48 protein-coding genes (2 of these 48 running past the window's edge) are annotated in these 57,671 nt (G+C 45.4%); 15 read left to right on the forward strand and 33 right to left on the reverse strand.

All coding sequences use genetic code 11. The annotated features are described in order from the left end of the window. A protein-coding gene (locus MHM87_RS02665; RefSeq protein ID WP_239257699.1) for an RNA polymerase sigma factor crosses the window boundary here: on the reverse strand, positions 1-328 show its 5' portion. Its footprint begins 170 nt before the window's first position; only the first 328 of its 498 coding nucleotides appear in the window; the start codon lies at positions 326-328; the stop codon falls past the left edge of the window. Positions 329-572: 244 nt separating this feature from the next. On the opposite strand from MHM87_RS02665, the gene MHM87_RS02670 reads away from it, so the two are divergent. Next, a complete protein-coding gene (locus MHM87_RS02670) occupies positions 573-1,988 on the forward strand; it encodes a S8 family serine peptidase (RefSeq protein ID WP_239257700.1) in 1,416 nt (471 codons plus the stop codon). Between the two features lie 41 nt (positions 1,989-2,029). Here MHM87_RS02670 and MHM87_RS02675 read toward each other — a convergent pair whose 3' ends face one another. The 4 genes from MHM87_RS02675 to arfB all read right to left on the reverse strand — a co-directional run bounded on the left by MHM87_RS02675 (position 2,030) and on the right by arfB (position 5,730). After that, positions 2,030-3,049, reverse strand: a complete 1,020-nt coding sequence (locus MHM87_RS02675) for an outer membrane beta-barrel protein (RefSeq protein WP_239257701.1) — start codon at positions 3,047-3,049, stop codon at positions 2,030-2,032. A gap of 257 nt (positions 3,050-3,306) precedes the next feature. Next, a complete protein-coding gene (locus MHM87_RS02680; protein ID WP_239257702.1) occupies positions 3,307-4,386 on the reverse strand; it encodes a hypothetical protein in 1,080 nt (359 codons plus the stop codon). Positions 4,387-4,509: 123 nt separating this feature from the next. Continuing rightward, entirely contained in the window at positions 4,510-5,187 is a 678-nt protein-coding gene (locus MHM87_RS02685) for a hypothetical protein (RefSeq protein WP_239257703.1), read from the reverse strand. A gap of 126 nt (positions 5,188-5,313) precedes the next feature. Beyond that, positions 5,314-5,730, reverse strand: coding sequence for an alternative ribosome rescue aminoacyl-tRNA hydrolase ArfB (gene arfB / locus MHM87_RS02690; RefSeq protein ID WP_239257704.1), 417 nt, complete (start codon positions 5,728-5,730; stop codon positions 5,314-5,316). Between the two features lie 146 nt (positions 5,731-5,876). Here arfB and MHM87_RS02695 point away from each other — a divergent pair, with 146 nt between their 5' ends. Continuing rightward, on the forward strand, positions 5,877-6,806 hold the full coding sequence (locus MHM87_RS02695; RefSeq protein WP_239257705.1) for an alpha/beta hydrolase: 930 nt from the start codon (positions 5,877-5,879) through the stop codon (positions 6,804-6,806). A 9-nt stretch (positions 6,807-6,815) separates the two neighbouring features. Here MHM87_RS02695 and MHM87_RS02700 read toward each other — a convergent pair whose 3' ends face one another. The 4 genes from MHM87_RS02700 to MHM87_RS02715 form a co-directional block, all read right to left on the reverse strand. Beyond that, positions 6,816-7,250, reverse strand: a complete 435-nt coding sequence (locus MHM87_RS02700) for a hypothetical protein (protein ID WP_014951187.1) — start codon at positions 7,248-7,250, stop codon at positions 6,816-6,818. Positions 7,251-7,323: 73 nt separating this feature from the next. Further along, positions 7,324-7,770, reverse strand: a complete 447-nt coding sequence (locus MHM87_RS02705) for a hypothetical protein (RefSeq protein ID WP_239257706.1) — start codon at positions 7,768-7,770, stop codon at positions 7,324-7,326. A 130-nt stretch (positions 7,771-7,900) separates the two neighbouring features. Further along, positions 7,901-8,464, reverse strand: coding sequence for a CBS domain-containing protein (locus tag MHM87_RS02710; RefSeq protein ID WP_239257707.1), 564 nt, complete (start codon positions 8,462-8,464; stop codon positions 7,901-7,903). Positions 8,465-8,507: 43 nt separating this feature from the next. Continuing rightward, positions 8,508-8,741, reverse strand: a complete 234-nt coding sequence (locus MHM87_RS02715; RefSeq protein WP_014977718.1) for a hypothetical protein — start codon at positions 8,739-8,741, stop codon at positions 8,508-8,510. Positions 8,742-9,198: 457 nt separating this feature from the next. On the opposite strand from MHM87_RS02715, the gene MHM87_RS02720 reads away from it, so the two are divergent. Continuing rightward, entirely contained in the window at positions 9,199-9,726 is a 528-nt protein-coding gene (locus MHM87_RS02720; protein WP_014951191.1) for a cytochrome b, read from the forward strand. Positions 9,727-9,748: 22 nt separating this feature from the next. Continuing rightward, the gene (locus MHM87_RS02725) at positions 9,749-10,315 is read left to right on the forward strand and encodes a YceI family protein (protein WP_014951192.1); all 567 of its coding nucleotides are present in this window, start codon (positions 9,749-9,751) and stop codon (positions 10,313-10,315) included. Between the two features lie 76 nt (positions 10,316-10,391). Here MHM87_RS02725 and MHM87_RS02730 read toward each other — a convergent pair whose 3' ends face one another. Together MHM87_RS02730 and MHM87_RS02735 are read right to left on the reverse strand one after the other, a co-directional pair. Next, entirely contained in the window at positions 10,392-11,684 is a 1,293-nt protein-coding gene (locus MHM87_RS02730) for an NAD(P)/FAD-dependent oxidoreductase (protein WP_239257708.1), read from the reverse strand. Positions 11,685-11,869: 185 nt separating this feature from the next. Beyond that, entirely contained in the window at positions 11,870-13,939 is a 2,070-nt protein-coding gene (locus MHM87_RS02735; protein ID WP_239257709.1) for a TonB-dependent receptor, read from the reverse strand. A 317-nt stretch (positions 13,940-14,256) separates the two neighbouring features. On the opposite strand from MHM87_RS02735, the gene MHM87_RS02740 reads away from it, so the two are divergent. Further along, complete coding sequence (locus MHM87_RS02740) at positions 14,257-14,700, forward strand: DUF2721 domain-containing protein (protein ID WP_014951195.1); 444 nt, start codon at positions 14,257-14,259, stop codon at positions 14,698-14,700. 194 nt (positions 14,701-14,894) lie between these two features. Here the strand turns inward: MHM87_RS02740 and MHM87_RS02745 are convergent, their stop codons facing one another. Beyond that, positions 14,895-15,905 (reverse strand): 5'-methylthioadenosine/S-adenosylhomocysteine nucleosidase, encoded by a 1,011-nt coding sequence (locus MHM87_RS02745; protein WP_049585588.1) that lies wholly within the window; start codon positions 15,903-15,905, stop codon positions 14,895-14,897. A 314-nt stretch (positions 15,906-16,219) separates the two neighbouring features. On the opposite strand from MHM87_RS02745, the gene MHM87_RS02750 reads away from it, so the two are divergent. Beyond that, a complete protein-coding gene (locus MHM87_RS02750) occupies positions 16,220-17,104 on the forward strand; it encodes a LysR family transcriptional regulator (RefSeq protein ID WP_239257710.1) in 885 nt (294 codons plus the stop codon). Positions 17,105-17,231: 127 nt separating this feature from the next. Here MHM87_RS02750 and MHM87_RS02755 read toward each other — a convergent pair whose 3' ends face one another. Beyond that, positions 17,232-18,590: an outer membrane protein transport protein gene (locus MHM87_RS02755; protein ID WP_239257711.1), complete on the reverse strand. Its 1,359-nt coding sequence runs from the start codon at positions 18,588-18,590 to the stop codon at positions 17,232-17,234. A gap of 387 nt (positions 18,591-18,977) precedes the next feature. On the opposite strand from MHM87_RS02755, the gene MHM87_RS02760 reads away from it, so the two are divergent. Beyond that, a complete protein-coding gene (locus tag MHM87_RS02760; protein WP_239257712.1) occupies positions 18,978-19,976 on the forward strand; it encodes an NADP-dependent oxidoreductase in 999 nt (332 codons plus the stop codon). A 23-nt stretch (positions 19,977-19,999) separates the two neighbouring features. Here MHM87_RS02760 and MHM87_RS02765 read toward each other — a convergent pair whose 3' ends face one another. From MHM87_RS02765 to glmU, 8 genes are all read right to left on the reverse strand, one after another. Further along, a complete protein-coding gene (locus MHM87_RS02765) occupies positions 20,000-21,076 on the reverse strand; it encodes a GGDEF domain-containing protein (RefSeq protein WP_049585581.1) in 1,077 nt (358 codons plus the stop codon). Between the two features lie 104 nt (positions 21,077-21,180). Next, on the reverse strand, positions 21,181-23,106 hold the full coding sequence (locus MHM87_RS02770; RefSeq protein ID WP_239257713.1) for an ATP-binding protein: 1,926 nt from the start codon (positions 23,104-23,106) through the stop codon (positions 21,181-21,183). A gap of 19 nt (positions 23,107-23,125) precedes the next feature. Next, entirely contained in the window at positions 23,126-24,148 is a 1,023-nt protein-coding gene (locus MHM87_RS02775; RefSeq protein ID WP_239257714.1) for an ABC transporter substrate binding protein, read from the reverse strand. 124 nt (positions 24,149-24,272) lie between these two features. After that, positions 24,273-25,259 (reverse strand): LLM class flavin-dependent oxidoreductase, encoded by a 987-nt coding sequence (locus MHM87_RS02780; protein WP_239257715.1) that lies wholly within the window; start codon positions 25,257-25,259, stop codon positions 24,273-24,275. A 274-nt stretch (positions 25,260-25,533) separates the two neighbouring features. Next, positions 25,534-27,366 (reverse strand): glutamine--fructose-6-phosphate transaminase (isomerizing), encoded by a 1,833-nt coding sequence (glmS, locus tag MHM87_RS02785; RefSeq protein ID WP_014951234.1) that lies wholly within the window; start codon positions 27,364-27,366, stop codon positions 25,534-25,536. Positions 27,367-27,368: 2 nt separating this feature from the next. Next, entirely contained in the window at positions 27,369-28,181 is an 813-nt protein-coding gene (locus tag MHM87_RS02790; protein ID WP_239257716.1) for a DeoR family transcriptional regulator, read from the reverse strand. A gap of 197 nt (positions 28,182-28,378) precedes the next feature. Then, positions 28,379-29,419, reverse strand: a complete 1,041-nt coding sequence (locus tag MHM87_RS02795; protein ID WP_239257717.1) for a Gfo/Idh/MocA family oxidoreductase — start codon at positions 29,417-29,419, stop codon at positions 28,379-28,381. 289 nt (positions 29,420-29,708) lie between these two features. Beyond that, entirely contained in the window at positions 29,709-31,067 is a 1,359-nt protein-coding gene (glmU, locus tag MHM87_RS02800) for a bifunctional UDP-N-acetylglucosamine diphosphorylase/glucosamine-1-phosphate N-acetyltransferase GlmU (RefSeq protein ID WP_239257718.1), read from the reverse strand. 237 nt (positions 31,068-31,304) lie between these two features. Here glmU and MHM87_RS02805 point away from each other — a divergent pair, with 237 nt between their 5' ends. Then, entirely contained in the window at positions 31,305-32,726 is a 1,422-nt protein-coding gene (locus MHM87_RS02805) for a diguanylate cyclase (protein WP_239257719.1), read from the forward strand. A 17-nt stretch (positions 32,727-32,743) separates the two neighbouring features. On the opposite strand, the gene MHM87_RS02810 is transcribed toward MHM87_RS02805, so the two are convergent. Genes MHM87_RS02810 through MHM87_RS02820 form a run of 3 tightly spaced genes read right to left on the reverse strand, consistent with a single transcriptional unit; the run spans position 32,744 to position 35,667 of the window. Next, positions 32,744-33,628 (reverse strand): DMT family transporter, encoded by an 885-nt coding sequence (locus MHM87_RS02810; protein ID WP_039229072.1) that lies wholly within the window; start codon positions 33,626-33,628, stop codon positions 32,744-32,746. Between the two features lie 33 nt (positions 33,629-33,661). Further along, complete coding sequence (locus MHM87_RS02815) at positions 33,662-34,210, reverse strand: methylated-DNA--[protein]-cysteine S-methyltransferase (protein WP_239257720.1); 549 nt, start codon at positions 34,208-34,210, stop codon at positions 33,662-33,664. 14 nt (positions 34,211-34,224) lie between these two features. Beyond that, on the reverse strand, positions 34,225-35,667 hold the full coding sequence (locus MHM87_RS02820; RefSeq protein WP_239257721.1) for an Ada metal-binding domain-containing protein: 1,443 nt from the start codon (positions 35,665-35,667) through the stop codon (positions 34,225-34,227). Positions 35,668-35,966: 299 nt separating this feature from the next. Between MHM87_RS02820 and MHM87_RS02825 the strand changes: the two genes are divergently transcribed. Further along, on the forward strand, positions 35,967-37,115 hold the full coding sequence (locus MHM87_RS02825; protein ID WP_239257722.1) for a serine hydrolase domain-containing protein: 1,149 nt from the start codon (positions 35,967-35,969) through the stop codon (positions 37,113-37,115). Positions 37,116-37,158: 43 nt separating this feature from the next. Here MHM87_RS02825 and speA read toward each other — a convergent pair whose 3' ends face one another. The 5 genes from speA to MHM87_RS02850 form a co-directional block, all read right to left on the reverse strand. Beyond that, positions 37,159-39,069: a biosynthetic arginine decarboxylase gene (gene speA, locus MHM87_RS02830; protein WP_014951242.1), complete on the reverse strand. Its 1,911-nt coding sequence runs from the start codon at positions 39,067-39,069 to the stop codon at positions 37,159-37,161. A 158-nt stretch (positions 39,070-39,227) separates the two neighbouring features. Then, complete coding sequence (locus tag MHM87_RS02835; protein ID WP_039233749.1) at positions 39,228-39,650, reverse strand: hypothetical protein; 423 nt, start codon at positions 39,648-39,650, stop codon at positions 39,228-39,230. Positions 39,651-39,836: 186 nt separating this feature from the next. After that, positions 39,837-41,225, reverse strand: coding sequence for an NAD(P)(+) transhydrogenase (Re/Si-specific) subunit beta (locus MHM87_RS02840; RefSeq protein WP_014951244.1), 1,389 nt, complete (start codon positions 41,223-41,225; stop codon positions 39,837-39,839). 11 nt (positions 41,226-41,236) lie between these two features. Next, a complete protein-coding gene (locus MHM87_RS02845) occupies positions 41,237-41,518 on the reverse strand; it encodes an NAD(P) transhydrogenase subunit alpha (protein ID WP_014951245.1) in 282 nt (93 codons plus the stop codon). Positions 41,519-41,520: 2 nt separating this feature from the next. Further along, on the reverse strand, positions 41,521-42,678 hold the full coding sequence (locus tag MHM87_RS02850) for an NAD(P) transhydrogenase subunit alpha (RefSeq protein WP_239257723.1): 1,158 nt from the start codon (positions 42,676-42,678) through the stop codon (positions 41,521-41,523). Positions 42,679-43,219: 541 nt separating this feature from the next. Here MHM87_RS02850 and MHM87_RS02855 point away from each other — a divergent pair. From MHM87_RS02855 to MHM87_RS02870, 4 genes are all read left to right on the forward strand, one after another. After that, complete coding sequence (locus MHM87_RS02855) at positions 43,220-46,126, forward strand: TonB-dependent receptor (RefSeq protein ID WP_168463126.1); 2,907 nt, start codon at positions 43,220-43,222, stop codon at positions 46,124-46,126. Between the two features lie 84 nt (positions 46,127-46,210). Further along, entirely contained in the window at positions 46,211-47,779 is a 1,569-nt protein-coding gene (locus MHM87_RS02860) for a tryptophan halogenase family protein (RefSeq protein ID WP_239257724.1), read from the forward strand. A gap of 26 nt (positions 47,780-47,805) precedes the next feature. Continuing rightward, on the forward strand, positions 47,806-48,549 hold the full coding sequence (locus tag MHM87_RS02865; protein ID WP_014951249.1) for a SapC family protein: 744 nt from the start codon (positions 47,806-47,808) through the stop codon (positions 48,547-48,549). Then, positions 48,528-49,235, forward strand: a complete 708-nt coding sequence (locus tag MHM87_RS02870; protein WP_239257725.1) for a DUF6445 family protein — start codon at positions 48,528-48,530, stop codon at positions 49,233-49,235. The genes MHM87_RS02865 and MHM87_RS02870 overlap by 22 nt, the downstream gene beginning before the upstream one ends. A 99-nt stretch (positions 49,236-49,334) precedes the next feature. Here MHM87_RS02870 and MHM87_RS02875 read toward each other — a convergent pair whose 3' ends face one another. The 3 genes from MHM87_RS02875 to MHM87_RS02885 are packed head-to-tail and all read right to left on the reverse strand — an operon-like array spanning position 49,335 to position 52,493. Further along, entirely contained in the window at positions 49,335-50,774 is a 1,440-nt protein-coding gene (locus MHM87_RS02875; RefSeq protein ID WP_239257726.1) for a DUF2271 domain-containing protein, read from the reverse strand. Further along, on the reverse strand, positions 50,774-51,673 hold the full coding sequence (locus tag MHM87_RS02880; protein ID WP_239257727.1) for a calcium-binding protein: 900 nt from the start codon (positions 51,671-51,673) through the stop codon (positions 50,774-50,776). Before MHM87_RS02880 ends, MHM87_RS02875 begins: the two co-directional genes overlap by 1 nt. A 25-nt stretch (positions 51,674-51,698) precedes the next feature. Next, complete coding sequence (locus MHM87_RS02885) at positions 51,699-52,493, reverse strand: DUF4198 domain-containing protein (protein ID WP_075177214.1); 795 nt, start codon at positions 52,491-52,493, stop codon at positions 51,699-51,701. A gap of 225 nt (positions 52,494-52,718) precedes the next feature. Between MHM87_RS02885 and MHM87_RS02890 the strand changes: the two genes are divergently transcribed. Further along, positions 52,719-55,046: a TonB-dependent hemoglobin/transferrin/lactoferrin family receptor gene (locus MHM87_RS02890; RefSeq protein WP_239257728.1), complete on the forward strand. Its 2,328-nt coding sequence runs from the start codon at positions 52,719-52,721 to the stop codon at positions 55,044-55,046. 164 nt (positions 55,047-55,210) lie between these two features. Beyond that, the gene (locus tag MHM87_RS02895) at positions 55,211-55,393 is read left to right on the forward strand and encodes a DUF6435 family protein (RefSeq protein ID WP_039229326.1); all 183 of its coding nucleotides are present in this window, start codon (positions 55,211-55,213) and stop codon (positions 55,391-55,393) included. A gap of 35 nt (positions 55,394-55,428) precedes the next feature. On the opposite strand, the gene MHM87_RS02900 is transcribed toward MHM87_RS02895, so the two are convergent. Further along, positions 55,429-57,671, reverse strand: the 3' portion of a protein-coding gene (locus MHM87_RS02900) for a TonB-dependent receptor (RefSeq protein WP_239257729.1). It continues 922 nt past the right edge of the window; 2,243 of the gene's 3,165 nt are visible here — the last part of the coding sequence; its start codon lies beyond the right edge, outside the window — the gene reads right to left on this strand; it ends in the stop codon at positions 55,429-55,431.

Genomic DNA, 57,671 nt, shown 5'->3' on the forward strand with positions numbered 1-57,671 from the left:
ATTCGTCCATGGCACTTGATACCTGTTTTAGCGTAATAGTCTGAGTGACCGCGTCATCCAGATCAGTATTGCTATTTGCTGATTGCGTTTCGTAAGAAAGTGCATCGGTTGCGTTGGTTCTCACTTTCTTCGCTCTATATTCGTCTATCCAACAATTTCGGCACACTCTAAATGCCCACGCCATTAGCGTAACTTGTTCAGGAAGCGGCTTACTCAATAGCCGTTCAAGGGTGTTCTGAAGTAAATCATCAGCATCATGCATGTTACCCGTCAACGAGTATGCGAATTTTCGCAACGACGGGACGAGTTCAGTCAACTCATCTTTCATTTTCATGTACCTTTGTGAGGATTTCCGTTGTCTATATCCTGTTAACGAGCCACAACTATTTTTATTCCACGTATTAAGAATTTTTTTATTAAGTTAAAACGCGTAGATCTTCGGGCTCGTATTGGAATTTTTTTTCTATCTATTCGTCACTACACTATTAGGCAGTGATAAGAGCCATGGCACAATTTATGCCATTCCTTCTTACAGCATCAAACTGCGCCAACGTTAAAGTAAAGGTAGCAAAATGAAGTACACAATTATTATGGGATTTGTTGGTTTGTTTGCGGCTTCAATATCGCAAGCCCAACTAGCGGGAACATTGAATCAAGTGGTGTCTCCCGTGCGTCCTGTAATAGATAGAACGCCCTCTGATTTAAAAGCTATTCGTGAGGAAGCAAGACGGAAAGTGCAATCATCTGTAGAAGGTGTAAGCAACGTGTCTACGCTGGCTTCAGACGTTATTAGCGGCATACCAACACCTCAATTTACTCCCCCCGCTGCGACAAACATTTTATCAGCGTCTGGCCAAGTGGTTGTTAAGGAAGTAACCGTTGAAGGTGGCTTTCTTGCTGTTGAAAAAGAATGGCTTTTTTTAGGTGAAGAAACCGACAGAGTGCACTTCCAAGGCGCAAATATAACGATTCAAAAGGCTCAGTATTTACCCGCGCTCTCCCAGTGGCTTTATAAAGTTAAAGTCACGGGAAATGAAGATGACGTGTCGTATATTCGCAACAGTTTGCCACACAATCTACGGTCTCAAATAGGTCGGAACCATATCTATCTATCGCAGAGCAGGTCCCCAACCAATGAATTGACTCAAGAATTTGAAACTAAAAATGAGGCCAACGAACTGGAAACCTGTCCCATACCGCTGCGCATTGGAATGGTTGATACCCATGTAGCGCCAACCCATCCATTGCTCTCACACATTGATTTAACACAAGCGTCTTTCATCGTTGGTCAGAATCGAGATAGCAACGCAGATGACGAGGGTACAGCTGAAAAAACAGGTATAAAGCCTGCGGATCCCCAAGAAAATACCGTGGCGTTTTCGTCTGACCACGGTACAGCGGTAGCTAGCTTATTGGCGGCATCATTGCCCGATTCAAGTCAGGTGTTTAATGCCAGTGTTTTTTATTCACGTAATAGTGTTAGCCAAGGCGCCACGCTGATGTCGTTGATTGAAGGTCTAAACTTTCTTGCATCACAGCACGTAGACGCCATAAATATGAGTTTAGCAGGGCCTGACAACCCGGTTTTAGCGCGGGTGATAAAACAGCTTGATGAAAGTGGTATTCAAGTCATTGCAGCCGTGGGCAATGAAGGCCCAGCCTCTTTGCCCTTGTACCCCGCCGCTTATTCAGAAACGTTGGGCATTACGGCCGTTGATAAGTCTAATGTAATTTATCGATGGGCGAATCAAGGTGATTATGTGGATTTTGCTGCATTTGGCGTATCGGTAGATGCCGCACACCCCAATGGGAAAACAGTTAGGCAGACGGGAACCTCTATGGCATCACCCCGTGTCACCGCTTTGTATGCGTGCTATTTACGCAAAGAGAAAGAAAGGAACGCTGCCCTGATAAAGCTGCAACAATTAGCCATAGACGCAGGAACGCCTGGGCGGGACAGCGTATTTGGTTTTGGCATATTGCCTTAAGTTAAAAACACCGTTCATCATATGATTTACATTAACGTTCACTAAAAATGAACGTTAATGCCTAGCTCAGCAATGGTTTCTTGGTAGTTTGCATCATCTACACTAGACGCGTAGTCGCCGTATTGGGTAGACAGTTTTATATCAACATTGCTGTGAACAGCGTAGTCTGCACTTAACTCAACAATATGCCTGTCGTCTTCCCTACCAATGCCTCCATCTTGTTCTGAAGCGTAATCCCTTACATCAAGTTGATAGGCAACCTTAAGCTTCAGAGGTTTACTGAACATCGCTATGGGATAGGTGTACGCAAAATCTACCCCCTTACCTGTGTAGTCGAACACATTGTTTTGAGCATCTTCGTTTTGATACTTAAGTGCGATTTGAAAAAAGTCGTCTCCTTCAAAAAAGTAGAATAGATCACTGCGTACGGCGATAGCGTCGCTATCTCTAATCGGCGCATCCTCAGGTGTGTTTTCGAACTGTTTGTCGATAAGATCACTACTAACGCGCAAATACGTGCGCTGGCCCAGTAGTTTTCCCGCAGATAGCCCATATTGTTGATAAGTGAGAAAATCGCGTCCATCAAGTTCTGCGCTAGCGTGATAGTAGTGCGTACCTAGCTTCGCGAAATCAAACGCATAGCTAGTGCTTGCAGACAAAGTGGTAAGGCCAAGGTCAAACTCGCTTAGTGTTTGATAGTTGGTATTAGCCTGACTTACCGACAGTACATTTTCCCACTTCTCAGTGGGCTTCACTGACACCTTTAGCTGCGCTTCTGACTGTACCGCACCGTCTGCCACATCTGAGTTCGTATCTAACTCGCTTACACTCACATTACTATCATTGCGATAGCCTATGTAACCAAAACCTGAGAATGAAACTATTTGATGCTTATCACTTGTATTGCTTGCACCTTCAGCAGCCTTTGACTGACTTTCAGCGCTCGCATAGGCAGCACTACAGCCGAGTAAAGCAGCGGTAACGGCAATAGAAAGGCGTTGGTAGCTACCAAAGGTAGAAATAAATGTCGTGAATGAATGTTGAGATATTTTCGTGTTCATTGTTTTTACCTACCACAGAGAAAATAAGTCTTAGCGATTACTGTTTTGCTCTATTCAAGTAAGGGGAGACATGAGAATTGACTTGAGACGTACGGTTTGACTGAGAATAAACAGATAATGCATCCGTACGTATAGCCAGAACCTTAGATTGCGGCTTGCCTTTCTACTTAGGCAAGCCGCTCTCAGATTTTAAGGTGGCTATCTAAAGCGCTAGCTCAAGATTGCTCGGCTCCCACCTATTGGTTTTGGCCAAGATGTTAAAGGCCTAGAGCGCCTGAGATACTTGATGTAACGTTGTCGTTTACCGTGCTTGTTACGGCGCTTTCTACCGAGCTCGTCACTGTATTATTTACTGAGCTTTCCACCGTATTTGCTACAGTATTTCCAACTGTTGCTGACACAGTTTGCTCGACAGTCCCTGAAACTGCACCTTCTACAGAGCTTGCTACCGTATCAGTAACCGTACCTTCGACAGCGGTGCCAATCGTTCCAGTTACAGCACTGGTCACTGTATTAGTTACGCCGCCGTCTACTGCACTTTCAATAGTGCCAGCAGCCGTGCTCTCTGCCGCACTTGATACACTATTGCCTGCGGCGGCCTGTAAAGTATTAGTGAGCGCGCCACTTACACCTCCCGTTAGCGAGCCACCTGCGGTATTTACCGCGTTACTGTTAGCTAGGGTGCTTATTTGGTTTACTTCCGCACCCTGTGTCGCAGTTTGTGTAGCGCTTTCTGCTTCACCGCTTGGGTCTGTGTTTGCCGAAGTTGATGAAAGCGCAGATAAAGAACCAGACAAACTGTTTGTCACCGTTCCTGACACCGACGCTGTCATGGTATTTGCTGTTTCTGATGCTGCAGACACCGCACCATCAACCGAAGCTTGCGAAGTTGATAACAAAGATGCCGCTGCTGCTGTCGAAAGCTGCTGAGTGCTATTTGCTAACAAACTGGCGTTTGACGTAGACGTTTGCGCCACTTCGTTTGGTGTTGCTTGGTCAGCGTTCTCTTCACCCTCTTCTTCAGGGGCTAGCTCAGACACTTGGTTCAATCCCTGAACGGTAGATAGGTCATCACCTGACTGGCTTGCCGAAAATTGTCCGCTAGCGTTAGCTGAATTTTCGGTAGACGCTTGGCTTTGCGTAAAGGCTTCACCTTCAGCAGAAGTCTGCGTATTAGCTTGAGTAGCAGATTGTGAGTTTGCACCGTTTGTAATTGAAAGCGATGCAGAAGTCGATGCATTAGCTGAAGTATTCGCAGAAAATGCAGTTTCTTGAGCCAACACTGATGTTGAAGCGATACCTAAAGCCAGTGCAATTGCAGTATTTAACTTTTTCATCCGTTTATCTCCGTTTTTCATAAAGGACACTGAGATAACGATTGAAGAAAAGTTTTTATTCCGCACTGGGTTTGATTTTTTTAAAAGAATTAAAAAAGCCCTGTAAAAACAGGGCTTTTCGAACTATTTTTCTGAAGCAGTCATGCTCTTTTCCCACCAGGGAAGTGAAAAATCTATATTATCTGGGTCGTAAGTTTTGGCATATTTCATTTTAACTGAACTCCAAAACGCAGCTTTGAAAGCAGGGTCGTAAATAACAAACTCACCCTTTTCGCGATACTGTTCAAACAGTTTTTGATAAGCTCCTACCGGTGTTAACGGGTTATCCTGTTGAAAAACCACATCTCCGCCGTACGCTTCGTAAAGGGCTTTCGATACTTTCCAGCTTTTTGCCATGCCTTCCGCCATTGCCAAACGGTAACGCTCTAGCTCTTCATCTTGATAGGCGCCATCGCTGTCCAAATCAACGGTCCATAATTTTATTACAGAATACGCAGATTGAATTTCGCTTTCATTTGGCACTATCGCATTTTTATCGGCAAAATCTGAAAGTACAGACTCGGTAATTTTATTACCAAGTGCACGCTGAGCTAAAATAGCTCGTACTTCTTTCTCAGACTTGTCAGTTAAAATAGACTGAAAACGGTCAACATCAGCCTGTGAAGGCTGTAGTTCAGTATTAGAAATAGATTTGTTGAACAAACGAGCAATAATCTCGTTTGCGGCTTGCGGTGTATTAATCCCAAGCGAAACCACTATGGCTGCAAATAGCACCATAGGAATAACGTTCGAACGCGTCACTTTGTATGCTTCCCTAAGTTCCAATAATTAGCATAAGCACAAGACACATTCATTTATTATTGTAAGAATTTTCCGTTGTCTTGCGAAATGACATCTATAAGGCTTTATACTTTAGATTAGTTTTGTTTAAAATTCCACTTTCTTACGCATAGATTTTTTAGCACCTTGTTGTTTTTTTACATCTACACGACGTGCTTTTGCCGCACGGCTCACCTTTGTTTTTATGCGCGGTTTTTGTTCAATTGTCGCAGCCTTTATCCACGCAACAAGTCGCGCTAGCGCATCTTCTCTGTTTTGTTCTTGCGTTCGATAATTTTGCGCTTTAAGCACAAAAACACCGTCGTTGGTTACGCGACTATCTTTAAGCTGAAGTAGCTTTTCTTTCAGCTTATCAGGCAGCGATGATCCATTTATGTCGAAGCGTAAATGTATGGCGCTACTTACTTTGTTCACATTCTGCCCACCGCTACCTTGTGCTCGAATAGCTTGCAATTCAGCTTCGCTTTCATCTATCGCGATAGAAGGGGTTATTATTAATTCCATCTCAAATCCTAATACGTCATGGCGTAACCACGTTAACGTTGCAGCACTAGCGGCCCTACATCTATAGGTCACTATCATTACTGCTTACTTGACCATTTTTGCGTTAACCGATAGGTTGTTTTTTATCCTTATTTTGGACATAAAACATGATCATCGCATTGCTCATCATTATTTGTATCGTTGTAGCGCTTATTTGGTTTACCGCCAAAATGGACAGCAATATCGAAGCTTCATTCACACCATCAGGAAAACTTACGCCTGTTGATGGTGGAATTATTCACTGGCAAAAGCAAGGAAACGGTCCGGCGCTTGTGCTGATTCATGGTTTACTTGGCAATAGTAACAATTTTAGCGAATTAGCAAAAACCCTCGCTTCCCGCTACACGGTCTATACCGTTGATCGTCCAGGCAGCGGATTTTCGAGCCGCTACAAAAGCACATCCGCCAGCTTCGAGCAGCAAAGTAAAATGATACTCGAGTGGATGCAAAAAGAGGGAATAGGTAGTGCGAGCATCGCTGGGCATTCAATGGGAGGAGGAATTGCACTGAGGATGGCAATCGATGCACCTGACAAAATAAAATCGGTTTCGCTTCTATGCCCGTTAACTACACCACTAAAAGGTGGTGCCGGGCCTCTTTCGGTGCTTTACATACCCAATGAATGGGTACGCAGCAGTGTTGCAAAAACCATTGCCAGTCCACTGCGTGCAAAGTTAGGTAGAAAACAAGTCGCGCAAATTTTTCACCCCGAACCTGTCCCCCCGTCCTTTTCAACTGAAGGCGGTGGTTTGTTAGCGCTTCACTCTCGAAGCTTTTATGAAGGTAGCAGAGATACAGTATCTGCGCAGGGCAGTCTGCACCGTCAGCAAACTCGTTATGAAGAGATTCAATGCCCTGTTGGGGTATTGTATGGTGAAAAAGATACTATCTTGAGGCCCGATGAGCACATCACCGCGGTAACAAAGGCAATAGGAAGTGCGGTACACAAAATTATTTCTGGCGCTGGCCACATGATCCCCGTTACTCAGGTGCAAGCGTGCGCAGACTTTATAATATCGATTGACGAAAGCGCTTAAGTAAGTGGCTTAGTGAAGCCTTGCACCTGCCTTTTCAACGTGCTCTTTATGAGAAAACTCAACAACGGCGAGTGTGCGCTCTCGACCATAAGTCGACTGCTTCAGTTTGCGAAGCTGATCGGCGACTCTCTCAATGCCGTCATACGCTTTGCACATTTCAAAAGGGGTCGCGCCCAGCGTTATATTGTAACTGCTAAACCACGCCTTCATTTGCTCACTGTCCCCATCTGACAATGAAATGAGTAAATGATACATACGAATAAAAGCGAGCTGCTTTCTGTACTCTGATGTGCCACTCTCAAACCCAAGTAGCGTAGTCTGCGCCAAAGAAGATGGAGAAATACCCAATATTTCAGAAGCTTGCTTGATATTTAAACCCAGTTCCTGGTATGCCCAAGTGAAGGCTTTCGTGACAACGCTGGTAGGAAATAGTGATCTATTCATAATATCGCCTCGTTTCATCGAACAATGTTATACAGATGTTATGAAACGTTGCGAAATGCGTACCAAGTTTGCCCTAAAGCTTCATAGAAACCTTCTCGCGGTGTGCATCAATACCTTCTTGGTCAACCGTAAACCCTTTTGAAGATAACCATTCAACGGCGTCCTCTATTGAGTCCACGAACACGTATTCTATATTGGTATCGCGATACACGCGTTTGAGCTGCGCCTGTGTGGTTGCTCGCACGGATGACTCCCCCATCACTAAGGCAACATGTGTAAGCCCTATGGGGTTTACTGAAGCAACACGCTCGTGAAGGAGCGTTTCAGCGTCTGGGATAAGCAGGGATTCTCCGATGACACAAACGATATCGCACCAGGTCTGCCCATGTAGACTCTCAGAGTGAGTGCGATATTCACCAGCAAAACTATTCACACACTCTTTGTTCCAAGGCCCATAGGCTTGCGTTAGCACCGCATCACCACAGCGTGTAATGATGAATTCGCCATGAGCATACTGCATATAACCACCTAACTACTTCAATAAAATGTTGAGTTAGCAAATACCGTTAATGCGATATATGCCTTTGACTACGCGTTGGTTAAAAGCAACGCGTAGTCAAAGTATGGTCCAGTATTGAAAAAATTGAAAATTAAGCTGCGAGGATATTAATTAACTCAGCAAACGTAGGGCGGCCTTGTATATCCAGCGGCAACCGCAGTTCTCTGGCAATGTCGCTAACGCTAATCACTCCGCGAATTTCATGACTGTCTCTGTCCATTACAAGGCAATGGTGCTGTCCGTAATCTTTAAGTGTTTCTATTACGTCACCTACAGACGAACGCATTAGTTCACTGAAGTCGAAAGACATAAGCGAGGTTTTAGGGCGCATGAAGTCATGAACGGTGAGTTCTTCTCGCTTAACCTTAAGCTCGCTCACACGCTGAATGATTTGCTGTTCACCGACATCGTGACTGGTCACAATACCAATGAAACGGTTCTCACTGTTTACCACCAGCATCATACGAACGTGAGACTGACGCATAATCGACTCTATTTTCGTCGCTGGAGTTCGAGCATCAATAACGTGTGGTAAGTGCTGCTTAAAGTCAGTGAAGACCGCCATAGCAGATGATTTTACAGTAATGGTGTTTTCAACAACCGGCCATGCCAATGTATCGATAGCTTCGGTTTTATATAGATTTAAGGCGTGCATACCTTTCTCCTAATCAAAAATAAAAAATTCAGTTTTTTAATGATTAAGTGAAAGAAGGTGGCCCTCGAATGATGTTATCGCGCTGCCTAGTAAAGGCTTTTGCATCAATCGTTTTTCCAGCCGAAAACCGGTATTTTTCCAAGCCGCTGGTGATGTCGACAAACGAAATGCCATCATCAATGTCGTCGTCAGATACTTCAAAAGCGGAGCTTTCCCATTCGCTAATGAGGGTTGAGAGCGTATTTGCACTGTTCGACTGCCCCGCAATATTTTGCACACTTCTTCCCTCTCCCAATACGGAGACGGATACTAGTGATGAAAATAACGCTGGCAGAATAACGGCCAACAAAACGTACGAAACGCGCAAAGCGTACAACCTCTACTGAACTAAACAACATTGAAGCAAAGCAGTCACTTTTGTTACTGCCTATTTAAACTATAAGAGTATTTAGCGCGTTTAATAGAGGTGTTTAGCGCATTTTATCGACCATTAAACGACGCGCCTTCGAAAACTAACCGTGTCGCGACTCAGGTTTGGTGGGTTGTTTTCTGTACATTCGTTCTAAAAACAAGAACGAACACTCCCATTAAATGTGATGTTTAGCCAACGTAATTAGAAATACACTAGATTCAATTGATGCATGAGGTGTTTTTTCAGCAGTCATCTAGCGGTTGAGATAACGCGATTAACTGAAGGTCTAACCAACCTGATTGTAAGTAATAACGGAAGTGATATGAAACCAAGATGGTCCAGACCTATAGTTATTTTGCATTGGATATCTGCCATTGCCATTGTCGGCATGTTTGCTTCAGGGCTGTGGATGGTCGACCTCACATACTACAGCGACTGGTATAAGACGGCACCGCATTGGCACAAGAGTGTTGGATTAATTTTGCTTGCCATCACTGTTATTCGCTTAGTCACGCGCGTTGTTACTTCACGGCCGCCGTCACATGGCACCCCGTTAGAAAAAAGGTTAAGTCGCATAGGTCATGGGCTTCTGTACACCTTGATTATCATGCTATTCGCGAGCGGCTATTTAATTTCAACGGCCGATGGAAGAAGCATCGACGTATTTAATTGGTTTTCTGTACCTGCAATGGGCGAGTTCTTTGAAAATCAAGAAGACATTGCAGGAGAGGCCCATTTTTATATTGCGTGGTCGGTGATTGTATTGGCGATCATTCACGCGCTGGCTGCGCTGAAACACCACTTTATTAGTAACGATGACACACTGAAGCAGATGTTACGGCTTCGATGATATTGAGGAAAAAGGAGAAATGATGAAGAAGTTAACACTTGCCTTGGCCGCTGCGCTGTCTTTAAGCACCGCTAACGCCGCAGATTATGTGATTGATAGCAAAGGCGCCCACGCGTCTATCAACTTTAAAATTCAACACTTGGGCTACTCGTGGCTTACTGGTCGCTTCAACGATTTTAAAGGTACTTTTAGTTACGACGACGCAGCACCTAGTGCAGCAAAAATTATGGTGACTATCGATACCGACAGTATCGACTCAAACCACGCAGAGCGTGACAAGCACCTTAAGAGCGACGATTTCTTAAACGTTGACGACTTTCCAGAGGCGAAGTTTGTCAGCACAAAAATTGTCGATAAAGGCAATGGCATGATGGATGTAATGGGTGACTTCACGCTTCATGGTGTAACAAAGCCTATTACAATTGAAGCCAAAAAGATTGGCGAAGGCAAAGACCCATGGGGCGGCTATCGTGCAGGCTTTATGGGCACAACGACGATTGCACTTAAAGATTATGGCATCGACTATGATTTAGGCCCAGCGTCGCAAACGGTAGAATTAGAGCTTCACGTTGAAGGCGTGAAACAATAACTATTTACATTTAGTCCCAGCGAACTAAATTTATGATTTAAGAAAGCCCCAAACATGGGGCTTTTTTTACATGTGGTTAGTGAAGCTTCAGCTTAGGGCTGATGGCCTGACTTAACTTCTTCACAAGGAGCTTTAGAGCACCTTTAAACTTTCCGTGTACTGCAAACTGGTGCATATTATACAAAGAAACGTAAACCAACTTAGCTAGACGCCCTTCAATGAACATACTGCTGTTTGACAGTGATCCCATTAAGCTTCCAACAGTGCTGTATTTACTTAAGTGAACCAAGGATCCATAGTCCTTGTAAGTAAAATCTTTCATGTCTTTTTGATTAAATAACGACGTTATATTATGCGCAACAATATCCGCCATTTGGTGGGCAGACTGCGCTCGAGGCGGCACCCACTTCCCATTTTCCTGCTGGAAACCGCAGCAATCGCCTAGCACCCAAATATTCTTATGAGATGAACTGCGAAGCTGCTTATCAACAAGAATTTGATTGGCTCTGTTCGTTTCAAAAAGCGCAAGCTTTGTTATGAAGTCCGGTGCTTTCACCCCCGCAGCCCACACCATTAAATCAGCGTCAATCCGACCACCGTCTTTTGTGATCAGCCCTTTCGCGTCTGCTTCTGCCACCATGGTTTGCTCTTTAATGTCTACGCCCAACTTATGCAGCGCTTTTCTTGCAGAGTTTGCTATACGCTCAGGTAGCGCAGGCAATATACGCTCTCCCGCTTCTACGATCGTAATCTTAAGACGAGAAGCTGACATGTCTGGCATTCCGTACGCCCTGGACAAATTCGCCACATGGTGAAGTTGAGCGGCTAGCTCAGTACCTGTTGCTCCTGCCCCGACAATAGCGACATCAATTCTGGCGTCTTTATCTTCTTGCTGATTGATGCGGATTAGTTGATTAAGAAGCGCTCTGTGAAAACGTTCAGCTTGCTTTAACGAGTCAAGAAAGTAGCAATGCTCAGCAACGCCAGGTGTGCCAAAGTCGTTACTCACGCTGCCAACCGCCAGCACTAACTGGTCATAATGAATCTCGCGTTCAGGCAAAACCTGAGTCCCTTCTTCGTCAATTATAGGCGACAAGGTTATGGTTTGCGCTTGCGCGTTAAGCGAGCACATTTCACCTAATTGAAAGCGGTAGTGGTGAGCTGCAGCGTGGATGGCGTAGTCCACACCGTCTGAATGCTTATCAATTACACCGGCGGCCACTTCGTGTAATAGCGGCTTCCAGATATGGGTTCGACTGCGGTCGACGAGGGTAATTTCGGCTTGTTTCTTTCTCCCGAGGGTGCGGCTTAAGCGACTGGCTAATTCAAGACCACCAGCACCGCCACCAACAATTACTATTTTTTGCATGGGTATACCTATTAACAATCATTCCACGTATGTCGCCTGACCTTTCCAAGCGCTATACATGGCGTGACTGAGCCCCATGCTGATGCCTAAAGACTACGCCTGATGCCGCTGGGGTACAAGCAAATCACGGCAATAGTCTGTATTTTCAAGATTAATAATTATCTATTATGGCTGCTTATTTGAAGCTATAACGTGAACGATGCCGTTATCATGAAGTTTCGAGGCCGCCCAGGAAAGTAGCGAGGTCCTGTGAAGCTAGTAAAATCAGCGCGTTCAGCGTAGTCCGTATCAAATACATTGTTAACCCGCGCATACAATGTGACGTCTTCGTTCACGCTGTAGCGTACGCGCGCATGTACCAAGTCATGCCCCTCGTACTCGTTGAGATTTTCAGCGTCGGTGAAATAGCTCGAAACATGCTGCCACTCTAGCTGCGTTTGTACTTTGCTCGACATCTCAAAGCTTAAACGAGCGTTAAACTGAAGCTTTGGCGCAGTATCAATATCATTACCTTTAATGTCTTGTTCACCTGAGAGCTGACTGTGCTCGTAGGTATGCCTTGCGTATGTACCAGCAAAATCTAAGCGCAGTATATCGCTTAACGGTTGGTCAAAAGTAAGCTCTACGCCTCTATGCCACGTTTCGCCGTTGCTTACGTTGAAAAAGTCGCTGTCGCGGTAAATCACATTATCTTTTTGTAGGCTGTAAAGGCTAAGCGTATAGCTGCCGTCAAATAGTGTTCCTGTAACGCCCATCTCGATATTATCGGCCGTTACCGAGTCAAGATCAGTGACAGTCTGTGCACGCTGCAATCGATACAGCTCTGTTGCCTGAGGCGCGCGATAGCCTCTTGCGATGCCGCCAAATAACTGGGTTTGAGGATTAAGTTGATAACGAAGTGAAAACTTCGGACTAAAGTTATTAAAATCATTTTCGCTGTCTGCTGGTCTGGAATATCTGCAGCCGCCAAAACCGCACTGTGTGCCATCCTCGCGTACACGACCAACATTCATATTGTTGGTGTAATCGTATTGCATAGACTCAAAGCGCCCGCCGACAGAAATAGCCCAACGCTCAGCTTGCCAATTAAAGGTAAAGAAAGGCGCAAATAGCGTGGCATCTACATCGTAATCATAATGTTTACCTGCAGGAATGGTTTCAACCAAAAAGGCAGACCCTTCTGTGGCGCTGTCTTGTGACTGGGTTAATTCACCTTCTGTGTATTCTACGTCTAGCCCTATATCCGCATTTAAGCTGTCATTGAAGACGTAATTGAACTGAGAAAGCACACCCACGCCTTTTTGGGCATTCGTTTCAAGGGGTTTGCCTGGAAGAAAATGCATTCGGAAACGCATGTCCTGGTTGCGTAAGTAAGGTGTAATCGACAGTGCATGACCACCGCTAAAGCTTGTATCGAACTTGCTCCATAGCCTAAAACTTTCTGCTTTTCGAAACGCTTCGGGGTTTGGGTTGCTTTTGGCTATTTGTGTATTTTTGTAGCTTTCAAACCCTTCGATGTAGCCGGCAGTTTCTTGGTCCAGATGGGTATAGGTAAGGCCGCTCGTGATAACCGTGCTGTCCCACTCTAGCCTGTGGCGAAGCGAGACTTTCTCTTGGTCAACGCCCTCTTCATCTCGATATCCTGTATCTCTGGTAACACTGGCGGCGATACCCACGCCACTATGACCAAAGTCTTTCCCTTCTTTAAGCTTTACGCGATGAAACCCATAAGACCCGTAATCAACGCTAAGCTCCCCGTCGCCTTGGGTTGTGTCAGGGGTAATCACATTAATCACACCATGTATCGCATTAGAGCCATAAAGCGCTGACGCAGGGCCTTTTATCACGTCAATACGCTGTGCAATTTCACCGTGTGCTTCAAACAGCTCGTTAATATTGCAAAAACCTGCTGCGCGCAACGCAATACCATCTTCTGCAGCTAAAATTCCGCCGCACGCGCCAGCGCCGGTTAACACTGGCGAACGAAGGGCAGGTAAATACTCTTGCCCATTGCCCCGCTGTACGCCGGCACCCGCAATGTAATTCAGCAACTCTTGGATATGTTGAAATGAAAGCAGCGAAAGCGTTTCTTCTGAAATAGACGACACTGCATAACCGGAAGCATTCATATTTCCCTGTATACGAGAAGACGTGGTTTCAATTCTTTCTATTTCATTGGTTTGTTGAGCGATGGCTGCATGCGATAGCAGAGACACAGCTAGCAACGACAGAGGAAAGCTTGGGGCAAAGCGCATTATCTATCCTTATGATGACAAAATGTTTTTTTAGCAACTGATGCTAGTGTATCGTTAATTTAGGCAAGAATGGGTTAAAACTCGCTAAACTGTTGCGGCATTTTGACCATTACGTCATATCTCTGATTTAAGCGTTGGCGTAGACTTTGCAGTTCGCAGACTTTACTGTCACAACACAAGTCTTAGTTTTATACACTATTTCTAATTTACGTGTATCTAACGCATATAGACTGGCAGTACGTTAGTAGATTGCAGCAACGGGTTAATCACTCTTTGCCTGAAGTAAGAACACCAAACTTTGTTCGCTGGAGGAACCATTGGACACACTTATTCCTAGTCTTTCACAGCTTATCGAATTCGCTGTTGCCCCCGTATTTTTACTTACCGGTATTGCGGGCTTCCTCAATGTTATGTCGTCTCGGCTGGGCCGAATATCCGACAGGGTAAGGGTGGCGGAAAGACAGATTCATACTCTATCAGACCCGCATATTGTCGATCGCTCAAAAAAAGAAATTAAGGTGCTATGGCGCAGGGTAAAAGTGATTAACTGGGCGATTGGGCTGTGTGTCGCCGCTGGACTGATGGTGTGTACCGTCATTATGGCGCTGTTTTCTGGGTCGCTATGGGTTGTCGATTTAAAAACACCAGTCATCGTATTGTTCATACTGGCTATGATGTTTCTAATCAGTGCGCTCATTGTTTTTCTGGTTGAAGTAAAACTTGCGACAAATACCATAAATATGGTCAGAACCATTCGTTAGTCACGTATCGACAACGGCTTGCTCGCTGGCGTTCAATTGATCCCATCAGCGACACACCAAAAAGGCGGATAGCGCGTAATGTTTACCTTCTCTATCCGCCTACTTATTTTTAGGCTGTCGCGATTGTCTTAGTTTTGAAACTAACATTCATATGCAAAGAAGCAACGTTGCCTCAATGTTTGCCATACTATCGACTACTCGTCCTCAGCGAGTGTATCTAATACAGAAAACAGAACGTTAGCGCCAATTCGCGACACTTCTTGGTCGTACTTGTTCTCAACGTTAACGCCTTCTTGACCGCCAGCCAAATCACTAATAGCTCGAACAATAATCCAGTCAACGTCGTTAACGGTACATACTTGACCTATTGCGGCTGACTCCATCTCAGTTACTTCGGCATTGAACACGTCTCTTGTCCACTTTCGATACTCGCGGTTATCCATAAAGACAGACCCGGTAATACCATTTCCGCCTACAAAGAGCTCGGCATCCCGCTCTCCAAGCACGCGCTGCGTTGGCATAGTGCTCATAGCTTGTTTCGCCGCAGTTAAAAGACGCGGTGTCGCGCTGAAATAGGCGGTGTCTTGTGGTTTATCCATCCCCTCTTTCACAATAAGCACTTCGTCAGGATGAATGAAGTGAAAGGGCTTATATTTTGGTGTGTGAGGATCTTTAGCGCGGCGTTCATCTTGCTCTTCAATGAACTTTGCATAATATTCAGGCAGTATGTATTCCCCCGGAGCATTCGGATCTTCATTGGTATACACACTCTCATCATGGTAGTACCAACGCGCCGGAACAATGACGTCACCCGGTTGCCATTTTGGGTTAACCGCTCCCGCAATCCCCATGTAAACCACTTGCTTAACCGGAAAGTAATCCAACGCCATCTGCATAGTCATAGCAGCGTTTGCAATGCTCATTCCAGTAGCGAATATTAATATTGGCTCGTCGTGATAGGTACCTATGCGATACGTAACGCCTTTGATGGTTGTGGTTGTGTGAATGGATGCATTGGGATCTTGCTCAATACGGTTAAGGATACCCTGCATTTCGGGTGCGTAGGCTACGGTAACAGCAGTAAACGCAGGCTGTGAGAACGCGGCGGGCCCGTATGAAGCGCCATCGGACGTTTTAGTAGAAGTACAACCGCCCATCCACGAGGTGGAGAGCAGAACAATAATCATCAAAGTAAACTGTTTCATTCGCGATTCTCAGCTGCATAGGTAGTGAATAATTAAACTAGCACTTTAATCGGGCAAAGAAACGCTGGATTTCAATAATTTACCATTTAAAAACATAAAGAAAACATCTTTAAAACAAGGTGAGCTCTAATATTACTTTTAGCTACAAATGCGAAGAGAATGCATAACTTTCCAATGTAAGCATTGCGTAAAGACCTGCTTCAAAAGCGTTCATCAACGTTAAAATACGGTAGAATTCGACTATTTCCGTCGTTAATTTGCTACAAATGAACAGTCAAGATACTGCGGCCAATAAAAAGGATTAACTAAGCGCCATGAATACTAAATTACTTCGCTCTCTTCAGGTTTTTGTTGCAGTAACAGATAGCGGTAGCATGAGTGTAGCTGCGAGAGAGCTGCACATGACTGTCTCTGCTATTAGTCAGCAGTTAAGAAAGCTAGAACACGATATCGGCCTTAGCCTTTTTAACCGAAATACCCGAAGCTTGAGCCTAACGGAAGCAGGGCGCATCTATTACGAAACCAGTAAGCAAATGCTGCAAACCGCAGAACTTGCCCAGCAAAAAATTGAAAGTCTGCAGGATGATCCCACAGGTAAAATAAACATCATCGCGCCGGAGGGTTTTGGCGGAGGACTGTTAAGCGAGCCACTGAAAAAGCTTTGTGAAGAATTTCCTAAAATAACTATTTCTTTAACCGTAACAGACGAGCCTAAAGACATTATCGCTTCCAGTGCCGATCTTGTTCTTTGCTTCGCCCCAGTCTCAGATACAAATTTCAGCAGTTTGGTACTCGCGACCTGGAAGCGCATTTTATGTGTCTCTGCAGACCATCCACTTGCAAACGAAACTCTGACTTCACCTGAAGCGCTTAACGCGCATACATACATTGCTCACAGACACATTGAAGAATACGTCATGAAGCACGAAAGCGAAGGCGAGTATGAATTGGATACACAACGCATTGATGTCAACTCAATGCAGACATTGATTAAACTTACCCAAGATAGTGTTGGCTATGCGGTTCTTCCCGAACCAGAAGTGAGACATCTATTGAAGTCTGGTGAAATGAAGCAGCTCTTCACTGACTGGGAGTTACTAGATTATACGGTTTATGCGGTCACACCGAAAAGGGAGCTAATGCCTGCAAAAATCGGCGCAGCAATTACATGTCTGCAAGATTTATTTGCGCAAATTTAGTCGTTAAACAGCGCACAAGAACCCCATCGCACATAAAAAATGCGACGTTATACCAGTGTGCAAAGGTCATTACCAAAAAGGCAGCGTAAATACGCTGCCTTTCTTATTTAACTTGGCTTCCTTTAAATTAGAAGCGAGTGTTCATTTGAACACTTAGAATGTGCGCAGTAGCTGACTGTGTACCAGAGAAGTTAGTGGTAAAGTCAGTACCAGGAAGAACATTACTTAGAATCGTTCTATCTTTGTCAATATTCGCTTCACGGCCATCAATGAATACGTAAGCCACGTCAATTGATGTATCTTCGCTTACCGTGTAAGTCATACCACCAGAGAACCAATGACGGTCTGTATCTGGGATACTTAGTGAGCGATTTTCTACCGATACCACACCGTCATCATAAGCATAGCCAGCACGAAGGGTAATTTCATCGTTTAGGATGTAAGTTACACCAAGCGCTGCACGCCATGAGTCGTCGAAATTCTCTTCTTTAATTAGGAAATCGATGCCGTCTTCTAGGTTAGCTTCAAGCTTCTCAAACGTACTCCAGTCAGTGAAAGTAACACTTGCTTGTACAGACCACTGATTGTCAATTTTTTGATCAATCGCTAGCTCTGTAATCGCAGCAAGGTTCAAATCTAGACTACCAGGCTGGTTTAAGTTGATAGGAAACACTGGCGTCTCTGAAGATACTGCGCCTTCTAGTTCTAGTTTCGTTTCTGCACGGTATGAAAGCGCAACATTAGTCATATCAGTTGGTTGCCAGAAAATACCGGCGTTCCAACCATAGCCCCAATCGTCACCTTCCATGCTAAACAGTGAATTGCCAGGAGTAAGCGTAGGCAATGTAATACCTAATGCTTCTGCTGTTGGCGCTAGGCCTGCAACAGTGCCCGCTAGCGTGTTTGATACACCAGAACCAATTTCAGCTTCAGCGTAAGTGATGTTTAAACCAAAACCTACCATAAGCTGCTTATTCACTTTATAAGATACAGCAGGGTTTAGGGTTACCGTTTTTACTTCAGCTGTGTCAGCAAAATGCAGCGCACCAAAATCATCAGAGTAATCTGAACGAAGACCGTAGGTTGTGAATACACCTACACCAGCAGATAGCTTTTCATTAATTGGGCTTACATAAAAGAATCCTGGAACAAAAGCAGTATCTGCAATGTTGTCTTCTGCTGCTGGCCTAGGTTGGCCAACTGGGGCTTCGCCTAACGCATAGCTAACATCACCATCGATATCTACGTTCGGATCGATAAAGCTTACTGATGCACTGAACTCAGCTTCTTTAAATACACCAATCGCTGCTGGGTTAGTTGCTAAAATGGAGGCATTCTCTGGCTTAGCCGCTTGACCAGCCATGGCACGGCCTAGACCGTTTGCACTGTGTTCATTAACTTGGAAACCAGCTGCCAGCGCAGAAGAAGAGGCTAAGGTAGCAAGCGCTAAGCAAACTGAGGCACGTAAAGAAAACTGTTGCTTCATAAGATACTCATTGTAAAAGGGGAAAATTGCATCGGGCATTCTACGGATCTGAGTACTTTTGTTCAATGCAAGTAAACGCCATTTACGCACTTTTATCGCATTTTTTACAATTATAGCTACAACTTCGAAGCATTTATAAGCAACTTTGATAAAACAGCGTTAACAAAAGATCTCAATATTGTTAACACTGTTTTAATTAACTATCACTAACACCTATTGGAAATGCAAAAAGGTTTCACTCAAATTTATAAACAGGCCGTGTTATAGGTTGTGTTTATGTCTATAACCCCCACCCTATTTTAAACAGCGCAGATGCAACCGTGTTTAGCGACGCGCTTTTACATTCGATAAGACGTCGACCATTTGTGCTTGTAACAGGAGGACACCATGTCAACATACAAAGCAATTACACTCGTTAATCGCCCCCATGACAGAAAAATTGGGCCACATTTATTTGAAAGCAAAGAGCTCGAAATTCCCACGCCTAAAGACGGTCAAATTTTGATAAAGCAAACTCACATGTCTTTAGACCCTGCGATGTTAGGTTGGATGAGTGAAGACAGAGAGAGCTATATTCCACCTGTGGAGCTTGGCGATGTAATGCGCTCAAGCGGTGTGGGCGAAGTGGTTGAGTCTAACAACCCTAATTTTTCGGTTGGCGACAAAGTTATGGGAATGACTGGCTGGAGTGAATATGTGCTCAGTGACGGTTCTGGTTTTAACAAGCTTCAGCCTGGCATTACTGAGGAAATGGCTCTTTGTGTTTTTGCACTACCAGGCCTAACGGCCACAACAGGTTTATATAATTTTGGCGAGCCCAAAGAAGGTGAGACACTTATTGTTACGGGTGCAGCAGGTTCTGTAGGCTCAATTGTAGGTCAGCTTGCTAAAGCAGACGGGCTGCGTGTAATTGGCGTAGTAGGAAGCGAAGACAAAGCCGATTGGATTGTTAACGAGCTTGGGTTTGATGGCGCTATAAACTACAAAACCGACAATTTAGAAGAAAAGTTAGCCGAACTAACACCAAATAAAATAGACGTCTTCTTTGAAAATACGGGCGGTCCTATTCAGCAGCACATTTTTAACAGAATGAATGCCCATGGCCGAATTGTGGTATGTGGAATGATTGCCGATTATCAGTCTGAAAAGCCGTCACCGGGCCCGAACTGGATCCCGCTGATTAAAAGGCGAATTAACATTCGCGGTTTTGCTATGCCTGATCACTGGGGTGAAATTCCACAACTACTGCAAAAGCTTTCGCCTTATGTTCAACAAGGTAAAATCAAGTACCGTGCACACACTGTGGAAGGCTTAGAGAACGCCGAGAAGGGCCTAAATATGTTGTTTGAAGGTAAGAACACCGGCAAGATGATTGTGAAGCTGTAAGCCAATCGTGAAAAAGCGCAGTGTTATTCTAAGCACTGCGCCTGATTTAATACAAACTGGGCTTTACCTTTTTCTTTTGCTTCGTAAAGTGCTTTATCTGCTTCGTCAATAAGGCAATCGATTGACATATTCTCGGCCGACTTGGCAAACACCACACCAATGGAACAACTCATTAAAGGATGCTTTGCATCTTGTGCATGTTCTAATGCTGCTTCTGTCCACTTATTCAAAAGTGCATCACAGTGCTTCTCAACTTGTTCTTTCTGAATGTCGCTCAATACAACAATAAACTCTTCGCCACCGTACCGACCTAATATGTCTGTCTCTCGCTTAAAGACCTGCTTCATAATGCGGGCTTGTATTTTTATGGCTTCATCACCCTGCTGATGACCAAAACAGTCGTTGTATTTTTTAAAGTCGTCTAAGTCGAGCATCATCACGGCCATCGACACTTTATGACGCTTACTCAACGCCAACAGTTTTTCACTCTGCTCTCGTAACGCACGCCGATTCAATAAATCAGATAAGGGGTCAAATTTGCTAAGTTTAAGTAGCCTGTCATTGGTTTCTTTTAACATGCGTACGCTGCGATCTAACCGATAACGGGCATAGACACAAATAAACAAAGACCCAGATACAAATGCCATTGAAATTGGAACTCTGTCACCATAAACCGGCGCAACCCACATTAACCCCAAGAAACCCAGAATGTTGATGACGTTGGCTGCTAGCGCTAATTTAAAGGCAATACCCAGCGCAAACACACAGAAGAAAGCATATAAAATGGTGCCCTCGTAGGGGAAAATGAAGCTGTGCTCTTCCCAGCAAACCCATATTAACCAGTAGTTGCTGTAAGAAAGCGCAATAAGTAACCCAGCGAAAATGTAGGCTCGATGCTGAATGAACCTGCGCCAGAAGGAGAGTACAACAACGACGAGTATAATAGGGAATTGAAGAAGTAAGCGATCGAATATGTACAGCTCGTACATGCTGCTTGGTAGTAGCATCAAGTCAGCAGCCATAAAGGCAAGCACAAGTACAGCACCAATGATCAGCGCAATTCTCAGCCGAAGTAGCTCGCGGGGTTTATTGATTTGCACACGCCACCTTAAGCAATAAGTTACTGTTAAAGCATCTATATATTAGCCCATGGCGAAATCACCCACGGGCTCTTACAACTTCAAATTACTGAAGCTGCATCACTTTAACTATTATCAGTGACTTCTTGATTAAGCGCCAGTTTCGACAAACTTTCTTGCAGTGCCTCAACGGTGACTGGTTTGGTAACGATGTCGTCCATCCCTGCTTCTTTAAATGACACGTGACGCTCTTTGAATGCTTCGGCGGTAAGCCCTATAACCGGGATTTTGCTAAGCTCTCCATCAAGCTTTCGAATGCGTTTTGTCGCTTCAATGCCGTCCATCACTGGCATGTGCACATCCATGAAAACAACATCAATACCGCCCTCTTCTACTCGTGCAGCGGCTTTCAGTCCATTATCAACGTGCTCAACATCACATTTCAGCTGTTCTAAGAGTGCCTGTGCTACCACAGCATTAATGGCATTATCTTCAGCCAACAGAACTTTAATACCTTCTGGTAAGCTAGCGCGCTCTGCTTGTCGCGCGGAATCCGAATCGGCCGACGACTCCACCACGCGACGACTCTGCACCTTGGCGGTAACGGTGAAACATGAACCTTCACCTACTTTGCTCACCACCTTAATATCACCACCTAATATTTGTGCAAGCTGCTTTGCAATAGCAAGACCTAGCCCAGTGCCACCGTATTTACGCGTAATTGATGAATCGGACTGCGTAAACTTATCAAAAATATGCTCGAGTCTGTCTGGCTCAATACCAATACCGGTATCTTTAACCGCAATTACCAAATGGTTCTCGCTCACGGTATCCTGTGAAGGCTGTTTGAGTTTGGCGGAAATAGTCACCGTGCCCTTATGAGTAAACTTAATTGCGTTACTCACCAAGTTAATGATTATCTGGCGTAACTTCGTAATATCACTGGTTACTGCCACCGATTCCATGTTCTTACTTTTGTAAACTAAACGCGTACTATTGGCGCTAGCATTGGTACCCAGTAGCGTAATAAGGTCATTCAGCATTGCGTCAAGATCGAACTCTGTAACGTCAACCTCTGACATACCTGATTCAATTTTTGAGAGATCCAGAACATCGTTGATAACGGTCGCTAGAATAGACGCCGATGATTTCAAATCGCTGGCATACTGATGCTGTTTGTCGGACAGTTGCGTATCAAGAAGTAGCGTTGCTAATCCCTGAATACCGTTCAGTGGGGTGCGAATTTCGTGACTCATTACTGCAAGAAAATCCGTTTTTGCGCGGTTTGCTTGCTGAGCTTGAGCAACGTACTGTTCTATTTCACCAGACATTGCCTCAACGTCTCGCGCTAAACTACCTAACTCGTCGTTTTGCTGTAAGTCTATACTGACCTTCTTATGGTCAACCGCAATGCGACTTGCTGCTGATTTTATTTTTTCGATAGGAGAAACAACAAACACCTGTGTGACTCTTCCCATAAGCAAACTGACAATAACGACAGCAAATAGCGTCACTAATGACGTTAGCCACGCAATAGTAGATAGGGAAGATTGCAGTGCGTCCGCAGGCTGTAATACGGTAACTTTCCAATTCCATGGCGCAAATTCCGCACACGCAAATAACACGTCAGCATCGTTAATATTCGACTCACCAAAGGCGACCTTACGGCTGGCAATGGTTGCGATTGTCGCATCTTCGACATTAGGAACCACAGTGTGCTCCATCGTACTAAACACCACAGTATCAGCACTCTTGTCACTGATCGCAAAGTGGCGGTCGGTGGCTTGCTGCAACGACTTTAGCTCTTCAAACACTTCCTTTTGATAGGCCTCGCGAAACACAGGCACATTCTCTAGGCCCGACTCAATAAGCAGTTCACGTCTTTCGTCAATGATCTCTAAAACGTTTAATGTAAGCGTCTGAGTGAGGAGCTGATATTCTCTTTCGCGTACTGAATCGTACGCCGTCAAATAAGCCCAATACCCAGTAAGTGTCATACCAATGAATAAAATTGGAATGTAGATAACCAGCAGTTTCGATTTAATCCGCATACTTACTTCTAATTAGGCCTTATTGATACACATGTTTTTTCGACAGCTTCAAGTAATTTGAAGGAATGGGCAACTGCAGTTTGATTGCTGTAGACACATTTACCGCTACAGTGTACGTATCCATTTTATCAACGGGAATGTCCCTCGCCGATTTTTTCTCAAGAATTAGCTTGGCTTTTCTTGCAGCTGATTTGCCAATACTCGCTGGCTCAGATACTACGCCAAGAAGCGCACCTTCTTTCACAGAGGAAATGCTTTCTGCGAATAAAGGAAGCAGTCCCGTAGCTTCTTTTACCTTTGTTACTAAGCCATTCGATTCCGCGAGCGGCCCAGATGAAAGCCAGTAACCATCCAGCTCGTTTGTTTTTTGCTGCAAGCTGTTGATGATGCTGTCAGTCATTTCAACCAGTCCATCATCGCCTTCTATATACGGTGTACTAACAGCAACAAGATTTATGTTCTCGTAGTCATCATTCAGTGCCAGAAGTTGATTAACCAAGTTACTTGACGATGGGTATGTAGAATGGACTAGACCGATGGTAAAAAGCGATGAGGGCTTAGACGCTCTGAGCACGCCCTCTAACATATCTAGCTTTACCTTTGCGTCTAGCACGTGTGACTCGCCCGTCATGTTGCGTTCACTAACCGCACCAATAGCAGAAACTATTCCTTCTTCAACCGGTGCTGAGACCGCCATAAACAGCTTAGGTACATCAACAAACGCTTCAGACGCATTCAGCGCTCTGGTGGCAAGAGTCGCCACCGATACAATAAGGTCAGGCGCTGGGTTTTGTGCAAGCTCGGTAAGTATCTCCTTAGCACGAACTTCAGAGCCTTCGGCGTTATACGATGTTACGTTAATCTCGTGATCGGGCATAATCCGCGCAAGTTCCTTTTCGAACTCGGCCCGCGAATCAGCGACAATTGGAACAGGCAGTGTTTCAAGAACAATTAGGTCCAAGGTTTCTTTCGCAAAAGCAGCACTAGTGCCCCACATCAAAGAAGATAAAGCTAAAAGAAGGGAAAACCAGACCTTTGTCATGACTGTGAACCTAACACAACTAACTGAAAATACGCACATATAGACGTATCATAAAGTTATTCGAAGGTCATTCATAGTGGAAGTTATAACCAAATATTCAATACTGGGAATAGCTGTCTAAAAACTAAGATGCGATTTCCGCAAATGCGTTAACGCTAAACAAGCGCGCTTCTATATCGTAAATCGGCATCGACACGATAATTTCATCAACACCCGTAGCTTCAACAAACTGAGCTAGCTTGTTTTGCACCGTTTCTTTTGACCCTACCAACGCATACCTCAATACATTCGATAACATTGCTTCGTCAGTCGCCGTACAATATTCTTCAAAGTTAGGCATAGGCTTAGCGAAAGGCCTATTAAGACCGCGTCGCATGTTCATAAATTGTTGCTGAACCGAAGTGAACAAATACTTGGCTTCTTCGTCGGTTTCGGCAATCACCACCATTACACCAGCCATCACTTTTGGCGCTGATAACTGAGGCGACGGTTTGAACATATTGCGGTACACATGAAGCGCATCGAACAGCGCATCGGGCGCAAAATGCGAGGCGAACGAATATGGCAGCCCCATTTTTGCCGCCACTTGGGCACTGTATAAGCTAGAGCCAAGCAACCACAGGGGGACATGAGTATTTGCCCCAGGTACTGCAACAATTGGCTGCCCGTCTTGCGGCGTACCCAAGTAGTGCTGAAGTTCTTGAATATCTTCTGGGTAACTGTCTACATCGCTTTGCAAATTGCGACGAAGCGCGCGTGCGGTTGCCATATCAGTGCCTGGTGCACGGCCAAGTCCAAGCTCTATGCGATTGGGAAATAATTCGGCCAAGGTGCCAAACTGTTCAGCAATGACCAAAGGTGCATGGTTAGGCAGCATAATACCGCCCGCACCAACTTTAATGGTAGCGGTGGCGTTAGCAATGTGCGTTAACACTACTGAGGTGGCAGAACTGGCAACACCATGCATGCCGTGATGCTCGGCTAACCACACACGTTCATAGCCACAGCGCTCTGCTTCCACAGCCATTAACTTTGAATTGTTTAACGCGTCTTTTACGCCAAACCCTTCAGATATTGGCGCTAAATCTAGCAGTGAGTATGGGATAGCCATGTTGCCTCGCAATGTTGAAACTTGGTATGACTTATAGGTATGACCTTACTCCTCGTTTTACAACTGCCTTACCTGACAAAGTAAGACGGATGGAGAAGGTTTATCGATGAAGTGAGAGTGGTGAAAAGAGAGGCGAAATAATAGTGAGGCATGAACTTGCAGGAAAGCCTCTTAATTAGCAGCCAATACTCGCCTATTGAAAATAAAAAAGCCTGCGCATTTGTCAGCCGCAGGCTTTGTTTGTGAGCACGAATAAGTGCTTCAGCAGTGTGCTTTATTCCACCGTAACCGACTTCGCCAAGTTACGCGGCTGGTCAACGTCGGTGCCCTTAATTAGCGCTACGTAGTAGCTCAAAAGCTGTAGTGGCAAGGTATAAATGATAGGTGCGATTGGTTCGTCGCAGTGCGGTACGTTGATAACGCGCATGGTTTCATCACCTTCAAACGCCGCATCTTTATCCGCAAATACATACATGATGCCGCCACGGGCACGTACTTCTTCAACGTTCGACTTTAGCTTCTCGAGGAGTTCGTTGTTCGGTGCAACCACAATAACGGGCATTTCGTCATCAATAAGCGCAAGTGGGCCGTGTTTCAATTCACCAGACGCATACGCTTCCGCATGAATATAAGAAATCTCTTTAAGCTTAAGCGCTCCTTCCATGGCAATAGGGTATTGATCGCCACGACCTAGGAACAAGCTGTGGTTCTTATCTGCAAATTCTTCAGCTAAATCTTCAATGCCACCAGTTATCGCTAAGGTCTCTTCAAGCTTTGCAGGTAGACTATGAAGCGCAGAGACAATAGCTTTGCTGTCAGCGTCTGTCATGCCGTTTTCTTTGCCCAGTGCTAGGGTAAGCATTAAGAACGCAGTGAGCTGAGTAGTGAAAGCTTTGGTAGACGCAACGCCAATTTCCGCGCCAGCGCGGGTCATAAATGCAAGGTCTGACTCGCGTACTAATGACGAACCCTGAACGTTACAGATAGTCAAACTAGACATATAGCCCAGCTCTTTTGCTAAGCGAAGGGCAGCTAACGTATCGGCTGTCTCACCTGATTGAGAGATAGTAATAAGCAGGCTGTTTGGGTGCACTACTGACTTGCGGTAACGGAATTCTGATGCAATTTCTACGTTGCACGACACATTTGCATATTGTTCTAGCCAATAGCGCGCCGTCATACCCGCATGGTAGCTGGTACCACAGGCAATAATTTGTACATGCTGTACTTTTTTGAATATCTCGTCAGCACCTTTACCAAATATGTCAGCAGTAAGTCCGTTTTCGTCAATACGATCTTTAAGCGCATTACGCACAACGGTTGGCTGCTCGTGAATTTCCTTAAGCATGTAGTGGCGGTAACCCGCTTTGTCACCCGCGTCGTGCTCGATATTCGACTCAATCACTTCGCGTTCAACGGCATTGCCGTCTTTATCGAAGATTTTAACGTCGCGACGAGTAATCTCTGCCACATCGCCTTCTTCTAAAAAGATGAAGCGGCGTGTCACTGGCAATAATGCCATTTGATCTGACGCAATGAAGTTTTCGCCAAGCCCCAAACCAATTACAAGCGGGCTGCCCGAACGTGCAACCACTACGCGACTAGGATCTTCTTTATCCATGATGACGGTGCCATACGCACCGTGGAAGGTTTTAACGGCACTTTGCACAGCGTCTAGTAAAGTCTTACCTGACTTAAGCTCTTCGTGTACGGTGTGAGCAATAGTTTCTGTGTCGGTGTCGCTGGTAAAGGTATAGCCCTGCTCTTTTAACTGTGCTTTTAAGTTAACATAGTTTTCAATAATACCATTGTGAACAACAGCTACACGTTCAGTTGAAAAGTGTGGGTGCGCATTCGCTTCAGTCACACCACCGTGCGTTGCCCAACGGGTATGAGCAATTCCAGTTGTACCCAAAGCTTCACCTTCTGCCACCGCATCAGCAAGCTCTTGTACTTTGCCTGTACGGCGAATACGCGTAAGCGTGCCGTCGCCTTGCAATAGCGCTACGCCAGCTGAATCATAGCCGCGATACTCTAGCCTTTTTAAACCTTCTAATAGGATTTCAACTACGTTACGCTCAGCTACAGCGCCAACTATTCCACACATGATTATTCTCCACTTGGCGCTGCAATAAGTACTGTCACGCCCTGATTTTCAATATTAAGTTTGTCTTGTTCACTAATGCCTTCATCAGTGATCAAAACAGAAATGTTTTTCCAGCTTAGCTCTAGGTTAGGCATTTTATGCGTTAATTTCTTTGAACTGGCTACTATAACCACCTTACTCGCCGCCACAGCCATGGCGCGGGTTACACCAATAAGCTCGTTAAAAGTGGTGGTGCCTCTGGTGACATCTATGCCCGCGGCACCAATAAACGCAATGTCAAAACTATAGGCACTAACCAACTGTTCAGCCATCGCGCCTTGAAACGACTGAGATTGGGCATCCCATGTGCCCCCTACCATTAACACCGTCGGCTCTTTTTCACTTTGAGTAAGGTAATTGGCGGTTGATAACGTGTTGGTCATTACCACTAAATCATCGATATGTGATAAATGGGGTAAGATGGATGCGGTGGTAGACCCGCAGTCTATAACGAGCTTATTGCCCGGTTTGACCAAGCTCGCTGCAAGTTGGCCTATAGCGTTAATTGCTGGGCTAGTAGTTGAATTCGTGAAAGGGTCACTGGTAATTAATTGAGATGGCCCAGCATTTGAGTTGGTAGATGATGGTACAGGTACTGCGCCACCAAACTGTCGAATCAGTAAACCTTGCTGCGAAAGGGCTGCGAGATCTTTTCTAATGGTGACTTCAGACGTAGCAAAACGCACGGCCAAATCTTCAACTTGTGATTGACCATGCTCTTTCACCCACGCCACTATCTGCTGGCGGCGCTGTTCAACTGATTTACTACTTTTCAATATAACCTCATGCTCTTGCCGCCTTCTCGCTAAACCTTCCTGTACGCGTTGTTCCAATTGAGAACAAGCCATGAAAAGTCTGCAAAACAGTCCGCAAACACATCTTCAACATTCAACCATAACTTTCAAAACGAAAGTTATTAATTTTAAAGTGAAAGCATCGTAAGTTAAATTGAAACGACGATCAAGATAATTGTTTAATTAAACGCCAGCGATTTCTTTTGAGCACTCGCTTTTATGGCTAGCTCAATGACTTTGATAACAGGTACGACCGTACTCGCGTCAGCCGGCGAGAATTTACCGTCTTCAATAGCGTGAGCAAGCCGATTGAAAAACGTGAGATATTCACCCTTCAATGTTGTCACCGTCTCTTCAACTAGCTGGCCGCTTTCATTGACCACAGCTAGCACACCATGCTCGTTGTCTTTTGTAATCGCCCAGTGTTCATCATCAAAGGATAGCTCTGCACGCAATTGATCTTCTTGCGGATCTAAATAGAACTTTCGAAAGCTGCCTTTTGTGCCTTGCAAGTCGTAGCGCAATGTCGCGCTGGCCTGAAAAGCTGAGCTACCTAGCTTTACAACTTTATCAACATAGTGAAGTGTTACATCGAACGTGTCATCTGACTGCCCATTTTCACGCAAGGCCTGTATGCTTGCCGACACTTCTTCCGGCTCGCCGAAAAGCTGTAGCGCCTGGTCGATTAAGTGGGGACCTAAATCCCAGAAGATACCGCTTCCTGGCCCTGCATTTTCACGCCATCTGTCTCGTGGTACCGGGCGAAATCGGTCGAAGCGGCTTTCCAAACGTTTAATGTCGCCAAGTTTTCCATCGTTAATTAGCTGCTTAATCGTAAGAAAATCGCCATCAAAACGTCTATTGTGATAAACACAAAGCTGTTTATTTTGAGAATGAGCAAGCTCTACTAAAGCTTCTGCTTCTTCACTATCTAATGTAAATGGCTTTTCTACCAATACGTGACAGCTGTGCTCTAATGCCAGTTTCGCCTGTGGCCCATGAAGGTGATTTGGGGTTGTAATAACCACCAAGTCTACATCGTGAATTTTAAGCGCTTCTTCCAACGAGCCATACACTTCAGCATGGGGTAAAACTGCGTTAACCACATCAGGTTTTGAAGAGATAACCACATCGACAGAGAACTGCGGTAGATAATTTAGAAATGGCAAATGAAAGGTTGTGGCGGAAAATCCAAAGCCAACCAGAAGTGTAGATATCATCGCATATCCTTGTGTAACGAGAATTAAGAGGTAAGTAAACACACACTATCAGTAATGATAGATAGGGGAAACCTTAGATAGTTCATTATTTAGAAGACAGATAGCTGAATGAGTTGCGTTTACAGCGACACAGTAGACGTTAATTTAAGCCCTCTGATTTTGTCATCTTTCTGACTGGGCGATATTTTGATGGGACTGAAGAAGAAACTGGGCTAGCTAATCACTATTTGTGTTTGCCAGCCCTATTTCATCATGTAACCCGTTAGTGAGCTTTAATTAGGGTACGCCTTTATTTTTTGATCGGGCGCGGCCAATTTGGAATATTGCGCTGCTTACCGCGGGCAACGGCTAGCGCGTCTTCGTCTACGGTTGACGTGATCACGGAACCAGCACCTACGGTAGCCCCTTTGCCAATGTTTACAGGCGCGACAAGCGACGAGTTTGAGCCGATAAAGGCATTGTCGCCGATGACGGTTTTGGACTTGTTCACACCGTCGTAGTTACAGGTAATTGTGCCTGCGCCAATGTTCGCTTTGGCACCCACTTCTGCATCGCCTAGGTAGGTTAAGTGATTCGCTTTGGCGCCCTCGCCTAAAATAGCCTTCTTCATTTCCACGAAGTTACCCACTTTGGCATTTTTCTGCATTACTGCACCAGGGCGTAGTCGAGCGAAAGGCCCGACCGTACAGGCTTCACCTACACTGGCTTCTTCAACAATAGAATTAGCTTCAATTACAGCGTTATCAGCAATAGTACAGTTGCGCAGAATACAGTTAGCGCCAATGTTGACGTTGCTACCAAGTGTCACCTTACCTTCAACAATAACGTTAACGTCGATAATTACGTCGTTACCGGTTTCAAGCTGGCCGCGTAAGTCAAAACGAGCAGGATCCAGCAAGGTCACGCCATTGGTCATTAGCTCCTCGGCTTGGCGACGCTGAAGCGCGCGCTCCAGGTTAGCTAACTGCAAACGATTATTAACGCCTTCAACTTCTACCGCAGACTGTGGCTGTGCTGACTGAATTCGTTTGCCTTCGGCCGCTGCCATGGCAATAACGTCGGTAAGGTAATACTCACCTTGCGCGTTATCATTGCTTAACTCGCCCAACCAGCGCTTAAGATCAACGCCAGACATCATCATCATACCGGTGTTAATTTCTTTAATTTCACGCTGGGCATCAGTGGCGTCTTTGTGCTCAACTATCGCGGTAATGTTGTCATTCTCACGAATAATGCGGCCCATGCCTGTGGGGTCGTCTAAATTTACAGTGAGCAGTGCTAAATCACAGCTCTCCTTCGCAGCTTTTAACGCACTTAGTGTCTCTTCGCGAATAAGTGGCGCGTCGCCAACCAGAACAAGCACGTCTTCCTTGTCTTTAATATGAGGTGCCGCTTGCTGAACAGCGTGGCCTGTACCTAACTGTTCTGCCTGTAAGCACCAGTTTAGATTGTCTTCAACAACCGTTGCCTTTAGTTGGTCGCCGCCATGACCGTAGACCAAATGAATATTGTCAGCACCCAGTGATTTTACTGTGTTGATAATTCGCTGCACCATAGGCACACCACCTACTTTGTGTAACACCTTAGGTAACGACGATTTCATACGAGTACCTTTACCCGCCGCTAAAACAACCACTGAGAAAGCCATATAATTCCTTTATTTCGCAAAGAGAATGAAAATCGGAGCATAGTGTAACCAAGGGAATAGCATATGTCAGCGGTTCATTCGTGATAAAAAGCTATTTGCAGAGTGCGAAAACTAGGTGTTTTCCTTCATTGTTATTTAGTCTAAAGTTAATGATAGTCACCTAGTAGTTCAATATTGCAACAGGTATACTTACCATTATAGGTAAAGTTCAGTCAGGCAAGGGAGCATGCGCAGTCTGTGAACACATTTAGAACACTGCATAGAAGCATTTTAGTGTTATTCGCGGTAGTGGTTATCGCTATCGTTACACTGGTACATTTTAGTATTTCCAAGATTGTTGCCGAGCAGAGTCGCGCGCAACAACAGTCACTTTCGCCCGCAATCTCACTTATTGTGGAGCAACTTTTAAAACCACTCCATATTTCAGAAGCTTTGGGGCATTCCACCGAGTTAGTAGACTTGATGGATGGAGAAACGATTGACCAAGAGGCTGTTTTCAAAACATTGGATCGTCTTGAAAACGAGTTTGGGTTGTCTTTCTTTATTGCCAGCGAGGCAGACAGAAAACAATATAATTCTGATGGCAGCATAATTAACCTGATTGAAGGGGAAGTAAGCTGGTATTTCAAGTACAAGGACTACCCTACCGATGCCGTGGCAGATATCGGTAAATGGGAAGACACCCATTTCTATATTGATATAAAGATCCACGATGAAGATGGCCGCTTCTTGGGCTTCTTTGGTGTTGGAAAGAGTCTGCGCAGTTTTATCGGGGTCTTCGATACCTATAAGCAAGAGTACGGCTACGACTTTTTGTTTGTAGATGGTGAGGGTGACATTATGCTGTCTTCTGATCCTAATCTTATTGCGTCTTACTCTGATTTTACCAATTTGTCAGAATTGCCTTGGTATGCCAGCCTTCCCCTTACTATCCAGAACGAGCAGGCACTCAACAATAAGTTAGTGACTATCGACCAGAATGATTACCTTATTGCCGAAGTAAAACTTAATCAATTTGGTTGGACGGTGTTTTTACTCAGTCCACTTGAAGAACGTCAGGCTGAAATTTCACAAGCATTTATATTCAGCGTTGTAACACTACTGGTTGTTGTATTCTCGCTGTTTTTGCTTATCTACAATCTGTTGTATTACTTCAGAAAAGACATGCAGCCAGATCTGGTTGTTCGCCATACTAACCGTCTTCCAGAAAAAGAGAATTTACAGCTTATCTACAAAACGTTGCTGGCTGAACATAAGTCACTAAGCGTAATGCTGATTAGCATTGATGAGTTTTCTGACATTGTCGACGCTCACGGCAGAAACGCAGGCGACGACTTATTAGATAAAGTTGTGGCCTACTTGGCTGAGCACTTGCGCGAGCAGGATGTATTGGGACGCTGGAGCAGTGCAGAATTCATTATTCTATTGCCGCATACCGGCCCGCATGTGGCTTTTGATATGGCACAAAATCTTCGTCACGGCATCGCTACCTTGCCGCCGCTACAAGAGTTACCAGAACTGCTTATTACAGCGTCTATTGGTATATCTTACACCGCGTCACCGCGCGCTATGCACGAAGTAACCGCGCACGCGGAAGACGCGCTTTATCAAGCCAAGCGCGACGGCAGCAACTTAGTAAGAATGCAGCTAATAGACTAGCCCAGGTTTGATTCAATCTAAGCAGGTTTAACCTTAAGGCGTTTTCTTTTGAGAACGCCTGTGGTTAACGCCACACCGAATAAAATCATTAAACCACCCACAATGGTTTGAATTGATAAGTGCTCTTGCAAGAACAGTACACCCCAAATAATGCCAAATAGTGGTACTAGGTAAGCTACAGTTATGGCTTTGGCTGGGCCGATGTCAGCTATGAGTTTGAAATACAAGATATACGCTATGCCCGTGCCACCGACAGCCAGCGCTACCGCATTTATCCATGCATTCACGCTTGGCATTGTTTCTGGCAAGGTCGCAAGCGCGAAGGGTGCTAGCATCACGCTGGCCATAGCCTGACTACCTGTAGCGACAACCAGAGGTTTAACCCCCTGCAACCATTTCTTCATCATACACGCCGCTATGCCGTAGCCAGTGGTGGCCAATAATGCAGTCAAAATAGGAAGAAAACTAATATCGCCCTCGCCGAGCTTTTGCTGACTAATAACGGTTACGCCTACAAAGCCTACAAAAAGCCCCGCTACTGCTGACTTTGTTAGTTTGTCACCTAACCACAGCCAAGCGACAATGGCGCCAAACATGGGAGCCGTGGCATTTAAAATGGCGTTCACCCCAGCCTCTAAATGCAGGCTGCTGTAATTAAACAGGACGAAGGGAACCGCCGTGTTAGCCATGCCCACCAGCGCAATGGCCAACCAGTGGCGCTTTATGTCTTTTACCGACCCTCGTATTAACAGCAATGGTAGCAATACCGCTGTAGCAAGCACGGTACGAATGGCTACTAATACATAAATGCCAAATTCTGGTGCGGCAACACGCATGAAAATAAATGAACCGCCCCAGATACCGGCTAACACCAGCAGCGAGATAATGTCTCTTATTGCCATTCTTTTATCACCATTTTCTTATCACCCATTCTTTTATAGCCCCAGTACCCCTTGGGCTCCTTCTAAATTAAGTAAATACTGCTTACGCGGTAAACCACCTGCATAGCCCGTTAGGGTTTTATTACTTCCGATTATACGATGGCAAGGTACAACAATAGCAATAGGGTTACGACCATTTGCCATACCCACGGCGCGGACAGCTTTTGGGTTGCCAATGGCTTTTGCGATATCTAAATAGCTAGCGGTTTCGCCGTATTTAACGTGCTGCAAGGCATCCCACACCTGATTCTGAAACGCCGTACCTTTAGGGCAAAGCGGTAGGTCAAACTCGCGTAAAGTACCGTCAAAGTATGCCTGTAACTGACTGCACGCTGCTTCGGTGATGGCGCTTTTTTGCGAATGAAAGCCGTTGCTTAGCATGCTTTCTTGCGCTGCAGTTTCTCTGCCTATAACCCCCTGCTTCGCGTTGGCCGTATTACCTGATTCAGCGGCACTCACGAACTCGATAGCCGTTATGCCTTTATCAGTGGCTTCAACTTTAACAAGTCCCTGTATGCTGTTCACGAAATCTGTATATTTCATACTTACGACTCTCTTTACTGATTGCTTAACTGCCACAATTGAAGGGTTAAATAACTGCGCCAAGGTGCCGCTTTTTCGGGCGCTATGGGGTACTGCTGCGCCATTTTACGAACGATTAAATCACCGCCAAGGTAGACGTCAGGATTTCTCTCCCCCCGCATTTTTAAATAGTCGAGCGTCCACGGGCCCACGCCTTTAATGGCGAGTATGTCTTCATGGCTTGGCATGTTACCGTTTATGAATAAACGAGCAAAATGACGTACGGCTTCCTTCCTCGCCTGTGGCATACGTAAGAATTCAAGACTGTTTTCGGCCACACTTTCAGGCGAGGGAAAGCTGTAGCGTTCACTCGTTATAGATTCAAGACCGTTTGACGGGAGCGCATCAGATACCGTTTCGCCCAGCTGATGTACCAGTAAAGTCACCTGGCCAATAGCCGCTTTTACACTAACTTGCTGGCCTACAATAGCCCGACAACCACTTTCAAATACGCTCCATGCACTGGGAAGGCGTAGCCCAGGCGTTAGCTTGCTCGGCGGTAACCCAGACTGCAATAGGCTTTGTTCAATTAAAAGTGGGTCAGCGTGAAGATCTAGTACCTGCTTTATATTTTCAATTATCGTATGAAGACGACCTAATTCAGGCATGTCGATGAGAAGTTTGAATCCGTGGCGCGCCTCGTCGTGAATGGCTTTAAAAAAGCCTACACTTTCATTGCATGAAAAGTATCGTTCATAGCTCTCGTTCGTTACTCGTTCCATCCCTTCAATAGCGCGGGTTGCCAAGAAATCTCGTACATTGGGCCAATTGTACGGCGGCCGATATGAAAGAAATAAAGAGATAGCCTTTTGTTGAACCGGCTCTTTTTTTCTAAGCTGGGTAGGAGACGTAGCGCAATATTGCTCTATGGCCCGCTGCAGTTGTCTCAGTGATTGATAGCCTGCCGTAATTGCGATATCTGTCATAGATAAATGAGTTTGTTGAATAAGCTGCTTTGCAAACAAAGTGCGCTGCATATTTTGAAACTGCTTAGGCGGTATGCCCACAGCATTGACGACCAACTTATTTAGGTAACGCTCACTAATACCCAACCGCATAGCAATATCCGCAACGCGTTCAATGGGAATAACAGATAGCAGCGACAACGCTCGGTTAATCGTTGCGCCCACGCCTTTCCACGCCGCTGAACGAGGTGCACTGTCAGGCCTGCAGCGAAAACATGGACGATAACCATGTGCCATTGCCTGTGTGGCGTGTTGAAAGTAAGTCACATTCTCTTCTTTAGGAAGTCGCGCTGGACAGATTGGCCTACAGAAAATACCGGTTGTTTTTACCGCCACAAAAAATCGTCCGTCAAAGCGCGGATCTCTGCTAAGTCTTGCTTTTGAAAGCACTGACTCAGCAGTTGTCGAGTTTTCTGAAACCCTCATGTCTGAGACAAAAAGACTGTCTGGCATTAGAATGCACTTCCCACCTGTCGTTTATCACCTTTATCTAGTGTATCGTGCATTGGCTCTGTTGGTGCGACAAAATCAGAACTCAATAATTACAAATCTTGCTAGTCGAACTTCTCTTCCTTTCTTGCATATTCTTACAACGGTTCGCTTACCGCTAGAATAAATCAAATCATTGAAGAGATAGTGAGCATAATTAGCGACATTTGATCATTGGAGCAGCTAAACGCATAATAATGCGATAATAATAATGAGCGCCTGATGGATGTATCAGAAAACCACAGGCTTAACGAGCTGACTGTATGCTGAACTCTTTGCGCACCTTCAAGCTGCGCCTGTCTAAAATTTGGCTGATAGCGATGCTAATGGTCATTACACAAAGCGCTTTTGCGGATTGGCTTGATGACTATGCTAGTTACGTTCAAAAGGAAGCCTCAAAATACAACGTGCCTGGTTATGCGTTTGTGTTTTATGAACAGGGCAAAGCGCCAAGGGTTTACGTATATGGAAGTACCCGCAAACGCGGCGGAGAGAAAGTTACAGAGAACACAGTATTCAGGCTAGCTTCTGTTTCAAAAACCTTTACTGCGTTGTTGTCAGCTAAACTTGTAGAAAAAAACCAGCTTAGCTGGGAAACGCCGATAACCACCTTATTACCCGACATTCCTTTTAAAGGCAAAGGAATGAATGCGCTGCAACTGCAACATATCGTTGGCCAATCTAGTGGCTTTATGCCCAACGCTTACGACAACCTTATTGAAGCTGACTACTCGCTGGAGCGCGTGCTTAAATCCCTGGGCGAGCTTGAACCACTGTGTGCGCCGGGTGAATGCTATACCTATCAAAATGCACTCTTTGGTGCGCTGGAATACTACTTCAGCAACAATAATACCTCTTACTCACGACAGCTTCAGGCCAATCTGTTTGCACCACTAGGCATGAAAACAGCCAGTGTTGGAAAAGGCGGATTGCTTGCATCAGAATCATGGGCTCAACCTCATATTGCTATCGCCAGAAATAAATGGCGCGAAGGAAAGGTAGAAAGCAACTACTATCGGTTCTCTCCAGCTGCTGGCGTTAACGCTAGCATTTCAGATATGACGATTTATCTGCAAGCGCTGCTAGGCGAGTTCCCCACGGTCATATCCGATGAAATGGTGGACTATGTCACTACAGAGCGCGTGAAAACGAAGCGTGAAACCTACCGCAGAGGTTGGCGCGGCATGATTGACGATGCTCACTATGGTTTGGGTTGGCGTATTTACGACTTAAATGGATTACAGCTTAACTATCATGGGGGTTGGGTAAAAGGCTATCGCGCTGACGTGGCGTTTTTGCCTGAACACAAAGTTGGCTATGTGATGCTGATGAACGCAGAGTCGAATATGATTAATTCAACGACAGCCGAGTTTTGGAAGCGTTACTTGAAAAAAACCGACGCAGATAAGTAATATCGGCATCGGCTTTTAGGTACTTTCATTCAGATATTAAACGCTACTGTTTTAGATAGGTATAACCTGCCAAACAGTTTTCGTAAAAATCAGTCCAGCGAACCCCTTCTCGAGGATTCAATTTTCCGTCCCACACTTGCTTGTCTATCATGCGTTTTACGTCTGATGCCATTGCGCGCGGGTTATACTGCATAACGTTAAGTACATCTTCTACCGATGAACCCTTCACCACTTCTTCAATGTAAAAGTCTTCAGGATCGTCATCATAGCTGTATATATGCACTTCATTTAAGCGACCAAACAAGTTGTGCATGTCGCCCATAACGTCTTGATAAGCGCCCGTTAAGAACAAACCAATATAGTACGGCTCATCTTTCTTAAGTGGGTGCATTGGCAGTACGTCAGTAATTTCACGGCCAATAGTGAACTGATCAATTTTACCGTCGCTATCACAGGTAATATCCACCAGCGAGCAATTGACCGTTGGCTCTTCATTCATACGAATAAGAGGCACTACCGGCAGCAGCTGGTCGATAGCCCATGTATCAGCAGCCGACTGGAATACAGAGAAGTTACAAAGGTACTGAGACGACAAACTGTAATCTAGCTCTTGAAGCTCTTCTGGAACATATTCTTCGTTGCGATACCACTGCTGTAAGCGACCCATAATTTGCCAGTACAGCGTTTCGATTTTGCCCAGCTCTTCAAGTGACAACACGCGTAATTTAAATGCATCTAGCGCTTGCTCTTTATACTGCGACGCATCGTTGTAAATTTCATGCATGTTCGTTTGTTCATCAAACGTGTCTGCAAGTTCGCGCATATTCTTAAGGAAGAAGTGTTCACCCGCTTTTGCTGAAGTATCCATTTGCGACGCATTCGACTTAATTTCGCCCACAATTTCCGTGATAACACAGCTGTGGTGCGCAGTGATTGCACGTCCACTTTCACTAACCAGATGCGGGTGCGGCACGCCTTCAAGGTCGCACATTTCCTTCATGCCATAGACAACGTCAGCCACATACTCCTGCATGCTGTAGTTGCGCGACGATTCATTAGTTGAATTACTGCCGTCGTAATCGATACCAAGGCCACCGCCTACATCAACATAATCTAGCTCGAAGCCCATTTTGTGAAGGTCTGCGTAAATACGCGCGCCTTCGGTTACCGCTTCTTTAACCGCACGAATGTCTGTTAATTGGCTACCAATATGGAAATGCAGCAGCTTTAAACAGTGCGCCATGCCTTGCTCTTCAAGGTAGCGGGCTGCGTTAATGATCTCAGTAATGGTTAAACCGAATTTCGCACGTTCACCACCAGAGCTTTCCCACTTACCACGGCCTTTCACCGTCATTTTTGAGCGCACACCAATGATAGGATCGATATCCAGCTCTTTGGCTATTTTTACCAAAAGAAGAAGCTCGGTGTATTTTTCAACTACTACCACAACGCGGCGACCCAGCTTTCTGCCTAGCAGTGCTAGACGCATAACTTCGTCGTCTTTATAACCATTTAGAATAGTCAGCGACTCTTCGTTGGTATTCATGGCAAGTACAGTAAGAAGCTCGGCTTTTGAGCCTGCTTCTAAACCGTAGTTAAAAGGCTTGCCCGCATCGACAATTTCCTCAACCACTTCGCGCATTTGGTTAACTTTTACCGGATACACGCCTTGGTATTGGCCTTGGTATTCGGCTTCTTCGATGGAGCTTCTAAATGCTTTGTTCAAGCCTGCAACTTGCGAGCGCAGAATATCGTGGAAGCGCACAACAACAGGAAACTGTACGCCTTCTTTGCGGATATCTTCAATTACCGAATTAAAGTCGATTCGAATGCTAGGATCTTCAGGAACAGGGGTAATATGGACGTTGCCGTTTTCACCAATTTGAAAATAGCCGCCACCCCATTGAGACACGCCATAGACGCGCTCCGCTTCTTCGATGCTCCAATCTGACAATTTATTCACCTATTTGTAAGTGGGCTAGGCCAATACCTAGCATAGAAAGTGCGAAAATAAGCAGCGTATTATAGTCAACGTAAGACTGAACGCGATAGTTGTTGCGATATAAAATATCTATTGTCGCGACGAATTTTGTTTATCGAACGCGGACTTTTTTAGCCTATCCAAGTTCGAACATAATCTATAACAACGTTATCTGTTTTTTCTTCACAATGGGTTATAAACTCTGAGATGCTTTGAGTACGTTCAAGTTCAAATCCCAGTTTAATTGATGGCGCGCTAAAAAACTTCTCTGCAATGTGATCAGCATCTGTTGCTTCATCTTCCAGCCATGTCTCGCTGAGCTGACTTCGCCTATCTAACTTAATGGGCGCTTTTATTTGATTGAAGGTATCAGAATTGGGGATTTGCCAACTACGCATGTCTACAAATAAGTGAAAGGGTCGGCCTTTACGGGTTTTCAAGCAATCAGAAAGCTTAGCAAGGTACTGAATGTTCGTAGACATATCCCACTTACCGCGAAGCGTGACCAAAATACAATTTCTAAACGGCTCAATATGAAAAGGGGTCGTAGACATTTACTCGTACATCTCTATGCGACTATATGAATAGCTAACTCAACATCTATAGCATTCACATACTAGAGCTGATAAGCATCAACTACAACTATAGTTGAGTACTTTATAATTAAGTTTAATACCCAATAAAAAGGCCTGTGTTTTAAACAGGCCTTTATAGAAGATGTCTCAAAGAGATACGCTGTATTAGTCGTCTCCGAACTCGCGAATAATGCTGTTAATAGTGTCTTTAGCGTCACCCAGAACCATGCGCGTGTTGTCTTTGAAAAACAGCGGGTTGTCTACACCGGCAAAACCGGCATTCGCAGAACGCTTAAGTACAAAGACCGTTTTCGCACGATGTGCTTCGATAACTGGCATTCCGTAAATAGGGCTGCCTTTCATCTCTTTGGCTGCTGGGTTAACTACATCGTTTGCACCGATAACAATAACCACGTCATAGTTTTCCATACGAGGGTTAACGTCATCCATCTCGTATAGTTGGTCATAAGGCACGTCAGCTTCTGCCAATAACACGTTCATGTGGCCCGGCATACGCCCCGCTACAGCGTGAATAGCGTAGTCAACCGTACAGCCATTTTCCTCTAGCAACGACTGAAGTTCACGTACCGCATGCTGCGCTTGCGCAACCGCCATACCATAACCAGGCACCACCAGTACTGCTTGCGCTGCTTCTAATACATAAAATGCATCTTGCGCCGACAGTACTTTAATCTCGCCTTCTATTTTTTCGCCGGCCTCGACTGGCTTGGCAAAGCCAGACAACAACACATTCATCAATGAACGGTTCATGGCCTTACACATAATATTGGTAAGAATTAAGCCTGACGCGCCTACTAGTAAACCGGTAACAATCAATATTGTGTTACCTGTAGCAAGACCTGCCGCCGACGCTGCTACACCTGAGTAGCTATTTAAAAGCGCAATAACCACCGGCATATCTGCACCACCAATTGAAATAGTCGCCCACAAGCCAAAGCTTAGTGACAACGCAATGGCACAGTAAATCCAAAGTGGGTTGCTTGGGTCGGTAGTAAAGAAATAACCAATCACCACCATGCCAATTAGATGCAAGATGCTTAGCTCGCGAAGCCCTGTGAAAATAACGGCTTTAGAGCTCATTTTTCCTGACAACTTACCCCAGGCTACCACCGAGCCAGAGAACGTAATGCCCCCAACTAAAATTGTGAAAAACAGGGTAATAAAAGTGAACGCACTTTCAGTTTTAAGAGTAATTAGGCTCATTCCGGCTAATGTTGCCCAACCCAGAAGCAATGACGCTGCGCCACCAAAGCCATTAAATAACGACACCATTTCTGGCATTGCCGTCATTTCAACGGTCTTGGCTTTCCACGCACCAAAGGCGCCACCAATAACAAAACCTAGCAGGATGTAATGATAGCTAATAATCTGCTGGTCAAGCAGGGTGACGACGACAGCAACCAGCATACCAATGGCAGAAATAAAGTTACCTTTTTTCGCGGTATCTGGATGGCTAAGTAACTTAAGTCCTAGTATAAATAGTGCCGCAGCAACTACGTACGCAAGGTTTATTACGGTTACGATATCACTCACTTGCGTACTCCTTATTTATCTTTTTTCTTGAACATGCCAAGCATGCGATCAGTAACGAGATAACCACCCACCACGTTGATGCTGGCCAGCGCCACCGCTGCGGTACCAAGAATGGTCGTTAGCAAATTGTTGTCGCTGCCAGAGGCAACCAATGCACCCACTAGCGTAATACCCGATATCGCGTTAGAGCCTGACATTAAGGGTGTATGTAAGGTTGCAGGCACTTTTCGAATTAGCTCAAAACCTAAAAAAGCAGCCAGTAACACGATGAAAAGTAAGTAAATGATTTCCATGATTAGGCTCCTTTATATGCGTTGATAAGCATGTCGTTGGTAATGTAACCGTCGTGGGTAATAACACAGCCGGCCAAAATGTCATCTTCTAGATTCAGCCCAAAGGTTTTGGTTTCATCATTAAAGAATTCATCGACAAGGTTGTAGATGTTATTGGCGTACATGTCGGTGGCGGCTTTAGCCACATACTGGCTCCAGTTTCCGTTACCGATTACCTTAACACCGTTAACTTCAACGGTTTCGCCAGCAACCGAGCCTTCAACATTACCACCTGATGTTGCAGCCATATCTACTACCACACTGCCCTGCTTCATAAGTGCTAATGTATCTTTTGATATGAGCACTGGTGGTTTGCGACCAAATAACTGCGCTGTCGTAATAACAATGTCAGAGTCGGCAATCGCGTCGCGTTGCGCTTCTTGCTGCTTCGCTTTTTGTTCATCGGTCAGTTCTTTTGCATAACCGTCCTTCGTTTGGCCTGTTTCCCCAATGTCGATCTTAAGGAATTTGCCACCTAGCGATTCTACTTGCTCAGCCACCACAGGGCGGGTGTCATAAGCAAGTACGTTTGCGCCTAAGCGTTTCGCGGTTGCTATAGCTTGAAGACCCGCTACGCCAGCTCCAATAATAAATACCTTTGCTGGTTTTATTGTTCCTGACGGAGTCATCATCATAGGTAATATTGATGGCAACTGATTCGCCGCCTGCATCACCATTACGTAACCCGCAAGACTCGCTTGCGAGCTCAATGCGTCCATTTTTTGTGCACGAGAAGAACGAGGGATCATCTCTACAGAAATAGCGGTTAGCCCCTTTTCTGCAATAGACTCAACAAGCGATTGCTGAAAGAAAGGGTCGAGATGGCCTACCACAATGGCCCCTTTTTTCATCAACGCTAGCTGTGCATCGGTGGGTTTGTTCACCGCCACGAGCATATCTGCTGTTGATAATGCATCATTCACATCATCGATGACAGTTACGCCTACATCTTTGTATTCTTTATCTGAATACCCTGAGTGTACGCCTGCTCCTGCTTCAAGCAGTAAGGTCGCCCCTTTTTTCACCAGACGCTGTGCACTACTAGGTGTAGCCGCACATCGCTTCTCCACATTATTTAGCGGATCTGGCGCTTTTGACTCATTTAATATTATGATTTTCACACGCTTCTCCTCACATTCCGGCTATCCGAGAATGACACCCTTTAAACAGTACTAAGCCATTTTATTCACTTATGCCTAGCATTCTCTAGCTAAATCAAAAACAGAACAGGCAATTTCTGTATTTATTTTGCTTCGAATAGCACCCCTTATTCCGCTTATTTTTCAAGCGAAACTGCGGCAAAGCTACGCTATATGGGCATACATCACTAGTATCATTTACTTACGAGTCATAACTAATATTTATATAGAAATGGCATACAGGTGATAAATGAAGTAGATAAAGAAGCATTTATTCTGTGAATACATCAATAATTGTGCATTTTTTAAACACACGTAAAGGTGGATTACGCTAATCGATGTCGAAGAAATCACGCCTTTTAAATAAGGTGACTCAATTAATTTAAAAAATTGTTAAATAAATTTGGGGGATTTTACAAACCGTGTCGTCTTGATGAATTAACAGCGAAATGCTGTGAGAGAAAGCCAAGTGGGGTGCACACCATAAGGCGCATTAAAATTAACGATTAGGACACACACCATCATGTATAGGAAAACCAAGCTTGCATGCTCAGTGGCAGCAGTTTTAGCGTCGGCTATTTCTGCGAATAGTGCATTTGCCCAAGACGCGCAACCCAATAAAGACGTAGAAGTGATTGAGGTAAGTGGTATCCGCTCATCGGTTGCAAAATCGATGGATGTTAAACGCAGCTCTGCTGGCGTAGTCGACGCCATTAGCGCAGAAGACATCGGTGATTTTCCCGATACCAACTTAGCTGAATCACTACAGCGTATTACCGGCGTATCTATCGACCGTTCAGGCGGTGAAGGCCAGCTAATTACCGTACGTGGTTTTGGACCACAGTTTAACACCGTGTTGGTAAATGGCCGTCAAATGGCGTCTGAAAACGATTCGCGTGCGTTCAGTTTCGACACGATTGCTTCTGAGTTAGTAAGCAGCCTTGATGTGCATAAAACGTCAACGGCCACAATGCAGTCTGGTGGTGTAGGCTCTACCATTAATATTAATACCGCGCGCCCGTTCGCATTAAACGGTTTTAAAATGGCGGGCTCGGTAAAAGGCGTGTACGACGAAAATAGCGAAGAAACTACGCCGCAATTTTCTGGCCTTATTAGCAACACGTTCAATGACGACACCTTCGGTGTATTACTTGCCGTTTCACACCAAGAGCGTGAGACTCGCCTTAACCAGGCTCAGATGGACGGTTGGCTAGAGAACGTTGGCGTGCCAAACCCTGTTACGCAGTCAGGCGACGCTTGGACAGGCAATGTATTTTCACCGCGAAACTACGATCACAAAGTGACCTTTGAAGAGCGTACGCGTACTAACGCTAATCTTGTATTTCAATATGCGCCTAACGACAAACTGGTAGTAACCGCTGACGCATTGTATTCAGATTTTGACGTAGAGTCTGAAGCAACGTCATACGGCCACTGGTTTACCGCGCCTAACATTCAGGGTGTAGGTGATGACGGCAGCCTGTTTGATGAAAACGGCAATCGCCGCAGCCCAACGGTTGATGCAAACGGTACTATTGTCGATTTATACCAAGAGGTAGGTTTGGCGACCGATATGCACGCCAAAACGTTCGACCGTTTAACTGATACCTATGCCATAGGCCTTAACTTTGATTACCAGTACTCTGATAATCTGAATTTATCGTTTGATTTAAGTCATTCAGAAGCCGAACGCGAAGCCAATAATGGTGGCGGCGATCAGCTTTCACTTATTGGTTATGCCAACCGCGTACGATTCCAAGTAGATGACAACATTTTACCAGTTGCCAGCATGTTCGCTTCGCCTAATGACAATATTTATAGCGGACAACAAGAACTAGATGGCGCGATTGTTACGGGTCCTGACGGCTTCCCTATATATAACCCTGCACTGACACCTGATGGTGTTAGCAATCATCTTGATGAAGCGAACAGCCGAGCTCACGTAATGCTGCGTCGAGGCTGGGCGGTAGAAGATGAAGTGAGCCAGCTGCGCTTTGACGGCGAATACGTAACAGATGGCAGCGGCCTAACTGAAATTCGCTTTGGCGCACAGTACAGCACCGAAACCAAATCACTTACCCGTTGGGACAATGAAGGTGTAGGTATTCACTGTACTTACTGTGGTTACCCAGACTTACCTGAGATCCCAGCAGGCAGCCAATACGTTTTTGACGCAGGCAGCGATTTTCTTTCTGACGTAAGTGGTAGCGGTCGCATGCCCACCTCTTGGCTTGCCCATGATGGCGAAGCCAACTTTGCGTTTTTAGAATCTTATTATCAAAGCGTAAATGGTGAGTCGATTAGTTTTGATGCGGTGCGTCGTAATAACAGCTTTGAAGTTGAAGAAGATATTATCTCTACCTATATGGAATTCGACTTTGAAGGCGAAGTTGCAGACATGTTCTTAAGCGCAACCGCTGGTGTGCGTTATGAAATGACGGATGTGACGGTTAACGGAACGCAAGCGCCAATAACGGGCTTAACGATTCTGGATCAAACCGAAATGCTGGCTGGTTTTGGCGATGCGCAAAGTATTGCCACTGAGTCTGATTACGACGTGCTATTGCCAAACTTCAGCGTACGTTTGGAAATTACCGACGACTTAATTGCGCGCTTTGCGGCGAGTTCAACTATTACTCGCCCTACGCTTAACAGCATGTCACCGGTGACAGTAATTACAACCACCCGCCAAGGTGGTGACTTAACGTCTACCAGTGGTAACCCTGCACTAGAGCCATTCAAATCGGACAACTTGGACTTGTCACTAGAGTATTACTATGACGAAGCAAGTTATGCATCAATTGGTTACTTCAGAAAGTTGGTATCGAACTTTATTGTTAATAGCCAAGAAGACAAAACCTTCGAGCTTGCTGACGGCAGCTTGCTAACCGACCCTTCTACAGGCACTAACGCTAGCGCGCCAGATGCGGGTGACGACGTTGCTGTGTTTACCAATACTCTGCCAAATAACGGTGAAGACGCAACGGTAGACGGCTTCGAGCTTGCGCTTCAGCACACTTTCGATAATGGCTTTGGGGTGCTTGCCAACGGAACTATCGTTGACAGTGACGCCGAACTCGATCCATTCGATATTAATCAGGTATTTGCACTAACCGGGTTAAGTGATTCTTACAACTTGGTGGCATTTTATGAAACTGACGATTATCAAATTCGCCTTGCCTATAACTGGCGTGATGAGTTTGTTCAGTCGTTAACACAAGGGCAGGGTGACGGCCCAACCATTGTTGAGTCTTATCAACAGCTTGACATTAGCGGTAGCTACAGCGTGACAGACAATGTAGAAATCTTCTTTGAAGGTATTAACCTTACAGAAGAGTTTGTACATAAACGCGGTCGCTTCTCTAATCACTTGCTGTTGGTTGAAGACAGCGGCAGACGTTGGGCCTTCGGTGTGCGCGGAAACTTTTAGTTTCGCGTAATTGGGGCCGACATTTGTTGGTCCCACATTCGTGGCTACCATTTGGTAGCCACAGTTTTTATTCAGGAAATCAGTATGACAACAGCAACTCCCATAACGCACATTGTAGTAGTTGGTGGCGGTAGCGCAGGGTGGCTAACGGCTGGTCGTATTGCAGCGCAACATCAATGCGCTACCCGCAAAGACATTAAAGTAACCTTAATAGAAAGCCCCAATGTGCCTATTATTGGCGTGGGCGAAGGCACCTGGCCAACCATGCGCTCAACACTAATTGCATTGGGTATTAGCGAAACCACTTTCATCAAAGAATGCGACGCCACATTCAAGCAAGGAGCAAAGTTTGCTAAGTGGACCACTGGTGAAGAGCACGATTTTTACTACCACCCTCTCATGCTGCCCCAAGGGTTTTCGCAAACAAATTTAGGTCCTTACTGGCAGACTGTAGCACCAGAATTAAACGAGTCTTTTTCCCATGCAGTATGTGTTCAGGAAGCGATATGCGAAGCAGGTTGTGCACCTAAAAGCATACGCCACGCAGAGTTTGCAGGCACCGCTAACTATGCTTATCACCTAGATGCAGGAAAATTTACCGCCTTTTTAACCAAACACTGCACTGAAAAACTAGGTGTACACCATGTGCTGGCCGACGTTAACCGCGTCGAAAGCAGCAATAACGGCGATATCAAAGCCCTTCATACCGAGCAAGGGGTAACAGTAGAAGGCGACCTCTTTGTTGACTGTACCGGCTTTAAATCTATGCTGCTCGGCGAACACTACAAGGTGCCGTTTATTCCCTGTGACGATGTACTTTTTATCGACCGAGCATTAGCAGTACACGTGCCTTATGACACCCCGCAAAGTCCTATTGCATCCCACACTATCTCCACCGCACAAGACGCCGGTTGGATTTGGGATATCGGTTTGCAGTCACGCCGAGGTGTAGGCCACGTCTATTCCAGTAGGCATCAGAGTAAAGATGACGCCTATGCTCGCTTAGACACATACGTTCGCCAAACCAGCACGTTAAACGGCATAGATGGGATAAACGTAAAAGACATTACTATTCAAAGCGGACACAGGCAGCGCTTTTGGCAAAATAACTGCGTGGCTGTTGGGCTAGCGGCGGGCTTTCTAGAGCCGTTAGAAGCCTCAGCGCTTGTACTGGTGGAGCTGTCTGCCTCAATGATCGCCGAACAGTTGCCAGCAAATCGAGCCGTAATGGATATTGTGGCGAAGCGCTTTAATGACACCTTTTCTTACCGTTGGCAGCGAATTATCGACTTCTTAAAGCTGCATTACATGTTGAGTAAGCGAGAAGACAGCGCATTTTGGCGGGACAATCGCGATAGTCATACTATTCCGGATTCATTAAAAGAATTACTCGCACTGTGGCAATACCACCCACCTAGTGACAAAGACTTTACCAGCAACAACGAGGTATTCCCCGCGGCAAGCTATCAGTATGTCCTGTACGGTATGGGGTTTACCTCAGATTTAGGCGCACATCAGCAATGGGTGAACGCCGACTTTGCTAAGCAACAGTTGATGCAGAACAGAAAAGCTCGCGGCATGGCGGTGGAGAAACTGCCTAAACATCGCGAACTTATTAATAAAATTCACCAATTCGGCCTGCAGGCCGTTTAACGTAAATCAATAAGCAGGGCCTACGTATGACTCACATGGTTGCCATTAATAATAAACAACATGCAGATTTGAAAGTAACCGACGATGCATTGTCACTCAGTGCCAATCAGCACCTTGTTCCTGTGGTGGTCTCTGAGCTAAACAAGCTAGTGGTACATTATCCCGTGGTGATCACCAAGTTTGACGACTCAGGACAATTTGGCTTATCTGCCTTATTAGGTTTTGAAGAAAAAGAAAACCTATTTTGGCAACAAGGTGAATGGGATGCGGTTTATATTCCCGCACAGTTTGAACGCCTGCCTTTTTATGTAGGAACGGAAGCGCAAAGCGCTGACAGCAGCAACCGGGTGCTGTGCATTGATATGGATAACGCTTCAGTAAGCGAAGAAAAAGGCACACCGCTTTTTGATAACACGGGAGAGCCCAGTAACTACCTGTTAGAAAAGCAGCAGATCCTTGCTCAGCTACTTGACGGTGAAACGCAAAATCAACGTTTTATTGCCGCGCTGCAACAGCACAACCTTATCACACCATTCACCCTAGATATTACCTTTGAAAACGAAAGCAAAACGTCTATAACAGGGTTATATACCATTGATGAAGATAAGCTAGCGGCGCTTAGTGCTGACGCGATTGCTGATTTGCATGCACAACACATGCTGCAAAGCATTTACACGCTCATAGCGTCAAACGCACAAATCTATGCCCTTATCGACAAAAAGAACAAGGCGAATAAAAACGCAGACGCATGGTTTCAAACTACGAATTGATTAAGGTTGGTGAGCAAGCCACACCGATTGTTGTTATCGATGGTTTCATACCAGACCCGCTGAGTTTGGTAGAAACAATTGCTCAACACCACCCATTTACAAAACAAGATGGCGACTTTTATCCGGGGGTGAGAAGTCACCCGCCCCAGGAGTATGTCAAACACCTACATACCTCGCTTCCGTTGTTGTTTAGCCAACTTGCTTCGCATAATGGGCTACAAGATTTTGGCGTGGAAAAGCCGCTTCAAATACCCCTAGTGCAACTTTCCATAGCCAATCAAGCGCCGAAAAGTTTATCGCCCATTCAATGTATTCCGCACATCGATACGCAAAAGGATAATGAATGGGCATTGGTGCACTATCTGTTTAGCGCGCCTTTGGGCGGTACTGCATTCTATCGACATATTGATACGGGGTTAGAGCGGGTTAATGCCGCGCAATACGAAGGCTATTTTAAAACCTTAAAACGTCAAGCCACCAGCGTAGGGTTACCACCTAAAGCGTACATAAACGGTGATACCGCCATGTTCACCCAAATCGCCCGTATTGAGCCTATGTTTAATCGCGCTGTGTTGTATCCAGCCAACTTGCTGCACAGCGGCTGTTTACCTAACGATATTTCGGATTATGCTGATGTGAAAGAAGGCAGGCTAACCGCAAACGCCAGTATCACGTTTAAAGGGTAAAACGCTCAGCCCTAATAATGAGGGCTATGAAAACTTCAGATAGCGATTTGCGATAGCTGCCTTTGGTAGTGCTCGTTACTGCAATTTTAAGATTGACGACTAATTCATTAGTGAGAGTGTAATAGACGCGATTTCATCCGTGCCCGTTACGGTTATTGGTGAAGTCAGGCTATCAAAGGTAAATGGAATTTTCTCATAGCTTCGACCGCCGTGTTCTCTGGCCACTTCAACGTGAAGAATTAACGACGACGAGTTTGCGCTTTTTCCAAAATCATCCAATCCATCCCACTCTATGTGCAAGGGTGCGTTTTTCTTTGTAGCCCCGGCAAACCCATCGACTAAACCTTCATTTTTCCGACCCACTCTTCGCCACCATGTGCGCAGCTCGCCTAGCCATCTTTCACTGGTGCCGCGAAGCGCCAAGCTTTTTACTAGCCGGTTCTTTTCGTCGCTTATCCACACGCTTACGAAAGGACCGCGATAATCTGCAATGTCAAATAGCGGTAAGGTGATATCAATTGAGATGGCGTAGCCATTTTTTTCAGTCTTGTTTTTACCCGACGTGCGAGCTGTATAGGTGTTGCTGGTAAATACCCTGCCATTTTCATCAATTAACTTCAGCGCTAGTGATGGGTTCGCGTTAACTAACTCCATGGCTTGCTGCGCTGTTTTGGTTGCCGAAAAGTGTGCTAACAACATGGCTTCAAATGCGTTATCCGCCACTGATATGGCTTGAAACTTGGCGCTAGGCCAACCGTCACTGTGGCTTAACACGCCCTTTTCTAAAGGCGCCAGCTTTGAAGTAGAAAGTACTGGGCGTTGCCACGGCCTGATGTATGCGATGGTGCTTGGATTACTAACAGCGTCCCTTGCGCGGCCATTTTGAATTACAGCCTCTTGCGCCACGGTCCCCTGCCAACTAAAACCTTGGTTCGACGCGTGGGTTTCTAGCCCTTGCGCGCTAATGTGGTAAGAACGAATATTAATTGATGTCAGGTAGTGAGCAATGCGATCTACGGCAAGAGAAGCTGTGAACTCGGATAAATCCCACTGGATAGGTGACGCAAACGCCACGCTGTTATCGTCATCAAAATTGACCTCAGCAATGCGCGCCACACGAGCAAGACGTCTCACTTCGCGACGCGAAAGGTCATGCTTACCTTGAACATATTCGGCCCAATAGTCATAAAGCGCACCGTTGCGGCAGCTTATGTTACCTTCAGTCCGATTAAACCAATCCTCGCACCGCTTAATGGCACTGTACAGCCACGCCGGAAGTGTACCTTCGTAACGTTTATTAATTTCGCTAAGCGCACTCGTTGCGTTTGATTTATCTAACGTTTGATAGGTGTCTTTAATCAGTAGATCAATATTCTTTTGCTCAATGGCGCTAAGTGTCTGCTCTTCGTACAGGGTTATTTCTGTGTTAAGCGTGTGGGAGATTGCTTCTGGTGATGGTGCAGGAAACACATACAACTCGGCCTTAACAGCATAGCTGGCGGTAAATACCGCCAGATATAAAAGGAAACGCCCAACCATTATTCGCTGACTTGTGCAGTGGTGGTGTCACTTTGCTCCTGCTGACGTGGCGCAGGCGCTGGATCAGCTAACGTTAAGTAGCCATCACCATTAGTGTCGTAGCGATGAAAGGCATTAAACCCAGACACCATGTACTCTGAAAATGTCATTTTGCCATTCTCGTCTGTATCAAGAACTTCAAAGCGAACGTAAGTTTGTTTAATTTGCCCTTCATGGGTCTTCTCGATCTGTGCATCCAGCCTGTCTTCAAACTCAAGCACGTATTCTTGCTCTGTAAGCTTGTCATCACTGTTTTCGTCTGTACGCTGGAATTGCGCTTTGCGAACGGCGTGAAACTCTTCTTTTGTTACCTTTTCGTCACCGTTTTGGTCGTATAAGGTGACAAAGCCTTCAATATTGTGGCTGGTCGGCATGCGCAACATAGGGCGCTGTACTAGCTCAGGTTTGTCATCTTTTTCTTGTGACGCCGAGCGACGGGGCGCTGGTTCAGGGTCGCCCAGTGCAACTACACCATCATTATCACTGTCCATACGTGAGAAACTTCGCTCACCCGCCGCGTTTACTTCATCAATAGTAATAAACTCGTCATCGTTGCTGTCAACAGCATGGAAACGTATGTGAGTTTGTTTTACCGATGCTTTTCTGTCTTCAGCTAACCGTTTTTCTACTTTGCCTTCCCACTCATAAACATATTCACTTTCATCAAGTACACCGTCTTTGTTGGTATCAGACGCATTGAAGCGAGCGCGTCTGGCATCAACGAACTCTTCTAATGGAAGTGACTCGTCTTTATTTAAGTCATAGGTCAATATAATGCCGCTGGCGCTATGTGGTGCAGCTACTGCCGAAGCGCTAATACAAAGCGCAGATACAACGGCTAAACTTACTGTTTTAAACATAATTATCTCCTTGTACCCTCAATGATTAATAGGCTTCGAATGATAGTGTGGTGGTGTAGCTATAAGTGGGCACGTCTGCACCATCAGGCGCGTCGGTACGCAGTCTTACTTGCATCAAATAGACATCTTGTGCTGAAGGAGTAAATGACGCTTGCCCATTGGCATTTGTCGTTAATTTTTCTACATCAGATTCTTCGGCGAACTGATCTTTTCCTTGGTACACCGAGATTTCATGATCGGTAACAGGCTTACCGTTAAACAGAACTTTGAAATTAAAACTCTCGTTGGCAAACAAACTGTTAGGGTGATTAATTGCCACGATCTCTAAGCCGTCGTTTCTTGGCGCTAACGCCTGTTCACTTGGCCCTTTCTTCGTTACGTACGTTGTTGCAAACGTAACTGATTGAAAGTGCTCTTTTAATATCGCACCTTCAGGTAGAGGCTTTTCATTACCTCGCATAGAGCCACGCTCACCGTCCTTTTCATACACGCGAAAAATTGCCCCCATGCGTTTTCCGGTTGAAAACTGGTAAGTCCCTTCTTCCTCTAAAGTGTGCTCAAGAACATTACGGGTAGACAGATCGACAACCTTCTCCACACTCACTAGCTTGCCGCTAGGGGTTACCACTTCAAACGATGCATTCGTAATTGCCGCTTCTGGTACAAAAAATTGTTCTGCAAAAGATGCATCTAGCGTGACTTTACCGCCTCTAACCGGTTCAAACTGAAGCGGTTTTAGGTAAGCCACGTGGGCTAGAGCAGCGCCACTGAAGCAGCTTGCAATAAGCAAGGGTAAACTGATGAGCGTGTGTTTTTTCATGGTTTTTTATTTTCTAGTTGTGTAAAAGTGAAATCATACTATTGCAAATGATAATAGTTATCAATAGTATTACGATCGATTTTTGACGCACGAAGTGTCAAGAAATCGCTTTGACAGGCGCGATTTAAGAAAAATAAAAATGATATCAACCGACGCAAACAGGAGGCTTAGCGTTGATACGAAATACTAATTATTTGCACTTTTATTAAAAATTGGAAAAGAACAATGAAATTTAAACGCTCAACGGTAGCTATTTCGCTTGGCTGTGCGCTAACACTTCCTGCCCTAGCTCAACAATCAGAATTGGCAGTTACAAAGGCCAAAAGTGAAGAAACCCTGACAACGACTGTCGAAACCGTGCTGGATGCACAAACTCTGTCAAAGCGCTCAATTACAAATATTGAAGATACCGCTCGCTATATCCCAGGAGTACAAACTAATGATACGGGTAACCGTTTCGGTAACGATGGCTTCAACATTCGCGGCTTGGAAGGAGACGCCGTAGCAGTAACTGTAGATGGCGTCGGTCAAGGCGAAACGCTAAACCCAAGCTCATTCGCCGCTTATGGAATGTATGGATCGAGCCGCGGCGAAATTGAATTGGAACACGTAAAAGCCGTCAATATCACTAAAGGCCCAAGCGCTGTCGCGCAAGGACCAGGCTCCCTTGCTGGCTCAGTTACCTACGTGACCAATGAAGCGAGCGACTTTTTACCTGCCACAGGCGATGCCACAGGCGTTAAATTGAAAACCGGTTTTGATGCACGCTCTGACGAATGGCTAGTACACGGCACCGTCGCTAACAGAACGGGTAACTTCGACTCGCTATTGCAATACACAATGCGCGACAGTAGTGAAACAGAAGCCCACAGCCATGGTGAGAATATCTCTGGCTCAGCACGTGGTCAGGCTGACCCGATGGATAATCAAGTCGATGCAGTTTTACTTAAACTTGCTTATAACTTTTCCGAGCACCAGCAACTAGGCTTTGTTTACGAAAAAACGGACAGAGAAACGAACGGCGTACCTCTTTCTCGCCAAAGTGACTCTTATTTTGACTTCACCTCAGCGGATGAAAATAACCGCGAGCGAATTGGGCTTTTCTTTAACAACGAAAACCTAGGCCTAGCGTTTGCTGACAGCATAGATGTGACATTGAACTATCAAGAGCTGTTTTCATCGGGTGTAACCAGCTTTCTTTACGGCAGTGCAGACGGCGACGCTATATTGCGTACCGAGGACCGCAATTTCAGCCAGGACTCATTGAGTTTCAATGTTGATTTAGCCAAATCAATCACCGGAGAATTTAACCATGAGATTATTTATGGCTTTAGTTATCAACAGGTGGACGCAGAAGCGGTGATGTTCGACCGCAGGTTCGCTGGACAAACCGCGGACTCGCCTATATTAGACGGCTACCCTATTCGCGACCAAAGCTTTGTTCCAGAAACCGAAAAAACGTTAATTACAGCCTACCTAGCTGACACGGTTGAACTTAGCGAGCAATTAAGCGTAAACGTTGGACTTCGCTACGATTCTACGGAATATACGCCTACTGTAGACAGCACATTTTCAGATCCCACAGGATTAAGTATCACAGACAGCGAATTTAGTGCGGTGGTAGGAGAGATTGGTGCTACCTACGAATTCGTAAAAGGCCACTCTATAAATGCCCGAATTGCTCAGGGCTACCAAGCGCCTACGCTCCAAAGCTTGTATTTTGGTACAAACTCAGGCGATGAAGTCACCGATATCATAACTGGTAACACGTTTATTGACCTTGATCGTATTGCCAACAGTGAACTCGATGCTCAAGAATCGACTAACTTTGAACTCACCTATATTGGTGATTTCGAGAACGGAAATGTCAGCGTGTCGGTGTTTAGAACTGAATACACTAACATGATTCAAGACGAGACTTATTCAACGCCTTATGGCACTGAAGTAACTACCGTGCAGTGCGGTCGCTTCGGTTGTGAAACCGTAGTCAATACTGATGATGTATTCACGCAGCCACAAAATACGGGCGAACTGACTGTTGACGGTTTTGAAGTTACTGCTAATTACAATTTTACAGATAACATTGCGGGTCGTTTTGCTTATACAGCATTGGACGGTACCTACGACACCGCGTCTGCTTTTAACAATGCGGGGGACGACTTAGAAACCGTATCGCCAGATACCGCAACAGTTGGACTAGGCTACGTATCTGATGAAGGTGATTGGGGCGCAGAACTTGTCGCAATTTTGAGTAAAGGGGTAGAAGAAAGTACTCAACTTAGCTACACCTCGTTAAACAACGGTGCAGGTCCATCGCATACGCCTGCAGGCTATGCTGTTTTCGACCTGCTCGCCTACTACGACATTACTGAAAACCTGCGCTTTACCACGGCGATCTACAACCTTACAGACAAAGAGTATTACCGCTGGGAAGTACTTAATAGCGTAAGAGACGGTACTGGTGGTTTCTTTGGCGGTGTGAGCGGTAATGGATACCAGCGCTACTCAGAGCCAGGCAGAAGTATTAGTGCCTACGTCACTTACCAGTTCTAATGTAACCAAAGTGCAGGCCATACTTAGCTCAACTTAGCCAAGTGGCCTGCCATTCACTCAAGTATTCTCCCATGAATGTTTATGAAAGTTTGTTCACGAAAATGGGTGATCGAAAGTTCCTGTTCAAACGTTTTCTCGCTATCTCTCTTTTTAGGACTTTCACTATGTTTGGACTTTTTAAAAGCAATCCAACCAAAAAGATGCGGAAGCAGTATGACGCCCTTCTTGAAAAAGCCATGCACGCGCAAAGAAACGGTGACATAAAGACTTATTCATTGCTTACCGCCCAATCAGAAAAACTGTGGAAAGAAATAGAAACACTGGAGAAGAATACACAAGGAACATAAATGCTAGGCGCTTGCAAATTGCGTGTGACCGAATACTAATACGTGATGTTTACACCTAAGGCGTAGCGCGCCCCCGCGTCTTGCACAAGCAAGAGATGATTGCTGAATCGGCCGCGCTTATGCACGGTTTCGTTAGTAATATTGATACCTTCAAAAAATACAGAAACCCTTGGGCTGAACTGGTATGAAAGGCTCATATCCCACTGCTTGTAGGGGCTAACAAAGGTAGGCTCGGTGCTTTGGGTTTGGTTCAGCGATTGCAAGAACCCTTCTCGCTGGTTCCAGGCCACCCGCCATTGCAGCGCGTTTTTTTCATAAAACAGCACCATGTTTTTGGCACCCGACAACCCTGTAAGTGCGAAGGTTGAACGGATATTGGCGGTGTCTAATTCAGCGTTGCTGTCTACAAAGCTCGCATTGGCCTGAATTCCCCACCCTGACTCGCCAAACAAATGCTGTACTGCTACCTCTACCCCTTCAACCGTTGCAGACTCACCGTTGCTAGGAGATATTACGGAAAACTGCGCTAATGCATCAGCATCATCAACCGCGTTTGGATCTGTGCCGGTGCTAGGGTCAGTCACGTTATTAAAGGTTTGTGTACTGCTTTCATTAACAATGAAATTATCTACCGTTTTTCTAAAGTAACCTGCCGATATATAGCTATTTTCCTGGTAGTAATGCTCAATGGCCAAATCAATGTTTTTTGCCTCAAAGGGCAATAGCTGTGCGTTTCCGATACGCGCCCGCAGGTCGCCACCTTGTCGCGTGGTGGTGTAAGTTACACCTGGTGCCATCTGTTCTAAGGTTGGGCGGGTGATACTGTGATTATAAGCCGCGCGAAATACCCAACTATCTAACCAGCTGGCTTTAACGCTCACGCTGGGTAAAAGATTGGTGTAGCTTGACGATTTATCAATATTTACCGAGGCGCCAAACTCTTGCCCCAGTTCGGTTTGGTCTAAAATAACTAACGCCGATAACTGCTCATCGACACCGCTTACCTTTACGTCAGTGTACTCAGCACGTAGCCCTGCATGCACATCGATAAACCAAGGCGCGTAGTCCTTCTCAATAGCGGTTTGAATATACCCCGCATACACTGTTTCTTTAACAGCGAAAGAGCTTCCCCGTGTTTCAGCGGCTAGACTGACATCCCCAGCGTTTTCTAAGTAACGGAATAATGTATCACCGTCGTGGCGCAGCCACTGATGAGGTATGTTCTCATGCCCACTAATTGAGCCTAGAAAATCGTCGCCTGCGTCAAATATGGTTTGGAAGCTATCGGGAATATCTGGTGCATCAAAATAGCCGCAAAAACTGCAGTGCCTTGCGTCTGCTTCGTTGTCTCTTCTTTCGTTGGCTTTTTCGCGCTGAGTTAATGCTCCACCAACGTCAATTTTGCTAAACCAGTTTTCATCCCCAAGCATGCTTACATTGATTTTTGCTTGCCCTATATCGTCGTCAACACTCCATCCTCTGCGTAGCATAACGTGGGAACGGCCGTTAGCTGGGTCTAAGTAATGGGATACCCCCACAGGCTCACCCAAAGCGTTAACTTGACGAGGGTTGGCTTGTTCAAAGCCCGATATAGCCGGCAATATGTTTGATTGAGTATGGTCAAATGAAGAGCGATTTAAATAGCCGATAAGCGAGAGAGAATTACCCTCTCCGTTATTGTCATCGACATTAGCCATTGAGTAAGACAGATCAGCATCAACAATTACGCTATCGCTTGCGATGTAGTTCGCTGCAAAACCGAAGCTTCTCAAGGTCGATGAACGGTTAAATGTGCGCGCGTGAAAGTCGGTGGCATGCCCGCTATTTTGTGAAAAAGCCACCGCCGTGCCGTTTTCATCCACCGTAACATCTTCAAGGTTACTCGATGTAAACCAATGTCCCATTGAGGTTGCCGAGGTTTCAACATCAAATGTTGACCCCAGATAATCAGCCGTAAGCTCTAGCTTGTTGTTAGGTCGATATTGTAAAACGAGCGCAGACCCCGTACGTGTTCTATCGTCAAAGCGCACTCTTTGATCGTAATTCCTGGGCACATATAGCGTAGAAACGTCATCAGAAAGCTCACTTTCAGGTACGTTAGTATTTACCAACCAACCATCAATTTGCGCTTCTTCTAGTCGCGCTTGACGCTTGTGTTGAGTAAAAGAGGCTAGAATGCCAAACGAGTTGTTCAAATAAGTGTTGCTGAACATAGCAGAGGTAGAAGGCGCATATTGTTGCGAGTTAGTATCGTACTGCATTTTAATGCTGCCAGCCG

Origin of the sequence: Alteromonas sp. Cnat3-28, from assembly GCF_022348265.1 — a bacterium.
In the GTDB taxonomy this organism is placed as follows: domain Bacteria; phylum Pseudomonadota; class Gammaproteobacteria; order Enterobacterales; family Alteromonadaceae; genus Alteromonas; species Alteromonas macleodii.

What these genes read in the sequence shown, in the direction of transcription:
- MHM87_RS02670 (WP_239257700.1), top strand. Translation starts at nt 573, where the DNA reads ATGAAGTACACAATTATTATGGGATTTGTTGGTTTGTTTGCGGCTTCA.
- MHM87_RS02675 (WP_239257701.1), bottom strand. Translation starts at nt 3,049, where the DNA reads ATGAACACGAAAATATCTCAACATTCATTCACGACATTTATTTCTACC.
- MHM87_RS02680 (WP_239257702.1), bottom strand. Translation starts at nt 4,386, where the DNA reads ATGAAAAAGTTAAATACTGCAATTGCACTGGCTTTAGGTATCGCTTCA.
- arfB (WP_239257704.1), bottom strand. Translation starts at nt 5,730, where the DNA reads ATGGAATTAATAATAACCCCTTCTATCGCGATAGATGAAAGCGAAGCT.
- MHM87_RS02695 (WP_239257705.1), top strand. Translation starts at nt 5,877, where the DNA reads ATGATCATCGCATTGCTCATCATTATTTGTATCGTTGTAGCGCTTATT.
- MHM87_RS02700 (WP_014951187.1), bottom strand. Translation starts at nt 7,250, where the DNA reads ATGAATAGATCACTATTTCCTACCAGCGTTGTCACGAAAGCCTTCACT.
- MHM87_RS02705 (WP_239257706.1), bottom strand. Translation starts at nt 7,770, where the DNA reads ATGCAGTATGCTCATGGCGAATTCATCATTACACGCTGTGGTGATGCG.
- MHM87_RS02710 (WP_239257707.1), bottom strand. Translation starts at nt 8,464, where the DNA reads ATGCACGCCTTAAATCTATATAAAACCGAAGCTATCGATACATTGGCA.
- MHM87_RS02720 (WP_014951191.1), top strand. Translation starts at nt 9,199, where the DNA reads ATGAAACCAAGATGGTCCAGACCTATAGTTATTTTGCATTGGATATCT.
- MHM87_RS02725 (WP_014951192.1), top strand. Translation starts at nt 9,749, where the DNA reads ATGAAGAAGTTAACACTTGCCTTGGCCGCTGCGCTGTCTTTAAGCACC.
- MHM87_RS02730 (WP_239257708.1), bottom strand. Translation starts at nt 11,684, where the DNA reads ATGCAAAAAATAGTAATTGTTGGTGGCGGTGCTGGTGGTCTTGAATTA.
- MHM87_RS02735 (WP_239257709.1), bottom strand. Translation starts at nt 13,939, where the DNA reads ATGCGCTTTGCCCCAAGCTTTCCTCTGTCGTTGCTAGCTGTGTCTCTG.
- MHM87_RS02745 (WP_049585588.1), bottom strand. Translation starts at nt 15,905, where the DNA reads ATGAAACAGTTTACTTTGATGATTATTGTTCTGCTCTCCACCTCGTGG.
- MHM87_RS02750 (WP_239257710.1), top strand. Translation starts at nt 16,220, where the DNA reads ATGAATACTAAATTACTTCGCTCTCTTCAGGTTTTTGTTGCAGTAACA.
- MHM87_RS02755 (WP_239257711.1), bottom strand. Translation starts at nt 18,590, where the DNA reads ATGAAGCAACAGTTTTCTTTACGTGCCTCAGTTTGCTTAGCGCTTGCT.
- MHM87_RS02760 (WP_239257712.1), top strand. Translation starts at nt 18,978, where the DNA reads ATGTCAACATACAAAGCAATTACACTCGTTAATCGCCCCCATGACAGA.
- MHM87_RS02770 (WP_239257713.1), bottom strand. Translation starts at nt 23,106, where the DNA reads ATGCGGATTAAATCGAAACTGCTGGTTATCTACATTCCAATTTTATTC.
- MHM87_RS02775 (WP_239257714.1), bottom strand. Translation starts at nt 24,148, where the DNA reads ATGACAAAGGTCTGGTTTTCCCTTCTTTTAGCTTTATCTTCTTTGATG.
- MHM87_RS02780 (WP_239257715.1), bottom strand. Translation starts at nt 25,259, where the DNA reads ATGGCTATCCCATACTCACTGCTAGATTTAGCGCCAATATCTGAAGGG.
- glmS (WP_014951234.1), bottom strand. Translation starts at nt 27,366, where the DNA reads ATGTGTGGAATAGTTGGCGCTGTAGCTGAGCGTAACGTAGTTGAAATC.
- MHM87_RS02795 (WP_239257717.1), bottom strand. Translation starts at nt 29,419, where the DNA reads ATGATATCTACACTTCTGGTTGGCTTTGGATTTTCCGCCACAACCTTT.
- glmU (WP_239257718.1), bottom strand. Translation starts at nt 31,067, where the DNA reads ATGGCTTTCTCAGTGGTTGTTTTAGCGGCGGGTAAAGGTACTCGTATG.
- MHM87_RS02810 (WP_039229072.1), bottom strand. Translation starts at nt 33,628, where the DNA reads ATGGCAATAAGAGACATTATCTCGCTGCTGGTGTTAGCCGGTATCTGG.
- MHM87_RS02815 (WP_239257720.1), bottom strand. Translation starts at nt 34,210, where the DNA reads ATGAAATATACAGATTTCGTGAACAGCATACAGGGACTTGTTAAAGTT.
- MHM87_RS02820 (WP_239257721.1), bottom strand. Translation starts at nt 35,667, where the DNA reads ATGCCAGACAGTCTTTTTGTCTCAGACATGAGGGTTTCAGAAAACTCG.
- MHM87_RS02825 (WP_239257722.1), top strand. Translation starts at nt 35,967, where the DNA reads ATGCTGAACTCTTTGCGCACCTTCAAGCTGCGCCTGTCTAAAATTTGG.
- MHM87_RS02835 (WP_039233749.1), bottom strand. Translation starts at nt 39,650, where the DNA reads ATGTCTACGACCCCTTTTCATATTGAGCCGTTTAGAAATTGTATTTTG.
- MHM87_RS02845 (WP_014951245.1), bottom strand. Translation starts at nt 41,518, where the DNA reads ATGGAAATCATTTACTTACTTTTCATCGTGTTACTGGCTGCTTTTTTA.
- MHM87_RS02855 (WP_168463126.1), top strand. Translation starts at nt 43,220, where the DNA reads ATGTATAGGAAAACCAAGCTTGCATGCTCAGTGGCAGCAGTTTTAGCG.
- MHM87_RS02860 (WP_239257724.1), top strand. Translation starts at nt 46,211, where the DNA reads ATGACAACAGCAACTCCCATAACGCACATTGTAGTAGTTGGTGGCGGT.
- MHM87_RS02865 (WP_014951249.1), top strand. Translation starts at nt 47,806, where the DNA reads ATGACTCACATGGTTGCCATTAATAATAAACAACATGCAGATTTGAAA.
- MHM87_RS02870 (WP_239257725.1), top strand. Translation starts at nt 48,528, where the DNA reads ATGGTTTCAAACTACGAATTGATTAAGGTTGGTGAGCAAGCCACACCG.
- MHM87_RS02875 (WP_239257726.1), bottom strand. Translation starts at nt 50,774, where the DNA reads ATGGTTGGGCGTTTCCTTTTATATCTGGCGGTATTTACCGCCAGCTAT.
- MHM87_RS02880 (WP_239257727.1), bottom strand. Translation starts at nt 51,673, where the DNA reads ATGTTTAAAACAGTAAGTTTAGCCGTTGTATCTGCGCTTTGTATTAGC.
- MHM87_RS02885 (WP_075177214.1), bottom strand. Translation starts at nt 52,493, where the DNA reads ATGAAAAAACACACGCTCATCAGTTTACCCTTGCTTATTGCAAGCTGC.
- MHM87_RS02890 (WP_239257728.1), top strand. Translation starts at nt 52,719, where the DNA reads ATGAAATTTAAACGCTCAACGGTAGCTATTTCGCTTGGCTGTGCGCTA.
- MHM87_RS02895 (WP_039229326.1), top strand. Translation starts at nt 55,211, where the DNA reads ATGTTTGGACTTTTTAAAAGCAATCCAACCAAAAAGATGCGGAAGCAG.